Below are 57,671 nucleotides of genomic sequence, written 5' to 3'. Positions count from 1 at the left end.
AGGGAGTTAGCACGGCTTTTTGAGAATGTTTTATTAGATACTGATAGCATTATTGAAACAAATTATAATATGCAAGTGAATGATATTTTTACGAATTTTGGCGAGGAAAGATTCCGTGAGATAGAGATTTCGCTATGTGATTGGATTAAAAATAATGTCAATAATGCCATCATATCAACCGGCGGAGGTATGCCTATGAGGTATGATATACGCGATATTGGTAATGTTTTTTATCTCGAAGCACCACTTGATGAGCTCTCAAAAAGGATTATAAAAGATGGGATACAAAAGCGTCCAATGTTTGAGCAATTTAGTGCTATTGATGATTTATATCAAAGTAGGGTAAAAATCTATAAAAATATGGCTGATTATACGCTAAATGCCTTAGATTCTGCAAATGAAATAGCAGAAAAAATTTATAATTATGTGAAAGGTTATTAATTGTGAGAGCGATTTTAAGTGTGAGTGATAAGCAAAATATCGAGGTTTTTGCAAGCGAGCTAATATCTCTTGGCTTTAAGATTTTAAGCACTGGTGGGACTTTGCGGCATTTGGAAAAACACAATATTAAGGCGCTTGATATTAGCACCTACACTGGGGCAGAGGAGCTATTTAATGGGCGGGTAAAGACGCTCCACCCCAAAATCCACGGCGGAATCCTCTTTCGTAGAGACAATGAGAGCGACCAAAAAGCCGCCAAAAGCCACGAGATAAAGGCGATTGACTTGGTGTGCGTGAATCTATATCCATTCAAGGAAACCACGCAAAATACGGAGGATTTCGCTGAGATTATCGAAAATATCGATATTGGCGGTCCAAGCCTTATTCGAGCGGCTGCAAAAAACTTCCAAAATGTCCTTGTGGTAGTAAATCCGGGCGATTACAAAAGCGTAATTGTGGTGCTAAAAAATGGGGCAGATTCCCTAGAATTTCGCCGAAATATGATGATAAAGGCGTTCGAACATACCGCGAGTTACGACGCATTTATCGCAAATTATATGAATGAGCGATTTAATGGCGGATTTGGCGAAAAAAGCTTTATCGTGGGGAAAAAATACTGCGACACACGATATGGGGAAAATCCCCACCAAAAGGCTTCGTTTTATGAGTTTGAAAGCCACTGGAGCAAGCATTTTAAGGTGCTAAAAGGCGAGTGTAGCTTTAATAATATGCTTGATATAAATGCGGCGTTTAGGGTGGTGAATGCCTTTAGTAAAAATGCCATTTGTATCGTAAAGCACGGGAATCCTTGTGGCTTTGCGGTGAAAGAAAATGCCCTTAGCTCATATGAAAATGCCCTAAAGTGCGACACGCTATCTGCCTATGGTGGCGTTGTAGCGGTAAATGGCGAGATTGGCGAGGATTTGGCAAAGCTTATGAATGAGACCTTTTTTGAGGCGATTGTGGCAAAAAATATCACAGAAAAAGCCCTAGAGATTTTGAGTGGGAAAAAGCGCGTTAGGATTTTCACATTAAAATCTAGCGCAAAAGACAAGGTCGATTTTCGCCATATTAGCGGAGGATTCTTGCTACAAACCCAAGATGAGGTTAAGGAGAGCGAGATTTTGGAGGCAAAACTTTGTGGCGATATAAAAGCGAACGAATCCCAGCTAAAAGACCTAGAAATCGCCTATAAACTAGCCGCATTCACCAAGTCAAATTGCGTTACTTATGTGAAAGATTCCGCACTTGTGGGGATTGGCATGGGGCTTACAAGCAGGGTAGATTCCGCTAAGCTTGCTGCCCTAAAAGCAAAGGATATGGGGCTAAGCCTAAGAGGCTCAAGTATGGCAAGTGAGGCGTTTTTCCCATTTAGGGATAGCGTTGATTTGGCTGCTAGTGTGGGTGTGAAAGCGATAATCCAGCCCGGAGGAAGTATTAGAGATAGCGAGGTAATAGAGGCGGCTAATACGCATAAAATCGCCCTTTATTTCACTGGAATCCGCCACTTTTTGCATTAAAATTTGCACTAAAACCGGCACAAAAATCGCAGAAAAACGGCGGAATCTGCATTAAAGCGGCGTCAAACTAGCACAGAAAACCACGCCAAAAGCGACTTAAAAACATAGGAAATTTTATGGAAAACATTAGGAATTTCTCCATTATCGCCCATATCGACCACGGAAAAAGCACGCTCGCAGATAGGCTTATCCAAGAGTGCGGGGCGGTGAGTGAGCGAGAGATGAGTGCACAAGTGATGGATACGATGGATATTGAAAAGGAGCGTGGTATCACTATAAAAGCCCAGAGTGTGCGACTAGAATACATGCTCGAGGGCAAAAAATATATCCTAAATCTAATCGACACGCCCGGCCATGTGGACTTTAGCTATGAGGTTTCTCGCTCTCTTAGCTCGTGCGAGGGGGCGTTGCTCGTAGTCGATGCAAGTCAAGGCGTGGAGGCGCAAACTATCGCAAATGTCTATATTGCATTAGAAAATAACTTGGAAATTATCCCAGTGATTAACAAAATCGACCTGCCAGCTGCAAATGTGGAGAACGCCAAAAGCGAGATTGAAAGCACCATTGGGCTTTCTGCCAAAAACGCCATTTTGGTTAGTGCGAAAAATGGCATTGGCATAAGTGAATTGCTAGAATCTATAATCTACACTATTCCCCCGCCAAGTGGGAATCCGTCTGCTCCCCTTAAGGCTTTGATTTATGATTCGTGGTTTGATAACTATTTGGGGGCGTTGGCACTTGTTAGAATAATCGATGGGGCGATAAAAATCGATGATGAGATTTTGATAATGGGGAGTGGGAAAAGCCACAAGGTGCTTGAGCTACTCTATCCGCACCCCATAAATCAAAAGAAAACGAATGCCATAAAATGCGGTGAAATCGGCATTGTCTGCTTGGGGCTAAAGCAAGTTGATGATATTTCCGTGGGCGATACGATGACGCACAAAAATGCTCCAGCACAAAGCCCAGTGGGGAACTTCACTAAGGCAAAGCCATTTGTTTTTGCTGGAATCTACCCCATTCAAACGGATAGATTCGAGGATTTGCGCGATGCACTGAATAAGCTAAAGCTAAATGATTCTTCGCTGGAGTTTGAGCCGGAAAGCTCTGTGGCACTTGGATTTGGCTTCCGCGTGGGATTCTTGGGGTTGTTGCATATGGAGGTGATTAAGGAGCGATTGGAGAGAGAATTTGACCTTGATTTGATTGCTACTGCCCCAACGGTGCTGTATCACGCATATTTGAGTAATGGCGAAATCGCCGAAGTGCAGAATCCCGCCGAACTCCCCCCAGAGCAGAACATCACGCATATCGAAGAGCCATATGTCAAAGCCACGATAATCACGCCCAGCGAGTTTCTAGGCAATGTGATAAAGCTACTCTCAAATCGCCGTGGGATTCAAGAAAAAATGGAATACATCACAGAGCAGCGGGTCTTGCTGGTGTATCTAATGCCTACAAATGAGATAATTATGGACTTTTATGACAAGCTGAAATCTTCCACAAAGGGCTATGCGAGCTTTGACTACGAGAATGCTGGGTATAGAAAGGGCGACTTGATAAAGCTAGATATCCGTGTAGCAGGGGAAATCGTCGATGCGTTAAGTATCATTGTGGCGCGTGAAAAGGCGTATCAAAAGGGCAAGAATCTAGTAAATTCGATGAAAGAGATTATCCCGCGACAGCTTTTTGAGGTGGCGATTCAGGCTAGTATCGGCAATAAGGTCATCGCAAGGGAGACCATAAAATCAATGGGAAAAAATGTAACGGCAAAATGCTACGGAGGGGATATAACTAGAAAACGGAAGCTGCTAGAGAAGCAAAAAGAGGGCAAAAAACGCTTGAAGGCAATAGGCAAGGTCGAACTCCCGCAAGATGCATTCCTAGCGGTGTTAAAGATTGATTAGGGGCTAGATTCTATAGAATCTAATAGACTTTATTTTCTTTAAAATAGCCCAAGCCCATAAATCTTTTGCAAGAAACTTTGTTTTACTAGAAAACTTTACTATTCATTTTGCTAAAGAAAATTTAGAAATGGCGGTGGAATTATTTGGCTAAAGATTTGGGATTTTAAGAAATTGCATTTGCTTGATTTGTTTGAGATGAAATCCATTAGAATCCTAGAAATTTAAGCTTTAAATATAGAAGTCTTGTTTTCCCCACTTTTACTTAAAAAAGATTCTTAAATTGCATTAGCATAAGCATTTTAAAACATCATCGTGGTTTTTACTTTTCTTTTATAATTTAAGCAAGATTCTAAGTTTGAAAGAATCTAAACTTAAAAAATCCGCAGAGATTCCGCGAGAGTTTTAAGAATCTAGATTCTGTTGGAATGTGGGAAGTTAGATTCTAAGGCGGAATCTGCGAGAATCCAAACTTTTATAATTCTAGGATTCTGCAGATTTTCGCAGAATCTATGGAATCTTAAAGTTTAAAAACATGAAATCTGTGAGATTCTAAAACTTTAAATTCTCGTAAAACTTTAAGAGATTCTAATTTGTTAATTGTAAAGGCTAAAGCCTTTACAATACATCTAATCTTTTACAGGAAACTTCGCTACGCTCGTTTTCCCACCCACCACCCTTTTTATGTGAAATATTAAAGCCAGTTTTCAATAATTATTGTTTTTGCTTACTAGCCCTTTTTTGTGTGTGAGGCGTGAGCCTCACATGAATCTTTAAAAATCGCTAAAGCAATTTTTTATTAAATAAAACTCCGTGTGGTGGCACCAAATAGGGGCGGTGGGCGGGATTAGATTAAAGCGGGAATAGATTTAAGATGAGGGCGAAGCCCTCCAACCGAATAAAAAATATTTCTAGGCAAATTTAGATTCCGTAAAGTGTGGATTTTACGAGATTTTAAACCTTTAGATTCCTATGATTGCAAAACTCTAATTGCAAGATTTATGAGATTTTAAAAATGTTTTAAAAAGCTAGATTCCGTATTTTAGATTCTTTGTAAAAGGGCGAAAGCCATTTATCACATAAAATTGACTTCATTCGCCCATAAAAAATCCTAAAATTTCGATGAGATAAGAAATAAAATAATTTATCTCTTTGAGAATTGTGGGCTTCGTCGTGCTTTTCGCTTGCCGTATTTTTTCCGCTCAACAACCCTAGAATCTCGTGTCAATAATCCCTCAGGTTTTAAAATGGCTCTAAATGAAATATCATATAGATTTAGTGCTTTTGAGATTCCGTGTCTTAATGCCTCTGCTTGGGCGTTATATCCGCCTCCAAATGTGATAGCAACAATATCCAATAATTTTTCTTGTTTTGTTAAAACTAATGGCTGAGTAACTTTCATCTTAATAGCTTCGTGTCCGCCAAGCCATTCATCTAATGTTTTACCATTAACACTTAGATTCCCTTTTCCAGCCTTAATCCAAACCTTTGCTACTGCACTTTTTCTTTTACCAGTTGCATAAATTTTTGTCATATTTTATTAGTCCTTTTTGCTTTTTTTGTTTGTTTGAGCGGTATGTGGGTGTTCGCTACCACTATAAACCTTAAGTTTTCCAATCATCGCTTTGCCTAATTTTGTTTTTGGCAACATTCCCCTAACAGCAAGTCTAAATAATTTCTCTGGGCTTTTTTCAAGCATTTCTGCTAATGTTTTCGATTTTGTGCTACCAAAATAGCCTGAATGGGTGAAGTATTCTTTAGAATTTAATTTCAATCCACTAAATTTAACTTCTTTAGCATTGATAATGACGACAAAATCACCACAATCAACATTCGGCGTATAGCTTGGCTTATGTTTGCCTCTTAGATATATTGCAGTTTTTGTTATCAATCTACCAAATATCTCGTCCTTTGCATCTAATACAATCCAATCTCTTTGTATATCATTCTTTTTAAGCGTAGAAGTTAGATTCATAGTAATTGCCTTTATATTTGATTTAAAAGCTAGAATTATATAGCAATAAGCTTAATAATAACTTAATTTAAGTTTTTCTTAAAAATTATACTATTATGAATAATGTTGTTCTTGGAATCTAAGCAGTTTAGAATTATGCTCATTTATAGAATAGGCTTCATCATATTGTTTTCTAACAATATCTTCTATCATTTTTTTCTGCTCTATAAATTCATCGCCTAAGATTTCATCAACTACATTATAAAGCTGGATATTTTGTCTTAGAATATCAAATGCTTTCTTTCTATCTTGGATATACAAAGAATTATCATCTTTATAAGAAAATAGCTTTAGCATAACCCTATCATAAACCTTTAGGGCTAGATTCTTAGGCTCTATATTCTTAAGTAAAAATGCTTTTGTATTATCAAGGACTTTTTGTTGATTTATGGTATTCATATAGATTAAAATAGGAAGCAATATAAACAATCTCTCAAATTTAGCACCCAATGCCCTTGTTTGAAGCTTGATAAAGATTCTATCAATGAAGCTATATTTATAAAAATCCCGCAATGCTAAAGTCGTTTGATTAAACATTGATTTTATTCTTTCTCTAATTTTTCATAGAATATCTGTGTTCCAATGCCTTTTGTTGTGAAAAGCTCAAGTAGTATTGCATGTAAGATTCTGCCATCTATGATATGCACTTTTTTAACACCATTTTCAACGCAAGACACACAGGCATCTATCTTTGGCATCATTCCACCTGTGATAACGCCAGAATCTTTGTATTTTTTAGCATCTTTGGAAGTAATAGTGGATAAAAGCTCTCCATTTGCATCCAAAACACCTTTTATATCGGTTAAAAATATGACCTTATTTGCATTTATCGCCTTTGCAATCTCACAAGCCACACTATCTGCATTTATATTAAAGCCCGGATGTTCTATGCTATCACCAGAAGCGATTGGAGCGACTATCGGCACGAATCCATCATCTAATAATTTATTTAATATCTCAATATTAACATCTGTAATTTCCCCAGTATAACCAAAAGTATCAAAATCCTTAGGTTTTGCCTTTAGCAATCCTGCATCTTTTCCGCTAATGCCTACTGCTTTTACGCCGTGATAACCGAAGAAAAATGTTAATTCCCTATTTATATCGCCATTTAATACCATTTCAACGATTTTCATAGCTTCTTTGGAAGTTACACGAATGCCATCTATAAATCTGCTTTCAATATTTAGAGATTCTAGCATTTGACTTATTTTCTTGCCTCCACCATGGACAATTATAGGTCTAATACCAAGCATATACAAAAGTATAATATCAAGTGCAAAATTTTCTCTTAGCTTTAGATTCTCTTGGGCTGAACCGCCATATTTGATTACAATAGTGCTTCCTCTAAATTCCTGTATAAAAGGTATAGAATCTACTAGAATATTTGCAATTTTTATTTTACCAAGCAAGTTAAATCCTAAAAAATAAATTCTTAATATAAATTTTGTTATTATATCTTAAGATATATATTAAATATATCTTTTTTCACACATAAAATTAAACACTACAAAAGAAAAGGGGGATTTTGTGAATATAGTTATACTTGATGCAAAAACACTTGGAAATAGTAATTTAGATGGTATTGCAAAGCTAGGAAAAATATCAATCTATCAAACAACAAATCAAAAAGATGTGATAAAAAAAGCTAAAGATGCAGATATTATACTAACAAATAAGGTTATATTAGATGCTAACACATTAAAAAAGCTTCCAAACCTAAAGCTAATATGCGTAACAGCCACAGGAATGAATAATATTGATTTAGAAGCAGCAAAAAAATTAAAGATTGAAGTAAAAAATGTAGCTAACTATAGCACTCAAGCTGTAGCTCAACATACATTAATGTTTGCATTAAATCTACTTGGCAAACAAAATTATTATGATAAATATGTCAAAAAAGGTAAATGGGCTAAAAATGATATTTTCACTTATATTTGCTCTAAAAATGAGCTTTATGAATTAGAAAATAAAAATTGGGGAATAATCGGCTTTGGCAATATCGGGCAGAAAGTCGCACAACTAGCACAAGCCTTTGGTGCAAATGTGAAATACTATTCCACAAGTGGCAAAAATGTGGTTAAAGGATGGGAACAAGAGGAGAATCTACAAGAATTATTAAAAAATAGTGATATTATCTCAATCCACGCTCCATTAAATGAAAAAACAAAGAATCTTATAACAAAAAAAGAGCTTTCGTTACTCAAAAAAGACGCTATTTTAATCAATATGGGACGCGGTGGAATAGTAAATGAAAAAGACTTAGCAAAAGTTATTAAAAAGAAAGATTTTTATTTTGCTTGTGATGTTTTAGAAGTAGAACCTATGGCAAAAAATCACCCATTTTTGGATAAAAAAATACAAAATAAACTACTATTAACGCCACATATTGCGTGGGCTTACAAAGAAGCAAGAAAAAGGCTATTAGAGGGCATACAAAATAATATTAAAACCTTTATTGATAAAAAATAATAAATGCGACATCTTATAAAGATGTTGCATATTTTAAGATATATTTTTATTTTCAAAACCTAAATATTCTTATAAAAACCAACTTTCGAGTTTCTTAAATTTTACCTCAATAGCTCATCTATATTTTCCCAACTCCAATATTTTTCAATATTTAATTAACCCTAATCTTACTAAATCATCTTTGCATACAAATAATATTAAGTTATATATTTGTTACTAAAATTAATTAAATTCATAAATGTGTATTACACATAATGATTTTAATGATTAGGAGGGGTTAGATGTTTAAAAAACTAACAACAATGTTACTTGCATTTGGACTTTTAATACAACAAGGATTCGCAGAGGATGCAGAATCTTTGATTAGCAAACTAAGTCTAGATGGAATGGCTTTCATTCGCTATGTTACTGATAGTGGGCAGAATGCAGGCGGTCAATCGTGGATTTTTAGGATTGCTCCGGGTTTAACATTACATGATATTAATGGCTTTAGTTTTAATGCGGGAATTCTCTATCACTATAGTGCTGTTCCCGTGCAAGGATTCACAACTGATGGTGCGGTAGGTGGCTCTAGAGCGACTAGAGATTTATTTATAACAGGCGGAAATGCCTTTAGTATAAACACACTTTGGGGAAAATATCAATTCTCCAAAACCTCCATCACACTTGGCGTAAATCGCCTTATTTCACCATTCACAGACCCCGGAAACGATAGGGCAGTCGGTGGGACACTAATATCAAATGATATTTCAAATATTATGCTTTTTGCTGGGTATTATGATAGCGTAGCATTAGAAAATGCTCTATATAATTACTCACTTAGCTGGGGAAATAATCTAGGGATTTTGGGCGTAAATGGCAATTATGATTTATTTGGCTTTAAGCTTTGGTATTTTAATTTTGATAAAATCACAAATGGCGTTTTTGGGGAGTTTAAAGTAGGCAAGGAATACGCATTCACCGCACAAGTCGCATATAATGATATGTTTAAATCGCCAACCTACAAAGGTGTTAGTGTAAATGGGGTTAAATATCCACATTCCCAGCCTTTCGGGTATTTTATCAATGATGGAAGTGGCAGATTTGTAGGAATTAATGGAAATAGAAAAATAAGCGATAATGTCGCCAAATCACGGGGAATCTACGCCTTTAGAATTAGTGCAAAGCCACTAGATTCGCTAAATTTGCGAGTGGGATATACGGGAAGCTTTGGAGCTGGATATGGCGTGGGCTTAGAGCCTAATGCAATTATGACAGGTGGCAGATGGTGGAACTTTAACTCTGGGCTTGGCGGAAATGGACTTGGGCTATTTGGTGCTGGAGCGAATGAAAACTCCCATATAAATCACTGGTATTTTGCGATAGATTATAAGATAATACAAGATTTAATGGTAAATTTGGATATTTCGGGTATTAGTGGAAAAAACGACTTTGTAACTTTCGCAAGAATGCAGAATGGCACAAAGGTAGGCGGAATCCAAGACTATCGAATGGGAAATGCCACGTTAACCGAATTTAGCCCATCGATTTCATATAATCTAACCAAAAGCACGAAGTTATGGGCGTATTACGCTCTAACTATTGGGCAAGTTCAAGCAAATAGAATTTGGCTTGAAATGATTTATAGATTCTAGTTTTACAAGCAGGAATCTTTTAAGATTCTTGCTTTTGCTGAAAAATAGAATTTGCAATATTATCCTAAAACTACTTTTCAATCTTATCTCGTTTAGATTTTATCCATTCGCTTAATTTTGCCAAATACACATAGAATAATGGCACGAAAAATATCGCCATAAAGGTCGCTGAGAGCATTCCGCCGATTACCCCAGTGCCTATTGCATGCCGTGAGAGCGACCCAGCCCCAGAGCTAATTGCCAGTGGCAAAACGCCCATTGAGAAGGCTAAAGAAGTCATTACGATTGGGCGGAAGCGGAGCTTTGCGGCGTTTATGGCGGATTGGATTATACTTTGCTTTTCTTGCTCCCTTAAATGCGTGGCAAACTCCACTATCAAAATGGCGTTTTTTGCTGAGAGCGCGATTAATATCAAAAGCCCCACTTGCAAATAAATATCATTTTCTAGCCCTCGAATAAAGGTCGCCAAAACCGCCCCAAATATCCCAAAAGGCACGGCAGTAAGCACGGCTAGGGGCATAAGCCACCTTTCATATTGAGCCACCAAAATCAAAAATACAAAGATTAGCCCAAATGCAAATGCGATTGGTGCTGTGTTGGCATTCGCCCTTTCTTGGTAGCTTGAGCCTGCATATGCTAGGCTAAAGCCCTCTGGCAAGACTTTATTCGCTGCTTCCTCAATCGCTCCTAGCACATCACCGCTAGAAAAGCCCATACTTGGGAACGCCATAATCTGTGCGGCTGGGAAAACATTAAAGCGATTGACGACCTCCGCCCCCACTACTCGCTCCACGCTCACAAGCGAACTAAGCGGAATTAAATTGCCATTATTTGACTTTACAAACACATCGCTTAAATCGCTAGGGCTTTGGCGATACCGCCAGTCGGCTTGGGCTACAACTTGATAGATTTTGTTATACAGCTCGAAATTATTCACATAATAGCTTCCAAAAGTAACTTGCATAGTCGAAAACACATCGCTAATATTCACGCCTAAGGCACTTGCGGCTTCTCTGTTTAGATTCGCCTTGTATTGCGGTGTATTCACTGCGATATTGGTGAAAACTTGCGAAATCGCCGGGCTTTTCCCGGCTTCCTCTACGATTAGATTAGCCAATCTTTGCAACTCCTCCATACTCGCACCAATGCGGTTTTGTAGCCACACATTCGCACCACTGGAATCCATTCCAATAATTGTCGGCGTTTGATTGATGATAAATCTTGCCTCCGGATAATCACTCAAACGATTTCGCAATCGCTCGATTATCTCATCTATGCCCTCTCCCTCGCCTTTTCGCTCACTCCAGTCGATTAATCGGTGGAATCCAACTCCAGCACTGCTCTTAAAACTCCCCTGAAGTCCGCTAAAGCCCACTGCCGTAGTCATCTCGCTAACTAGCGGTTCTTCTTCTAGCAGAATCTTAATCACATCCCTCTGCACCTTATCCGTCCGCTCAATCGACGCACCCTCTGGCAAAATCGTATGAAGCTGGATAAATCCCATATCTTCAGCCGGGACAAGCGAAGTAGGCAGACGCTGAAATAAATCATATGAGATTCCAACTAGCCCAATAAATAAAATCACAAATAAGATTCCCCTCCTAAGCACTTTCGCCACTCCAGCGGAAAATCTAGCAGTAAGCCAATCAAAAAATGAATTAAATTTGGCAATCAAATAAAATGGCTTAGATTCTTTCTTTTTCAAAAATATCGCACAAAGTGCCGGAGTGAGTGTGAGTGCCACCGCCCCAGAAATCACCACAGAAATCACAAGTGTTATAGCAAACTGCCGATAAATCGCCCCACTAAATCCACCCATAAACGCCACGGGGATAAACACCGCACTTAGCACCAAGACGATCGCCACAATCGCCCCGCTAATCTCACTCATCGATTTTATCGTGGCTTCTTTGGCACTCAAATGCTCTGTATGCATTATCCGCTCGACATTTTCAATAACGATAATGGCATCATCGACCACAATCCCAATTGCTAGAATTAGCCCAAAAAGGGTCAAAAGATTAATAGAAAATCCAAATAGATACAGCCCCACAAAAGTCCCAATGATAGACACTGGAATAGCAATCACTGGGATAATAGTCGCCCTAAGATTCCCCAAAAATACATAAATCACAAGCACAACCAAGATAATCGCCTCAATAAATGTTTTCAAAACCTCATTAATCGAAGCGTGAATAAACTCCGTAGGGCGGAACGGACTGGAATATTGCATTCCCTCTGGGAAGCTTTTGGATAGCTCGGCTAGGGTAGATTCCACTCTATCTGCCACCTCGACCATATTCGCCCCCGGCTGTAAAAATACTTGAAATGGGGTGGAAACGATGTCGTTATAATAATGCTCGTTTAGATACTCTTGCGCCCCTAGCTCCACTCTTGCCATATCTTTTAGCCTTAGACTTGAGCCGTCAATGTTAGAGCGGATTATGATATTTTCAAACTCCTCTACGCTAGAAAATAAGCCATTTGTGGTAATAGTATAAGTAAATTGTGTATTTTCTGTGGGCTGACCCCCAAAGCTACCCGGGGCAAATTGTGCGTTTTGAGATTGGATAATATTTATTACCTCAAGTGGGGAGAGATTATAAGAGCTTAGCTTTTGGGGGTTTAGCCAGATTCTCATCGCGTAATCTTGGCTACTCCAAAACGCCACATCGCCCACGCCCGGAATCCGCTTTAGCTCATCAAGCACATTCAAAAGCCCGTAATTTGCGATATAAAGCTGATTGTGATTTGGGTTATCTGAATATAAATGATATGTGCCAATAACTGCCGTGGAGCGCTTCCGCACGGTTACGCCTAGTCGCTGCACCTCACTTGGGAGCTGACTTATGGCGGATTGGACGCGATTATTTACATTTACCAACGCCATATCTGGATTCACATCATTATTAAAAAATACGCTCGTAGTAAGCCTACCACTCGAACTAGCCGAGCTTTGCATATAAATCATACCCTCGACGCCATTTATGCTATTTTCAATTACGCTCGCCACACTCGTAGAAATGGTCTCCGCACTCGCCCCCGGGTATTGTGCTATCACCATAACTTGCGTTGGCACGAGCTGGGGATACTGCTCGATTGGCAAAATGCGAATGCAAATCGCCCCAGCAATCACCAAAATAATCGAAATCACCGCAGAAAACGCCGGGCGATTGATGAAAAATTTAGAAAGCATGAAATTCCTTTAAAAAAATATTTAACTAGATTCCGCGTGAAATGGGCTTTAAAGCCTTTAATTTTTAAAGATTCTATTCCTTGCGGAAAGCTTTATTTAAGGCGTTTTTTTCTACCACCTTTTTATTGTGTGAAACCAAATCCACAAAATTTATAAAAATTGCGTTAGCGATTTTTTGTAAACTAAAATCCCGTGCAGTAGCACCCGAAAAAGCGAATTATTAAAACTTTAAGTTTTTGGTAATTCGTAAAATAGGGGCGGTGGGCGGGAAAAGATAAAGAAAGAGGGCGAAGCCCTCTACCGCTTAAAAATCCCATATAAATTTAGATTCAAGGCAAAGCCTTTATTGAATCACTTTTCCACAAAAACGCTATTTTTTATTTTTTGAGCGTTTTGTTTAGCAAAGGGGGGACAAGGGGCTTGAATGGTGATTTGCCAAAGGCAAAGGCGAAATCGCTCCCCATACCTATCGCAATCTCCCCCAAAATTGGCTTTAGCCAATTTCCTTGCCAACCCCCGATGACGCTTCTTGCGGTGTCCGTGCTACGCACGGAAACTTAAGAAGTTCATCTAAAAATCGCTTTAGCGATTTTTTAAATCTCGTGTGAGGCATAGCCTCACATAAAAAAGGGTGGTGGGCGGGTCAATAAAAAATCTTTAGGTAAAGCCTTTAAAACAAGCATATTAAAACCCCATTTTAAGCCCTACAAAGTGGGATTTTTAGGCAAAGGTGCATTCGCTAGATTGCTAGAATCTAGCTTGAGAGCCACCTGCATTCCCTCGACTAGCTTCACAAGATTATTCGTAACCACCACATCGCCCACATTTAAGCCACTCTCGATAATTGCCAGATTCTCGCTCGTATTTCTTTGGGCGATTTTGATATAGACTTTTTTGATGATTTTTATAGATTCACTTGAATCTAGATTCGTCGTAGAATCCGCTAGATTCGCCACAGATTCGACGAATTCCGCAGAATCTAAGTTAGCAGATTCCATAGATTCTATAGATTCTATAGATTCCTTAGATTCCGTCGGATTTGCCACATACACAAAACTCCCATTGGAATCTTGTAAAATCGCCGTTTGCGGTATTGTAGCGACATTTTTAAGCTCCAAGCCACTAAGCCGAACTTGCAAAAACTCATTTGGAATTAGGAAATTATCGCTATTATCAAAAATCGCCCTAGCCCTTAGCGTAGCGGTATTTTCATCTAGTGTGCTATCCAAAAAGTCGATTTTACCGCTGGAATTTTTAGGCTTAAATCGCTCAAGATTCACACCTAGATTCTGTGGATTTTGCGTGTTTAATGCAGTGTTTGGATTCTGCGACCCATTTAGATTCTGTGGATTTTGCGGATTCTTGGCATTTAATGCATTATTTAACGCCCCATTTTGCAAGATAAAATCCACTTTTATATCCTCCAAATCGCTATTTCGAATAATATCAATATCGCCCGGCGGAATTGAAAAGTCCGCATATATCGGGCTTAGTTGGGTTATGGTCGCCAAAATATTATTGCCATTTCCCACCATATTCCCAATATCGATATTTCTTGCACCAATTTTCCCGCTAATTGGGGCTTTAACCTCTGTATAGGCTAGATTTAGCTTGGCATTTTTAAGACTTGCTTTAAGCGAATCTAATCTAGCTGTTGCACTCCTAAAATTAAAATGCGAAGTGTCAAAAACATCGATTGTAACGACCTTTTGTGCGTATAATTTCTCAATTCGATTAAAATCCCTAGTCATCATATCCAAGTTCGCCTCGGCGGATTTTATCTCTGCATTTAGTCGCTCAACCTCCGCTAAATAGGCACTCGGCTCGATTTTAAAAAGTAAATCGTCTTTCTTTACCAACGCTCCCTCTTTAAAATACTGCTCCATTAAAATGCCCTCCACACGGGCATAAACCTCGCTTTGCTGGATACTCTTAAATCTCGCTGGATATTCCAAAACTATATCTACATCATTATTTTCTACCAAGATTCCAGCCACTTTTGGGCTTTCTTGCTCTTGCGTTATTTGCGCTTTTTCGCTCGACCCACAGGCGATAAAAAATAGAGTAAAGATAAAAAAGATTATTATTTTTATACTTTTCATCACAATTCCTTTAAATAGCAGATTCCTTGCTTTTTATGGATATTTTAAGATTCTCTTAAAGATTCTAAAATTTCATAGATTTCTATAGATTTCATAGAATGTGCTTAAAAAGCCATCTAAGTAATATAATTATAAAAAACATCATAAAAAACTAGGTAGAATAAAATCTATAATTTTCTTGCCTAATTCTCCAAATTTAAAAGTTAAAGTAATACAATCTCTACTTTAAGCCCTTTATTAGCTAAAGCTAGTGATTTTAAGAATGTTGAAAGATTTAATATTAAAAAAGTCTGCATTAGAAACAATAACGAATTTTGAGATTCTTTAATTTTATAAAGTTAGTTTATAAGAAAGATTATAGATTCCAAGCTAAAAATTAGTAATTTCTATGATTATGTTTTTTTTTGGGGGGGGGGAATCCCCCAAAAGAATCTATTTTAAGAATAGGATTAAAATGTATAGTTATATCCCACTTGGACGATATAAGTGCTTAGTTTTACATTTGCTGCTTGGGTTAAGACAGTTGTTTTATAGTCATATGCCACAAGTGGAATCTTAGCTCCAATTAGGATTTGATTAGATTCATTTACATTAAATGTAAGTCCTAGATTTAATGGCACGGCAAGTCCGCCTTTATTCTCTCCACCAAAAGTCATAGTAGTTACTCCACCAGCCATCGTTGGAGTCCAAGTCGGCTTAAAGGTTTGGTAGCCTACTCCAAGTCCTACATACACGCCAAATAAATCTGTTGGATTAAAATAATAATCTACATTTAGTGTAATTAATTGTTGTTTTATATCAGCCTTAACCTTACTAAACATCACACTACCGCCCTCTTTGTTGCCATAGGATGCATTATAGTTATATTCTAAATAATATTTTAATCCCATATTATTACTTAGGGCTTGTTTATATCCTATATCTATACTAGCCGCCCAGCCTATTCCATTACTTGGTAATCCACTTTTCATACTATTTAAAGCACCACCATAGCTTGGCGATGTGATAGGAACGCCCACATTTACACCTAAGAGAAGTCCGCTATTTTGAGCTGCAGGAAGAAAACTAAATAACCCCCCCCCAGCAATAATTGCTAGACCTAAAATAATTTTTTTCATTTTTACTCCTTAAATTTTAAAATGAGGCAAAATATAATATAAAACAATTCAAAAGTCAAACTTAAATCTACCTAACTATGTAAATCCAAATTGAAAAATAATATTTCTATAAAGCAATATAAATGAATAAAGAAAAATAAATGTATAATTTCGCATTCTATAAAGCCTTATTGGAGCAAAAATGCAAACTATAACTGAAAAGATATTTTCCGCCCATGTTGGAAAAAAAGTCTATGCTGATGATATAATCGAGTGCGATATTGATATGGTGGTGGGAAACGACATCACCACGCCCCTATCTATCGAGGCTTTTTATAATGCGGGAGCTAAAAAACTCGCAAAGCCCGATAATTTCTTTCTCGTTTTAGACCACTTTATCCCAGCCAAGGACATTCAATCAGCAAATCAAGCCAAAAAAAGCAGAATCTTTGCCAAAGAGCAGAATCTAAAATACTTCTTTGATGAGCGTGATATGGGGATAGAACACGCGCTTTTGCCAGAAAAAGGGCTTGTAATGCCCGGCGATGTGATAATTGGTGCAGATTCCCACACTTGCACGCACGGGGCTTTGGGGGCATTTTCCACGGGAATGGGAAGCACGGACTTAGCCTATGCGATGGTTACTGGGCGAAATTGGTTTAAAGTGCCAAAAAGCATAAAAGTCGAGTTCATAGGCAAGCCCGCCGAGCATATCTATGGAAAAGATTTGATTTTAGAGCTAATCCGCCAAATCGGCGTCGATGGGGCGCTTTACAATGCCTTAGAATTTTGCGGCGAGGGGATAAAATATCTTGGAATGGACGATAGATTCTCAATCTGCAATATGGCAATCGAAGCTGGAGCAAAGTCCGGGATAATCGCATATGACGAGGTTACAGAGGATTTTTTAAAAAGCCGTAAATCACTTAGAGCCACACCAAAAATCTACCATAGCGACGAAAATGCCACATACAAGCAAAAAATCACCATTGATATTTCCAAGCTAGAGCCAGTCGTGGCATATCCATACTTGCCATCAAATGGAAAGCCCGTGAGCGTGGCGATGAGTGATAATCTAAAAATCGACCAAGCCTTTATTGGGAGCTGCACTAATGGGCGCATTAGCGATTTAAGAATTGCGGCAAAAATCTTAAAAGGTAAAAAAATCCACAGCGATGTCCGCCTCATAGTTACCCCCGGAACACAGCAAATCGCCAAACAAGCCCAAGAAGAGGGATTAATGGATATTTTGCTAGAAGCTGGAGCCTTAATCAGCAATCCAACTTGTGGGGCGTGCCTAGGCGGATATATGGGGATTTTGGGCGATGAGGAGCGATGTGTATCGACCACCAATCGAAACTTTGTTGGGCGAATGGGTGCAAAAAGCTCGGAAGTCTATCTTGCAAACTCCGCTGTAGTGGCTAGAAGTGCCTTAGAGGGGAGAATATTTGACCCACGAAAATAGATTTGAAACTATCGTCCGCTATACACGAAGTTAAACTAAAAGGAATAAAATGATAATTGATGATAAATTACTAAAAAGATTAGAGAATCTAAGTGCCATTGAAGTTGGTGAGGATAAAAAAGAGGAGATAAAGTCGCAGTTAAGCGAGATTTTGAACTTTGTGGAGAATCTAAATAGCCTTGATTTGCCAAGCGAGATTCCACATAGGAATCTGCCAACGCCTTTAAGAGAGGATACTCCAAGTAATGCAGGGATTGCCGAATCTGTCCTAGAGAATGCTCCAAATGCAAAAGAGCGATTTTTCATCGTGCCAAAAATCGTAGAATAAACTTGCAAAAATACTAGAAAATAGATTTTTTTAATATGAATAAAACATTTGATGTAAAAATAGAATCCTCGTGGAAAAGGGAGCTTGAGGGCGAGTTTCAAAAAGAATATTTTTTGATTTTGCGAGAAAATTACCATAATGCAATCAACAAAGCAAGGCAGAATCCAAAGAATGCAGTTCTTCCGCCTCCGAATCTACTTTTTAACGCCTTTAATTTGGTGCAATTTGATAGTGTTAAAGTCGTAATCATAGGGCAAGACCCATATCACAATATCGAAAATTCCACGCCACAGGCAAATGGACTAGCCTTTAGCGTTTCGCCTAATCTAACTCCGCCTCCCTCGCTAAAAAATATATTTAAGGAAATAAATCGCGATTTGGGGATTAAGATTCCCAAAAGTGGGGATTTGACCTCGTGGACGAAACAAGGCGTTTTGCTACTAAATTCCATTTTGAGCGTAGAGCTTAATAAGCCCCTTTCTCACAAGGCTTTTGGCTGGGAGATTTTCACGGATAAAATCATCGAAATTATCTCATCTAAAAGGGAAAATATCGTTTTTATGCTTTGGGGAAATTACGCGAAAGGAAAAAGAAAATTGATTGATGAAAGGCGGCATTTTATCTTAGAAGCCCCGCACCCATCGCCACTTTCAAGGGGATTTATCGGCTGTTCACACTTTAGCAAATGCAATGAAATCTTGGCTAAAAATAATCTTAAAGAAATCAATTGGGCTTTGGAGTGAATCCAAACAGAATCTATAATAAAATTTTAGGACTTTTGTTTCTTAAAACATTCTTTCCCCAACTGCCAAAGATACCTATCAATCTCCTTTAAATCGTATTGTTTAATATCATAAAAGGCACTAAATTTTATTAATACATCTTTAAAAGTGGCGTATTCCTTTAAATCCGCTTTTTTGAAATCATAGAATCCATCCCTTTTTGCAAAGTAAAGCAAAACTTTCTTCACATAGCTATCATAGATTGGAAATTCCTTTGCTTTATCTTTGTGGTGGGAGCAGTATTTACTAGCAAAAGAATAGAAATTTATTATTTTTTTATCATTTTTATCATTTTTGCCACTAACCTCAACTCTTGCGATGGATTGAACCAGCGACATATCATTATCTTTTAATCGCTCATCGACATTTAGCTTTTTTATATGCCTTGCCACATCGAAAACCCAGCGAATATTCGTGCTGTAAAAGTCATTTAAACAACTAACTTTTATAAGAATCTCATCTAAATTATCATTTTTTGGAAAAGTGTCCCAAAAGAGCTTATTTAGGGCATTTTCTTGTGCTACATAGTTTGCCTTTTTCAACCATTCTTTTAAATAATATTCAACTTTATCTTTACTTGGTGTTGATATATTTTTCTTATCCATAATTATCCTTTAACTTTTATGAATAATTATAATCTAAACTGGCACAAAAGCATAAAAAGCAAAAATAAATTTTCATATTAAGCAAATTTTAATATAGGGGGGGGCAGAATATATCTTTTAATTTTACTTTAAGGGCGTAATATGAGAAAAATAATGGTTTTTATGTTTTGTGGGCTTATTAGCGGAGTATGGGCGAATAATATCACAATCGAGCTAACCCCAGAAGAGATTATGCAGATAATGGAAATGCGGAAGCAAAAGCAGGATGCAAAATCGGATTCTAACACAGGATTTGATAACTATGAGGACGATGATGATTTAAGAGATAGGAATGCAAGGGATAGAAATCCGCAAAAGAGGAGAGATAGGGAGGTAAGCGATGGATATTACGAGGAATATGAATATCCGCAAACTAGGGAGAGAAAACCCACTACAAAATCAAGGAAATCAACCCGCCAGAATCCACAAACCCAACAATCACAAATTAGACAAACACAAGAATATAATGAAACTTATGACGAGTATTACGACAATAATCAATATAATGACTTATTCGTGCAGGAGAATCCAGCCCAAAAATCTAGCAATATAAAAAATGCTAATGCAAAACCTACAACTATGACAAACGATGATGTAGCAGCGGAAAAAACGGGATTTTTACTTGGACTTGGAACTTCTATTATATATTCTAATCTTACAATTGGAAATGTAATAAATGAATATGAGTTTTCATCAATTATGAATGACTTTGAACTTCAGCTAGGCTTTCAACGATTTTTGAATCCATATTTTGGAGCTAGGGTTTATTTAGATTTATTATACGCATTTTACGGATACGGAACTGCTACGCAACTAAACTACCCATATACATATACTACGGACATTAACTCAAATGCTTTTGATATAGCGGGTAATATTGACTTGCTGATAGATTTGCCATTTGGGGAAAATAGGCATATGGCAGTAGGGCTTATTTTAGGAATTGGGTATGGGTATATTAGCTATAGTGCAGATAATGAAGCCTATATAGCAAACCCTCTATATCTTTTCGAAGGGAAGCTTTCTGGAGGGCATCTTAATGCTAGTTTTGGGGTATCTTTCCTATTTTTTCATAAAAATAGAGTTGAATTAACGCTAAAAACTATGTTTAATTCTAAGGCAAGTTTTATGAACTATGGAATTAGATTTACGCATACATTCTAACTTTAAAGAATCTAAAAATTTGCATTTTGGTGGATTTAAAGGGAAACTCTTTTTATTTTACTTTACTTCACACCAATCTCTTGTTGGGAAACTAAGCGGTGCTTCATTTTCAACTTCCAAAAAGCATTAGCTTTCTATAAGCAAAATTTCCCAATAAAGCCATCTACTAGAAAATAGAAGGATTTCAAAGAATCCAAAAGATATTTCAAAGCAATCAAAGAGCAAATTCTATCTCCAATTTAATAAGCCCCATTTTGTTATAATTAAATCTTTAAAATCCCATAGAATCCACAAGGAATTTAATAAGAATTTTCGCAAATTTTCGCGGCAAAGATTCACAAAGGATAGTCAATGACCCCAGAGCAAAGCACTAGAATAAAAATCGATGAAATGCTACAAAATGCCGGATTTGTCGTGCAAGATAGAGCGGAGTTTAATCGCACTGCTTCGCTTGGCGTGGCGGTTAGGGAGTTTGCAATGCGCGATGGGAGCTTTGCGGACTATATCTTATTTATCGATGGCAAGGCTTGTGGTGTAATCGAGGCAAAAAAAGAGGGGATTTCGCTTGGCGGAGCGGAGATTCAAGCTAGTAATTACGCTAGAAATCTCCCAAAAGATACCAAATCTTGGGCGGAGCATTTTAATATAAATAGCGATTTGGTTTTTGCCTATGAGAGCAATGGAAATGAGCTTAGATTCAGGGATTTTAGGGATATAAATGTCCCTAGTAGGAATCTTTTTAGCTTTCATAAACCGGAATTTTTAAAAGAAATCTTGCTAGAAACTAGCACTTTACGAAATCGCCTTAAACCTATCCCACCAATCTCCCAAAGTCCGCTAAATGCAAATCTTAGGGCGTGTCAAAGTGAGGCGATTTTGGGCTTGGAAAATTCGCTTCAAAGCTCCCGCCCACGCTCCCTTATACAAATGGCAACTGGTGCTGGTAAGACCTACACAGCGTGTAATTTCACCTATCGCCTTTTAAAATTCGCTAAAGCAAAGCGGATTTTATTCCTAGTGGATAGGAATAATCTAGGTCGCCAAACAAAAAAGGAATTTGATAATTTTATCCTAGCAGATTCCGCTAATCGCAAGTTTAGCGAGGTTTATACCACTAGCCACTTGGTTAGTAACGCCATTGATAAAGACGCAAAAGTTATCATCACCACCATTCAGCGACTTTATTCCATGCTTTGTGGGGAGAGCGAGTTTGAGGCGATAAATGAGGAAAAATCCAGCTATGAAAATGCAAATAAAGAGCCAAAAAAGGAGGTCAAATACAATCCCCAAATCCCCATTGAAACATTTGATTTTATAATCGTAGATGAGTGCCATAGGAGCATTTATGGCGAGTGGAGAGCGGTTTTGGAGTATTTTGACGCATTTATCATTGGGCTATCTGCCACGCCTTCAACGCATACGCTAGGCTTTTTTAATAAAAATATAGTCGCAGAGTATCCGCTGGAGCGCTCAATAATTGATGGTGTAAATGTGGATTGCGAGATTTACCGCATAAAAACTAAAATCGGCGAACAAGGCGGAATCTTAGAAGCCGGCAAAATCCCAGTGCGAGATAAACGCACTAAAAAGCTTATTTATGAGACTTTGGAGGACGATATTGAGTATTCCAAAAGCGACTTGGATAGAAGTGTGGTAGCTAAAAATCAAATTAGAGCCGTAATTGAAGCCTATAAAAACGCCCTTTTTACCCAGCTTTTCCCGGAGCGGAAAAATCATAAAGAGGGCGAGTGGATACCCAAAACGCTAATTTTTGCCAAAGATGACGCCCACGCCGATGAAATCGTAAATGCAACAAGGGAAGTTTTTAGCAAAAGCGATGAATTCGCACAAAAAATCACCTACAATATCGGCAATGCAAAGCCGGAAATGCGTATAAATGCATTTCGCACCGACCCTAAATTCCGCATTGCCGTAACTGTGGATATGATAGCCACCGGCACGGATATAAAGTCGCTTGAAGTGCTGATTTTTATGCGTGATGTGAAGTCTAAAAGCTATTATTTTCAAATGAAAGGGCGAGGCGTGCGAACGATAGATTCCACTAGCTTACGAGAAGTTACGCCAAATGCGATTAGCAAAGAGAAGTTTTATATAATCGACGCTGTGGGCGTAAGTGAGCGTCAATGGAAGGATAACGATTCTCGTCCGCTGGATACTAAAAAATCTATCTCGCTTAAAAAGCTATTAGAAATCATCGCAAAGGGCAATCCGGACGATGATACGCTCATCACAACAGCTCGTAGAATCACCCAAATAGAGCGCAAAGCAGATAAAGAGGACTTGAAAGAAATCTTAGAATTAACCAACGATAAAACCTTGCGAACTATCGCAAATGAATTGCTGAATCTAACTGACCCGGATTTTATAGAATCTTGCAAAGAATCCGGAGTGGAATCCAGCGTGGAATCCGGAGAATCCGCAGAATCTAACGCAGAATCCCAAGCCGAATCTAATCCGGAATCTGCCACAGAATCCGCAGAATCCGCCACACATTCCACGCCGGAATCCAACGCCATTTTTGAAGCAATAAAAGAGCAGATTCTATCCCCTTTTAATAACCCCACTTTCCGCCAAAAGCTCATAGACTTAGCCAAAAAATGCAAAATGTATATTGACTGGACTCCAGATGAGGTCATCTCCACCGGAAATGTGCCAAATCCCGAAGATAGCGAGGTTATAGCGGACTTTGAAAACTACATTGAAAAGCACAAGGACGAGATTACCGCCCTATCAATTATCTACAACAATTCCTATAAAAACCGATTTTTGACCTATGAGCTAATCGATGAGCTATATAAAAAGCTGCTAGATTCTAATCCACTTTTTGATATAAAGTCGCTTTGGAAAGCCTATGCGGCGACTTGCGGCGATAAGGTCAAGCCACTTAAAAGCAAAGAAAGATTGACAAATCTAATCCAGCTCGTGCGCTTCGCCATAGACATTGATACCGAGCTAAGCGACTTTGAAAGCGTGGGAATCACTCGCTTTAATCTATGGCGTGGGCGAGAGATAAAAAAGGGCGTAGTTTTCACTGCCGAACAAGACGCATTTTTACTAAAAATCCGCGATTATATACTCTCTAATGCGTGTATAAAAAAGGTCGATTTGCAAGACTGCGCGGACGATTTAGGCGGAATCTATAAGGCAAAAATGCTCTTTGGAGAGCGATTAGATTCCATAATTTTAGATTTAAATACAACTTTGGTGGCATAAATGGGAAAAATAGAGAATCTACCGGCAAATTGGGAAGTTAAAAGGCTTGGGGAATGTTTAGAATACGAACAACCCACTAAATATATTGTAAAAACTACGCATTATAGCAATAGCTATAAAACCCCCGTTTTAACCGCTGGAAAAAGTTTTATACTTGGATATACAAATGAAACAGAGGGAATTTTTAGCAAGATTCCTGTAATAATTTTTGATGATTTTACAACCGCTACGAAATTTGTAGATTTTAATTTTAAGGTTAAATCGTCCGCTATGAAAATTTTACACCCCACAGAAATAGCAAATATCAAATTTGTATATTATTTTATGCAGACGATACAACACAGAAGCGACACGCATAAAAGATATTGGATTGGAGAATTTTCAAAGCTAGAGATTCCCTTACCACCACTTGGGGAGCAAAAGGAAATCGTGGGGATTTTGGAGAGTAGATTTGCTAGGCTGGATAGGGCGAGGGATTTGCTGGAATGTGTGAAAAAGGATTTAAAGCGATTAAAGCAATCCGTCCTAAAATCCGCCTTTAATGGCTCCCTTCTCAATCCGGCTTCTTTTGACTTAGATTCCACGAATCTAGATTCTAAAAACTTGGATTCTATGGGCTTAGATTCCACGAATCTAGATTCCACAAACTGGGAAATAAAAACACTTGGGGAAGTCTGCGAATCTATAAGCTCAAACATAGCTTTAAAAGATATTAAAGACAAAAATGGCAAATATCCCATTTATGGGGCTAAGGGAATTGTTTCGTATGTTGATTTTTACAAACAAGAAAAAGAATGTTTAGCGGTGCTTAAAGACGGAGCTGGAGTTGGCAGAATCTTATTGTTACCGGAAAAATCATCAGTTATAGGAACTTTGCATTATTTGGTAAATAATGATAATGTGTATTTAAAATATCTATATTATTTTATGAAAACTATAAATTTTACTAAATATATTTCCGGCTCTGCGATTCCACATATTTATTTTAAAGATTATAAAAATGAAAAGATTCCCCTGCCACCACTTAAAATCCAAGAAAAAATCGTCCAAAGAATCGAGCATTATTTTAAAGTAATAGAGCAAGTTGAAAAGCTAGTGGGTGATAATCTAGCAAATATATCTAAGAGCAAAAAATCGCTTTTAAAGTCCGCATTTAGCGGAGGATTAAGCCAAAAAAGAGGGGTTAAGAAAAATGCATAATCTAGTAAATAAAGTATGGAATTACGCTTCGATTTTACGCGATAGTGGCGTGAGCTACACGGACTATGTGGCACAGCTAAGCTATCTCTTATTTTTAAAAATGGATAGCGAGGCAAGGGAAATCGGCTTAGATTCTAAAATTGATGAAAAATACTCATGGGAAGTTTTACGAAGTCTTAGTGGCGAGGAGCTGGAATCTAGCTATTCTAAAACGCTAAATGAGCTATCCAAGCAAAGCGGAATAATCGGGCAAATCTACCAAAAAGCCGCAAATAAAATAACTGAGCCCGCCAAACTCTCAAGGCTAATCGCCCTAATAGATGGCGAAAACTGGCTGGGACTAGGCGATGTCAAGGGAGCGATATATGAGGGCTTACTACAGAGAAACGCCACTGAGACCAAAGCTGGAGCTGGGCAATACTTCACCCCAAGAGTGCTGATAAAATCTATCATAAGCGTTATGAAGCCACGATTTGATATGAGTATATGCGACCCAGCGTGTGGGACTGGGGGCTTTCTAATCGGTGCGTATGAATATATGAAAACCCAAACGCAAGATAAAAAAGCGCTAAAAAGGCTAAGGGAGGAAAATTTGAGTGGCGTGGATATAACGCCGCTTGTAGTTAGCCTATGTGCGATGAACTTATATTTGCACGGGCTAGGCGGAGAAAAGGAGCTGGTGAAAACTGGTGATTCGCTTGTGAGCTTAGGGGCTGAGCGATATGATATGGTGCTGACAAATCCGCCATTTGGCAAGAAATCCAGCACGAAAATAATGGGCGAGGGCGGAAATATCGTCGTAGAAAAGGGCGAATACGCCAGAGAGGACTTCATCTCCACGACTTCAAATAAGCAGATAAATTTCTTACAACACATAATGAGTATTTTAAAAATGAATGGCAAAGCCGCAGTGGTGGTGCCGGATAATGTGCTATTTGAGGGGAATGCTGGGGAGCGAGTGAGAAAGCGGCTTTTGAGTGAGTTTGACCTGCATACGATTTTGCGACTGCCTACTGGGATATTTTACGCGCAAGGGGTGAAGGCAAATGTCCTATTTTTTGATAAATATCCGCCGCTTGAGAGTGGATATAGGACGAAAGAAGTGTGGGTGTATGACCTAAGGACGAATGTAAATCTAAGCCTTGTTACAAATACGCTAAATGAGGGGCATTTAAGCGACTTTGAGAAATGCTATGAGATGCGAAAAAGTGGCGAGGGAGCGGAAAATGAGCGATTTAGAAAATTTGGCATTGATGAGATTTTAAAAAGGGATAAGACGAACTTAGATATTTTATGGCTAAAAGATGAGAGCCTAGAAGATGCGGAGAACTTGCCGACTCCGGAGATTCTGCTAAGTGAGATAAAGGCGAATCTAAAAAGTGCGCTAAAAGTGTTGGAGGAGATTTAGGGCTTTTGGGCTGTTTTGGATTCGCGTGGATTCTCGTGGCGTGGGATTCTCGTGGCGTGGGATTCTCGTGGGTTTCTTGCGGATTTGGGCGGATTTGAGAGAATTGGGCTTGAGTGAGAATCTTATAAAGTTTAGATTATTTGGGATTTAGGTTTTTAGGATTCTTGCGATTTTTGGATAAAGATTATTTGGTATTTAGATACTTCAAATTTTTACAATTATTGGATTGGGATTCTTGCGATTTTTGGGATTTAGTTTAGTGGAGAATCTATAGATTTCTATAAGATTTGATTAAAATACTATTTAGAATCTTAGGAATCAATATAGATTCCTAAAAATCAATCTAAAAGCTATATCCTATAAGTGCCATTATCTTTGTGTAGTTTGTCTTATATTTTTTGTCGATTGCATCGGCTGATGGGTCGTTTATGATTTCGTTATTCATAGAGCCTTTTATAAATCTAAGCCCCATTGTAAAATTTACACTAAAGTTATATCCCACTCCTCCGCCATAGATAAAGCCTTGTGAGATGGTTTTTGTCTTTGCGGTTTTTAGGGCTGAGACATTCGCACCGGATGGGATATATCGTAATGCGTCATTCAACCAGCTTAGATTATATCCGCCCATCGCTTGGATATAGAATCCACCTATTTCAAGTCCAAATATAAGTGGCACTTGTAATGCGACGCCAAATCCAGAGCCCTTATTATCGGCATTTTGTATATTACTCCCTTTGGAATCGAAGAATAAAGGCACACTTACCTCCACACCTGTATAAGGTCTAACTATGCCTTTTTTTGTAATAGCAACAATCGAAGTCCCAATCTCAATTGCTTGGTAATCCGCATCTCCTAATATCACATAGGAATATCCAACGGTCGTTTGTTTTAAACTTGCAGCAAATAAGCCACTTCCACATAAAAGCAATAAAATTAAAATCCTTTTCATATTTTAATCCTTTTTGAAAATTATCTTAAAATCGGCAAAATATATAATATCTTAATTTGTTATAATTTTGAAAATTTTTTAAGGAATCTATATGGGACGAGCCTTTGAATATCGACGAGCAAGTAAGGAAAAAAGATGGGATAAGATGTCAAAACTCTTTCCCAAACTCGCCAAAGCAATAACTATGGCAGCAAAAGAGGGCGGAAGCGACCCAGAAATGAATGCTAAGCTAAGGGCGGCGGTATTAAATGCCAAAGCCCAAAATCTCCCAAAAGATAATATCGAAGCGGCGATTAAACGAGCTAGTGGAAAAGACTCGAATCTAAATGAAGTAACATATGAGGCTAAAGCGGCATTTGGAACAATGATGATAATAGAATGTGCCACAGATAACCCAACTCGCACGATAGCCAATCTAAAGAGCTATTGCAATAAGCACAATGCACAAATTATCCCAAATGGTTCATTGGAATTTATGTTTGAGCGAAAAGCGGTTTTTGAGATAGAATCTAGTGAGCTAAATGAGCGGAATCTCGAAGAAATCGAGCTAGAGCTAATTGATTTTGGATTAGAAAATTTAGAAATTGATGATGATAAAATCTATATCTATGGCGATTATAAGGATTTTGGAAGTTTATCAAATGGACTAAAAAAACTAAATATTTCGCCACTAGATTCTAGCCTAAGATATATCGCAAACTCCCCTATAAATCTAAGTGAAACGGAGAGCGAAGAAATCGAAAAGCTACTTGATAGAATCGAGGAAGATGACGATGTGCAAAATATTTGGATAAATATTTCATAATATTAATTTAGATTATGGAATCTAGTATTTTAAGTGGAGATTCCTAAGATTTATATAGCACCAAAGCGGCGATTTCGTTGCTTATAAATATCTATGATATTTTCTAATTCATCACTTGTAAAATCTGGGAATAGCGTATCACTAAAATAAAGCTCCGCATATGCACTTTGATATAGCAAGAAATTTGACAATCTCATTTCGCCCCCTGTGCGGATAAGTAAATCCACATCGGGAATATCAAATGTATCGAGATTAGATTCTATTAGCTTTGATACTTCTTGTTTTGTGCTATTTTTTGGAATCTTAAGTTTTAAAAATACTCTAGCAATCTCATCTCTTGAGCCGTAATTTAAAGCTAGAATCTGCGTTAAAGACGAGTTTTTAGAAGTAGAATCCTCTAAATTACATATCAAATCTTTTAATTTATTTGAAAAATCGCTTATATCGCCTATGACTTTAAATCTAATATTATGCTCTTTGTATGTTTTTGCCTCTTTTATAAGGTAATTTTCTAGTAATTTCATCAAAAAATCCACCTCAATCTTTGGACGCGACCAATTTTCCGTTGAGAAAGCATATAGGCTAAGATATGAAATATGATTTTTCGCACACCATTTGGTAATATCACGAACTACATTTGCACCCTCTTTATGCCCTTCTGTGCGATTAAAATTCCGCTCTTTTGCCCAACGACCATTGCCGTCCATTATGATTGCAAGATGATTTAATGCATTTGGAGATTCCAATATATTCCTCTTAGATTTATTCATTAAAAAAGATTCTATCGCATATTTATTAAGAACTTAAATCCTAAAATCTCATAAAAGCTACTTTTCTACTGCGACTTCATCGACCAAATATGCGATATGCTGCCAGATAAGCGGACTATAATCATTTAATCCAATCTCACAGGTAATGGAACTTCCAAATCCTCTTTTGACATCTTTATCATCATAAAATGTATCTAAAGATTGAAGTGCATTTTTATTTAATTGGGGCGTGAAAAAGCCTTTATTACCTGCGAATCCACAACAAAACAACGAGTTATTTTTTATGATTTTACCATTTGTGCAACATTTTGCTATAGATTCTATATAATAATCTTTATTTGATTTTTTTAACGCACACATCGCATAAACTGCGATATTTTCATCTTTTGGGACGATATTTAATCGTGGCATTAAAACATCATAAATATACATCGGCAAATCATATATCAACAAAGGCGAATCTTTTAGGGCTTTTATTAAATGCATACTACACGCACTATGGTCTAAAATAATGGGAATCTTGCCATTTTGGCTTGTGCTAAGTAATATTTGAGTTAGTTTTGATATATTTTCTTTTTGCAAATCATCATAATTAACAAATGCTTTTCCACAGCATAAACCCTCAATATTTGGCGGATAAATGATATTTATATTTGCTTTTTCACAAAGTGAGGTAACAACCATATCAAGCGGTCTTTTATCGGCATTTTTTGCGATATTTTTAGATGGAGCAAAAGCACGATTCATACAAGTAGTAAAGTAGATTACAGAGTGTTGTGAATCCATATTAGATTCTGTATTATGATGTTTATGAAAACTATTGCCTTGTGGTAAATTTAATGGAATATATGGGAAATATGAGCTTATTTTTCTAATGGCAGAAGACTGCTTATTTAGAAACTTCACACTAAACATATTTGCTATTTTTAATCCAAATGAAGCACTTTTGACATAAAAGCCCATATGGTTTAGGATATGTTTTGCTAGATGTTTGCCTTTTGCTTGTTTTAATCGCAGGTTTAATGCGATTTTAGCGGTATCTATCTCAAGCGGACATAAGGTAGAGCACATAGAGCAAACCGCACAAGTCTCATCACCTAAATATTGATATTCTTCTTGCATTTCATTAAAAAGTTGATTGGAATCTTTTGTATTTAGATTTTTTAATCTCTGCATTTCTCTAACTACAGCTATTCTTTGTCGTGGTGAAAGTGTTAGATGATTACTAGGACAAGCTTTTTCGCAGAATCCGCATTCCATACATTTATTTATAAAATCATCGATTTTAGCCATTTCTTTAATATTTTTTGTATGTATTAATGGGTCATTTGTGATTATCACATCAGGATTTAGTAAATTTTTGGGGTCAAAAATATTTTTAATTTTACGATTAATACTATATGCTTTTTTACCCCATTCCATTTCCACAAAAGGAGCGACCATTCGTCCAGTGCCATGCTCTGCTTTGATGCTTCCTCCCATATTTGATACGCCTTCTGCCATATCAAAAACTAGGTTTTCAAAATTCTCTCTTTGCTTACTATCATCTAAATTAGGCGTAATAATAAAATGTATATTTCCGCTAAGTGCGTGTCCAAATATAATGCCTTTGAATTGATATTTTTTAAATAAATCTTGTATGAATTGTATCCCAGCACCAAGATTATCAATCTCAAAGCAAATATCTTCTGTTATCACCGAACTACCATCTTCGCGTAATGATGAGCTAATAGGTAAAATGCCTTTTCTAATATTCCACCATTGATTAAATACTGCTTCATCTTGGCTATATAGTGGCTCAAATGCCATATTTGTGTCTTTTAGGGAATCTTTTATTTGAGCTAGATTCTGCTCTACAATTGATTTAACATTACTTTCTGTTTGGATTAAAATGCAGGTATTGCCCTCTTTTATCTCTTTTATAATATCTGGAATCCCATTTATATTTTGCACACTTTTTAGCGACCAATAATCCATAATCTCCGCACTAGATATTATTTCATCATTTTGGGATAGAATCTTAACTGCTTTTGCTGCATCTAATATATCATTATAAAACAACAATCCACAAGCTTTAAATTTATAATCATCAACGCTAAAAAGCTCAACACTAGAAATAAATCCCAAAGTCCCTTCACTGCCAACAAAAATATGATTTAAAATATCTACAATATCACTAAAATCAACCAAAGAATTAATAGAATATCCAGTGGTATTTTTGATTTTATACTTGCGTTTAATTAGATTTAAAAGTGGCTCATCACTTAGAATCTCATCTCTTAGCTCAAGAATGGATTTGACTAGATTCTTATGTATATTTAAAAAAGATTCTACACTTGCCCTATCTCCTGTATCAAGGATAGTTCCACATTGCAATATAACACGAATAGATTTAATCGTTTGATAGCTATTTTGCTTTACACCACAACACATTCCACTTGAATTATTTGAGATAATTCCGCCAATAGAAGCCATCGCAAGTGTTGCTGGGTCTGGACCAATTTTTTTATTAAAATCCTTTAATGCCATATTTGCATCACTGCCAATAACACCACAAGAAAGCCTAATGGAATCTTTATTGGCTAGTATATTACGCCAATTTAGTGTTGTTATTACCAAAATACTATCACTTAAAGCTTGTCCAGATAATGAACTTCCATAACCCCTAAATGTAACGGCTAGATTAAATTTATCGCTTAGATGTAAGATTTTTATAATCTCATCTTCGCTAAATGCTTTAATAACGATTTTTGGCACATATCTATAGCAAGATGCATCTGTCCCAAATGCAAATCGCCTTAGATAATCAATATAGATTCTATTCCCAAAGATTCCTTGTGCTTGGTTATAAAACTCCAAATACTGCTTATTTATTTCCTTTGAAAGATTCTCACTCATATTTTGCCCCTATATTTTTGCCCTATTTTGTTTTAACAATAATCTAAAAAAGAAGATTATCGTCAATCTTATCTATACCTCGTTGTTTTGGTATTTTTGAGGTTTCTGTGTAATAATAATCTTCGCCATTAATATTTTGTTTCCAAACGCCTTCTGGTATATCAAAAACTCGCTTTAAGCCGGGTTCTACTTTTAGAATATTCCTAAAGAAATTAGCAAATGCAGGAGCGGCAACAACGCCACCTGTTTGATGCTCACCAATTGGGGTATTATCATCTCTACCATACCAAACTACAACTTGTAGTGTCGGGGAAAAGCCACTAAACCAAGCATCTACATTATCATTTGATGTTCCCGTTTTGCCGGCTAATTCTATGCCATTTACATGTGCTCTTCGTCCCGTTCCGTGTGTTATTACACTTCTTAGTATATCAATGGTTATATACGCCTGACTTGGGGTTGTGAATTCAAGTGGATTTTTTTCGATATTTTCTAGAATCTCATTTATATTATTTTCCTCTACACTTTCCATCTCATTTGATATTGCAAATATCTCTTCATTATTATCATTTACAATGCTTCTTATTAGTTTTGGTTCATTTATCGTTCCATAATTTGCAAATAAGGAATATTGCCTTATGGCATCCATTGGCGAGAGAGTAAAACTTCCTAATATAATCGACATATCTTTTTGGATATTCTTAAATCCATATTCAAGCATTTTATTGTATATATTTTGGAATCCTATTAAATCCACAAGATTCACAGTTGCAAGATTTAGAGACCTTCTTAGAGCATCTTTTAGGGTAACTATGCCACTAAAATTTTGCGTATAATTCTTTGGCTTCCAGATTCTCTCTTCTTCGATTTCTTCATCACCTTCCATATCACTTTTAATATTTTCTATTTCCTTAAAGCTTCGTGCCACATCAGAAATAGTGCTTGCAGAAGAATATCCCATATCAAAAGCAATTTGATATATAAAAGGTTTTACTGTGCTTCCAAATTGTCTTTGTGCTTGTGTGGCGCGATTAAAATTACTTTTTGCATAATCAACTCCACCCACAAGTGCCAAAACATTTCCCGTTCTACTTTGTGTAACCACAATAGCACCATTTAGTAAATCATCGGCTTCTTCTTGTATTTCTTCCTTATTCTTATCTTTTTTATTTAGAGAATCTAATCTTTTTTGAATATTTTCATAACCATAGATTAACGCATCTTGTGCTACTTTTTGATAATCTAAATCAATATTTAGTCTAACTATATATCCGCCCGTTTTTAAGTCTTTGATATGTCCTAATTGTCGTAAAACCTCATCTACAACATATGGAGCTAGATTCTGCGTTAATGTTTGGTCATACACCTTTGGCTTTTCATTTATTGCAGTTTCATACTCATCTTTATTAATCCAGCCCAAAGAAAACATTCGCTCTAAAATGCTATTTGCCCTTGAGAGTGAAAATTCAAAATTCTTCACAGGGTCATAATATGATGGAGCACGAGGAAGTGCCATAAGCATTGCGATTTCTTTTAGGCTTAGATTTGGTAATTCTTTATTAAAATATCCGTGTGCTGCTGTTTTTACACCATAATATCCGTGTCCAAAATAAATATAATTTAGATATTTTTCTAGAATCTCTTCTTTTGATAATATATTTTCAACTTGTATCGCAAGGACGGCTTCTTTAAGCTTTCTATCAATAGTTTTTTCCCTTGAAAGTGCTACATTTTTAACCAATTGCTGTGTTATCGTGCTTCCACCCTCGATATATCCACCACTTTTAATATTTTTCAACATCGCCCTTGAAATGGCATCAAAATTTACTCCATTATGTTCAAAAAACATTGTATCTTCTACGGCTAATAATGTTTCAATGATTTTTGGTGGAATCTGCTCAAAAGTAGTGTAATATCTAAATTCATTTTCAAATACATTTGCTACAAGTCTATCTTTTCTATCTAGGATTTTAAGGGCAATTCCGGGCTTATAATTTATAATCGTAGAAACCTTACTTTGCGTATCATAAACAACTATTGCAATGAAACCTATAATAAAAAACACTACAAGTAATAGAATTGCTAATATAACTTTTTTATTTAGCTTTTTAATAAATTGCATAATTTCTTAATATCCTTTTTTTTGTGTTTGGTTGATAAAATAATCCTAAGCAGCGGATACTTAGCTGTTGGTTTGCGAATTGCACCTACTAAAATATTATGTTTTTGTAGTAAATTTGCTTTATTTATCATATCCATTTGATTGTTAAATTGTATTGAAAATATTTGAGAATCTAATTTTACTTTAAATTGTTTTAAAATGATTTTTTTATTATTTTGAATTTTTTTATATAAAAATTTCTTATTTTTAATGATATAGTTTAGATTCACCAAAGCCAAAGCCGTATCAAAAGTAGATAATGCAGTTGAGTAAATCAGCGGTTTTGCCCTAGTTTGCAAATATTGTGCTATATGATTACTTGATAAAACATATGCTCCATAGCTTCCATAGGCTTTTGAAAAAGTTCCTAATTTTATAAAATTTGGTGAATTTGGAATCTTGTAGTAATCAAAATATCCAAGTAGATTCTCCCCCAAAGTTCCGCTACTATGGGCTTCATCTACAATTAATATGGCATTATTACTAAGTGCAATATCTGCGAATCTATCACTTGCAATATCCCCGCTCATAGAGTAGATTCCCTCAATTGCAATTAGGATTCTAGAATCTTTTTTCAAAGTGATATTTTTCATCTTATTTATTAAATCATTTTCATCATTATGTTTGAAAAAAACCACTCTATCTTGCAATAATTTCGTGGCTAAAATGCCACTTGCGTGGTATTCTTCATCAATAAATAGAAAATCATTTTTTCTACATAAACTCTCAAATAATGCGATATTTGCTAAGAATCCACTGCCAAATATAATACAACTTTCAAAATCATTAATTTTTGCTAATTTTTGCTCTAACAATAAATGCAATTTCGAATATCCATTTACAAGCATTGAAGCTCGTGGAGCGTTCCATTGTATAGTTTTTGCTAATTTATAGGCTTTTTTTAGAAGTTTTTTATTGTAAGAAAGCCCCAAATAATCATTTGAGGCAAAATCAAGATAAGAGTTAGAAAAAATCTTTCTAACCCTAAGTAGATTGCTTTTATCTAATACCTTTAGTTCTTTGGTATAAAACATATATGCCTTAGTTTTTATTCAATGAAGACATTTCTGCTACAGTCCCTGCAATTTTTTCATTTAGCATTTCATCGATAGCAGCAAATACTTGAGAACTAGCATCCTCTATTGCTCCTACTTTTTCATCTATGATATTTTTAGGTGTTGATTTGCTAGTATCAAGTAGGAATTTAGCGAGAGAATTTGCTTCATTATGAACTGTGTTGTGAGGGAATTCAACTTTTTTATAACCTGATGTATGGGAGAACTCTTTCTTGCCGATTCCCTCATAATACCATTTACCAAAGCGACAAGAATGGCTATCCACTTGATTAAATTCATTAGACATTCTAAATATAAGTGAGTATAGAGATTGTTTGTATAACACATGGTCTATTTTTGCTAATCCACAGAAAACCCTATCATTGGCACAAGATACTTTTAATTTCGCTATACCTGCATCATCTTTGAATAATTTTATCATACCATGTAATTCATCTATATTATTTTTTACACCCTCTGTTACTTCATTAATCTCTTCTGTGCTAGTTTGTATATCGCTTGCCTCTTGTTGCATTGACTTAACAACAATAGCAATTTCTTTTGTAGCTTTTTGAGTTTTTTCTGCTAATTTTCGCACCTCATCTGCAACAACAGCGAATCCTCTTCCATGCTCCCCTGCTCTAGCTGCCTCAATAGTCGCATTTAGTGCTAAAAGATTCGTCTGCTCGGCTATATCATCAATTAGCGAAATTACATTTGTAATCTCGTTACTTCGCTGGATTAGAGAGCTTACAAGGCTAATTGCATTTTGCATTTTTTCATATAATATATTAATTTTTTGCGATGAGGAATTTGAGATATTAAGCCCTTTTTTCATTCCCTCTTCGCTATTAGCAGCTGCTTCAAATATCTCACGCAATTCTTCTACTAATTTAACCAATGTAGCTTGTGTGAAAATCGTCCCTGTTTTGATACTATTGTCATATGAATGTAATAAGTCAAGTCCTTGTTTCGATGCTAATCTAGGGCTTTCTTCAACCAAAGAAAATATAAGTATATCATCTACTCTTTTTGATTTGACTAACATATCGTGGTCATTTGTGGTTATTTTACTAACTCCATCTTTTAATGCCACTCTAATATCTTCAAAATTTTTTAATGCTGCGACTTTCTCATTTTTAAAAATAACCTCTCCATTTTTCAAAGCTACAATAGCCTCATCTTGCGAGAATCCTGCTATCGTTTTATAGAGATTGCATTCTTGTCTTAACTCTTGAATTTCTTTTTTGTATGAGTTTAAAAGCTCTTCTGTATTATTATTAGCCCTCGAACCAAACATATTTTTCTCCTTTACAATACTTTAAGTAATATTTGCAATTATCCTTAGAATTCTATCATAAAATAGATGATTATGTATGCTGACTATATTATATTGCTACAATATAAGTTATAATTTTGTATTTTAAAGTAATAGCTTGGATAAGTTGGGAATATAAATAAAAATAAAAAAGGGAAATTATGGAATTAAAACTAAATAACCAAGAGATTAAAAAAGTAGAATCTCTAAATTCTGTTTTATCAAAACTAAAACAAGTTGTATCAGCAAAAAAACTTAAAACCTCAAAGCAAAGAGAAGATATTTTATCCTTAATCTACAATAGTAAAGTTCATCTAAATAGCGAAGAAATAGCAGCAATTATGAAAAAAAATAATAAAGATAGTTCGATTTCTTCTGTTTATAGAATCCTGCAATTTTTAGAAACTTATGGCTTTGTAACCTCAATAGATGTGGATAAAAATGGTAAAAGATATGAGATTGCAGCAAAAGAGCATCACTATCATATTATATGTCTTGGTTGTGGAAAAATAACAGAATTTATTGATGATGAGATTAAAGATAAACAATTACAAATTGCACATAGTTTGCAATGTCAGCTTGTGAGTGATAATTTACGACTTTTTGTAGTTTGCAATAAATGTCAAAAAGAGCAAAAAATTTATTAATTTATCTAATTAATAGATTTTTCAATCCTTAAATAATGTTAGATTCTAATATTTTTTAAAACTAATTTAAGTTTTGTGAGAGAAATTAAAATTTGAATTTCTATGCTCTAAAGCCAAAGTTCTTAAAACTTTCTTAAAAAATTACAGAATTTTTTATCTCTACACCTTTAAGTAGAATCTTCAACTAAATTTCAAAGATTCTTTTTTAAAAACTTTAACTTTTTTAGAATCTTAATATTTTATAAAACTATATATCAGCCATTTCAATATCACTTATCTCAATATCTTGCCACTCAAGTGGTTTGCCAAATTCAAGATTCCTTTTTGCGGTTTTTCCTATGATTTTATATAAATATTTTGGAGATAAGCCATTACTTGGTCGAACCGAACGCACATTATCTAAGCTTAGTTTTTCACCTTTTTTTATATCTTTAGATACAAATAAACTTCTAGCAAATTCCCTTCCTTTTGGGTTGGATTCCGTGTTTATGTCTATTAATGTTTCTATTTTGTAATCACTACTACCAATTGCATCTTGGCTTTCTCTAATGAGCCTTACTAGCTCTCTAAATTCCTTACAATCCATACTAAAAGCAGAATCTAAACCGCCTTTTTTCTTATCTAAAACAAAATGTTTTTCGATAATACTAGCCTTTAAAGTAGTGGCTATAATACTTGCATTAAATCCTAAACTATGGTCGGATAGACCATATTTTATATTATATTTTTTTGCGTCCTTAACCATTTGAAGTAGATTCATTTCATTTATCGGTGCAGGATAAGCGCTAGTGCATTTTAATAGTGTTATATCTGTGTTATTCTGTGCTTTTATAACATTTACTGCTTCTTTTATCTCATCTCCCATAGCAATACCACTCGATAAAATAATAGGTTTATTCCTACTTGCTATATAGCTAATCAATGGAATATCAGTAATCTCAAAACTTGCAATTTTATATATTGGATTATCTAGAGATTCTAATAAATCTACTCCGCTAATATCAAAAGCACTACTAAAGCAAGTTAATCCAATCTTCTTTGCTAAGCTAAAAAGTTCTTCATTCCATTCCAATGGCATACACGCTTCATTATACAAATCATAAAGATATTTATTATCCCAAATAGTATTTGATTTAATCTTAAAGAAATCATTTCTGCAATTCAAAGTCAAGCTATCTGGCGTATATGTTTGCAACTTTATAGCGTCTGCTTGGCATTCTTTTATCGCATATAAACTTTCTTTTGCTAGGCTTAAATCTTTATTATGGTTAGCACTTAGCTCCGCTACGATAAAAACTCCCACAATTTAATCCTTTTTAAACGATAATAAAATCGTATCTATAAATCCATCTGCTTTCTTAATAGATTGAGGTAGGATTCCACATTTCAAAAAACCTTCTTTTTCATAGAATCTTAGTGCCGACATATTTGTGCTAAGACATTTTGCAAAGATAATATGCAACGATAATTCATCAAAACTAATATATTTTAAAACCTTCATTATCCTATGTCCTACGCTTTTGCTTTTATTATTAGGTTGCAAAAGATTTGGATTTGCGTAGATTCCAATAAATGCGTTTTTGTTGTATAAATCAATATTAGTTAGCGAGATAACACCCAAAATCATATCCATATGTTTTAGTGCAAAATATATTTGTTTTTTTTGTAGTTTTAGATTCTCAATAAAATTAAAATGCTCGGTTCGGCTTATTTGCCTATCTACAAGCATCCATTGTGAAATCTTTGGATTATTTCGCATTTTTAGAATCTCCAATAAATCATCTTCATTTAGATGAATAAAATTAATCACGCTTATATTATCCAATATAAAAGTATTTTTCATTAATATTCTTTATTAGGCATTATATTTATCTACTATTATTGTTATAAAATCTGGCACTTTTGCCCCTATTTCTATCTTTGATAGGCGATTAAAGAGCTTTTTTCTATCTTTGAATTTTTTTAGTGTTTTCAACAAACCTTTTATTTGATATACATTCTCTGCTAATCTAAGACCTTCTTTTTGCCAAGCTCTAAGTTGATATGCTTGATTTGGAGCGATTTGTAGTGCTATTGTCGGGGTTTTCATAGATTGTAGCTCAACCATCGTTACACCGCCACCACTTATGGCTATATCACAATCTAACATTAGATTCTTAAGCACATTTGGACTGAGATTTTTATGCACATTTGTGTTAAAACCATAACTTAGTGGCTTGTGAATCTCCCCAATAACAATATCAATCATTGCATAATAACATTCTTTTTCTAGTATTTCTAATACTTTTTGATTATTATTTGCTTCATCATTTCCACCTAAAGTAATTAGGATTCTACTTATATCTTTATTGATTATTTTATGTTCTTTTTGTCTAAATTCTTTTCTTAATAAAAAATACTCAATACCTACAAACATCTCATTACAAACATCGATATAATATTTTTGTGCGTTGAGTGCTCCGTTTAGTATAATGGAATTTTTTGGGTATTGCATTCTATTAAAATCATCAAAAAATACGCAAACTTTCGCCATTTTATTGATATATTCACATAGTGCAAAATCCGCATAATATGAATCCACAAATACAAGCGGTTTATTGTGTAAGATATTTTTAAGATTCTCCTTTGAGGATTCTGCTAACCATTCCAAAGATACGCAATCATTGGAAGAAAAACTGCCTCTACTATAAATAGTAGTTTCAAATCCAGCATTTACTAGATAGTCTTTTAATGCCACACATCTACTTAAATGCCCTAATCCAAAATTACTTCCAGCTTCCGTAAATATTACTGCTTGCATAATATCTTATATTTTATCTCCGCAATTTCCCAATCATCATTTGTATTTATATCCACTACACTTATTTCAGGAAGAACAACTAAGGTAGAATCCTCGCTAAAAATCGATTGTTTATTTGCAAAATTTACCGCATATCCAAAATAAAACTGCCCTGCATCATAATACATCGCTTCAATATCTTGTGTGCGTGAGAATTCAAATTTCCTATCTAATAAAATCAATTTATTATCTTTTATAAAAAAACCTCTCAAAGGATTCGAGTTAAAAGCACAAGCACTAAAGCAATAAGCATTTTTTGGGATTTTCTCTAATCCTAATCTTAAAAATTCAGGTTTTAGAAGTGGGGTAGTAGGATAAATGCAACAAACAATAGTATCATCATCTAAATCTAGTTTTTTAACCTCATAGCTCATAACATCAAGTGTTGTAGCGAAATCATCACTTAAGCTTTCACTTCTAAGATTCGGGACTTCTGCTCCGCACTCTATGGCAATATCCATTATTTCCTTGCTATTTGTGCTAACAATAACCCTATCAAAAATATTAGAATTTATCGCAGAATCTATCGCATAAGAGATTATTGGTTTTCCACAAAAATCCTTAATATTTTTATTTTTAATTCTTTTACTTCCGCCTCTAGCAGGTATTATTGCAATTTTCATTATTTTTTAATAAGGCCAAGCCTGTTCTAGCTCCGCACTTCCCCATTTTTTATGTCTTTTATTACTTATATCGCCCTCGCTTGTGTAGTTGAGCTTTAACTCGGAGATAAATTTCGATTCAATCGTATTATTTGAAGTAATGTCATAAGGGCGAATAACACCACTTAATAAAATAATCTTTTTCTCTCCATCTACCATAATCTGCCTTGTCCCCTCAATATAATAATTTCCGTTATTTAACACTTTTATAACCCTAGCAGTTATCTCAAGCTCTACATTTTCATTTCTATGTTGTGTGCCGCCACCATTGAAATTAGAATTAGAATTGCTTAATGTCATATCAAATGCACTGCCACTTTGAAATTCCTGCACACTTTGTGAGATTCCCTCATCATTTCCATTATAATTTAATATTGGTGCATTAAGATTCCCACCTTGTGTGCCATTATATGTTTTTTGCGTGGTAAATGCGGCAGTGGAACTCTCACTTACTTGAACTAGCAAAATATCATTCACACGCATTGCTCGTCTATCAGCAAACATAGGTCGCTCACCTTGCCCAAATAATGAGCCTAATTTTGGAAATTCTTCTACAAAATCTTTTTCTGGTAGCTCCTCTACATATTTTGGTGGGCTAAAATCCATTATAGGGTCAGCATAAACTAAAGTAAATATTAGTAAAAAAAATACTTTTTTTATCATTATTAAATCCATATTTGATATACTTTGAACTATATAATTAAAGCAAAGTTTATTCCACAAACAATAAACACAAAGGATAAAAATGGGCATCAAACAACAATTAAATGATGATTTAAAAACTGCAATGAAAACAAATGATATTTTTAGACGCGATACAATACGACTTTTAAACGCTGCATTAAAACAAGTGGAAGTCGATAAACGAATAGAATTAAACGATGAAAATGTCATACAAATACTACTTAATGCAAAAAAACAACGATTAGATTCTATTACAGCTTATAAAAAAGCAAATAGAGATGATTTAGCACAAAAAGAAGAAAAAGAATTAGAAATAATCTTGCAATATCTACCTAAGCAATTAAATGATGATGAGCTAAAAATAAAAGTAAAAGAAATAATAGAATCCATAAATGCAAATGGTATAAAAGATTTAGGTAAGGTTATGGGCGAAGCAAAGAATCTCTTGCAAGTTGCAGATGGGGGCAGGATTAGTAAGATTGCAAAAGAATTATTGAATGAAAATAATTCTTAATTTAGTTTTTTTGAGATATAATCAAATGCTAAAAATTAATTAAATAATAAGGAGAACATTTATGAAAAAGATAAGCTTTATTGCAGTAATTGCAAGCTTGTTTTTAAGTAGCCTTAGTGCAGATGGTTTTGAGATTAAAGGTATTATAAACAGCATAGATAATAATACAAAAACAATCACTGTTAATAATATCGTAGTTCAGGTTTTACCACAAACTCATATTAAACTTGATGATTGCGGAATCTTTGGAATGGATATGAATGGTAAATTTGTAGATTTAGCAATGGGCTCATTTGTCGAAATAGAAGCTTGGCCAAATCAAGCAGTGCAAAACCAAGTAAATGCAACAACAAATCCAGCAGTTGGCTATGTGGCTTCCGAAATAGAGTTAAAATGTGTAAGCAATAGGGCATATTAAATCTATATAAAATTAATAGAAACTATAAAAATTTAAAATTTTGTAGTTTCTATTTCTCATCTTATCTCCATACAATCAATAAGGCAAATGATGAATCTACTAAATAGTATCAATGATTTTAACGAAGCAAAAAGTGTCATTCCCGGTGGGGTGAATTCTCCTGTTAGGGCATTTCAATCTGTTGGTGGATACCCTAGAATGATAAAAAATGCTTATGAGTGCTACTTAATCGATGAGGATAATAATAAATATATCGATTTTATCCAAAGTTGGGGACCTTTGATTTTAGGACATAAAGATTTTGATGTTATCAATGCCATAAAAAGTGCTTTAGAGCGAGGGGTTGGATATGGTGCACCAACTGTTGGAGAAACAAAACTTGCTAAAGAAATAATCTCAATCTACGATGGCATTGATAAGATTAGACTTGTTAGTAGCGGGACTGAAGCCACTATGAGTGCATTGCGTTTAGCGCGTGCCTTTAGTGGAAAAAATGATATTATTAAATTTGAAGGTTGCTATCACGGACATAGTGATTCATTACTTGTGAGTGCTGGGAGTGGCTGTGCGACATTTGGAAGCCCTAGCTCTCCGGGTGTAATAAATGATTTTAGCAAACATACTTTGGTTGCTAGATATAATGATTTGGATTCTGTAGAATCCTGTTTTAAAGCAAGTGGTGATGTCGCTTGTGTGATAATAGAGCCAATCGCTGGAAATATGGGATTAGTCCCCGGAGAAAAAGAATTTATCGAGGGATTAAAAAAAATATGCGAGAAATACAATGCATTATTGATTTTTGATGAGGTTATGAGTGGATTTAGGGCGTCTTTTAGGGGTTCATTAGAATTTTATAATGTGATTCCAGATTTAGTAACATTTGGAAAGGTTATCGGTGGTGGGCTTCCTTTGGCGGCATTTGGCGGACGAAGTGATATTATGGATTTATTATCCCCTGTTGGAAATGTATATCAAGCAGGAACATTAAGTGGGAATCCTATCGCTGTTGCCGCTGGATATGCGACATTAATCAAAATCAAACAAAATAAAAATCTATATGCAAACCTAGAAGAATTAGCCATATTACTCACAGAGGGAATGAAGCAAAAAGCTAAAGATTATGGATTTAGTTTAAAGACTTGTGTTCGAGGAAGTATGTTTGGATTTTTCTTTAATGACAAAGAGGTTCGTAATTTTGATGATGCAAAGCTTTCAAATACAAAGATTTTTGCGAGTTTTCATCAAAAAATGCTGGAGAGGGGCGTTTATTTTGCACCATCTGCATTTGAGAGTGGATTTATTTGTGCTGCTATGAATAAGGAAATTATCAATAAAGTTATAGAGGATTGCGAAGTTGTATTTAGCGAGATGAAAGGTCAATAAATGGCAGATTCAATGTTCCAACTGAATAAACTTAAGAATCTGCTAGGGCAATTATATAGAATTAAATATGAATAATCAAGATAATAATACTAATAAAAAAGATAAAGAAGAGCCTAAATTACAAGGTATTTTAGTAGGCATAAAAGGTCTATCACTTGGAATCTCTATTGTTGTAGCACTTTTACTTGGGATTGGCATTGGAATCTTATTAAAAAATATTTTTGATGTTTTTTGGGTTTTTTGGATTGGCGTTTTTTGGGGAGTTTGTGCGGCGATTTTAAATGTCTATAAAGCATATAAAAGTCAATTAAAAGATTTTGATAAATTAGCAAATGACCCAAAATATAACTATAAAAATGATAAATAATGCTAATCGTTTTCCTAGCAAATATCATTGGTGTAGTTATTTTAGTATTTTTTGATATACATTATTTATATAGTTTTGAAGTGGCTTTTTTAGGCTCAATGGCAGTTGTTTATAGCTCTTATAAATCGATGTTAAAAAAGGTTCAATCATTCGTAGATATAAATCAAAAAACACAACAAGAAGAAAGTGATGATTTTAATATTCCAAAAAAACATAGATTTTTTATAGGATTTAGACTTTCTTTTGGGATTTTTAGACTTTTAGCCTATGCTTTTATTGCTATTGGGATTATATCTTTGATTAATAATAAATTATTTTTTATTATTCCATTTTTATTTGGAGTGCTACTTTGTAGCTTTGCTATGGCATTTGCTATGAGTAGAAAATCTAATTAGTTTTTATTCACAATAATCTTACTCGAAGGATTCTCTAAAATAATATCTTTACCATTTTTTGACAAGCGAAAAGTGCTATCTAGACTTCTTAGATATTTATACTCAAATTGATTTGCATATCCATCAGGGCAAAGCATTCTAGTAGAACCGATAGTAAAAAATGAAACACTTCCATCATCATTTTTTACAAATCCGCCAAAGTAATTATTACACCCAGCATTTCCATAAACTCTATTATCTTTTATGTTAAATGTCGCTTTTTGTGGAATCTCTAAAATATCATTATTGATTGTGATAGAGATAATCTTATATTCTCCATCACTTAAATTGGTTTTATTTTGTGTGTTAGATTCTGCTATATCTGCACAACCTACGCTCAATAAAACTACTAATGCTAATAGATATATTTTCATTTAATCTTTTCGATTTCATCGACTATTTCTTTCTTAGATTTTGGCTCTACAAGGCGTTTTCCCACTTCTTTACCATCTTTAAAAAATATCAAAGTTGGAATCCTTCTAATCCCAAATTCACTTGAAATACTTTCATTTTCATCAATATTTATTTCGTGTATGTTGTAATCATTTTTTAATTCTTTTAAAATCGGGGCAATCCTAGCACAATCTCCACACCAAGGAGCATAGAAATCCACAATCACAAAACCACTTGCAATTTCTTTTTTAAAATTTTCTAAAACTTCCATATTTATATCCTTTTATAATTTCATTACAAGAGCATATTATAGCAAGAAAAATCCATAAAAAACCAAAGAGATTTATCACTAAAATTTCTAAAAAACAATCTAATAGCATATAATTAAATCTTTAATTAATAATTTTGTATTAGAATCCCACAAGGTGTAGCGTGCGATTGCTTAAAAATTTTAAGAGGAAAGTCCGGACTACAATGGAGCAGGATTCCATCTAACAGATGGCTATCGTAAGATAAGGGAAAGTGCAACAGAAAGCAAACCGCCAACATAAGATTCACAAAAAGAATTCTATGGCTTGGTAAGGGTGAAAGGGCGAGGTAAGAGCTCACCGGATTTTAAGCAATTAAAGTCGCAATGTAAACCCAATTCGTAGCAAGAAGAGCAGGTTATAAGCTCCATATTTTTAGCTCTTCGCTTAAAGATTATTGTGAAATAATCCTTAGATAAATAATCGCACACGACAGAATCCGGCTTATAGCTACACCTTTTATCTACATTATTTCAAATAAACGCCAATTAAGCTAAAAAATTTTATAATTCTTGGCTTTTAATTGATAATTTATTTTTAAAGGAGAAATGATGAAAGCTCTATTATTGGGGGGGGGTATTTAGTATTTTTATGCTAATTGGTTGTTCGGGTGTGCAATCTCCATTAGTTGGCATATGGTATACCAATGTAACATCACCCATAACTGCTACAGAAGCTTCCATAGATGAAACTAAAGAAAATACAGCAAGAAATAGAAGAATAACCAAAAACTCTAATAATCCAGCAAAAACATTAAAACGAGGTGAAGCTGTTTGCTCGTCTGTTTTAGGCATAGTTGCCAGTGGAGATTGCTCTATACAAGCAGCGAAAAAAAATGGCAATATCACAAAAGTGCATAGTGTCGATGTGGAATCTTTTAGCGTTCTTGGCTTTTACGCCTCATATACAACTATCGTAATTGGCGAATAAGTCCATAGTAAATCTTAGAATCTAGAATCTAAGATTTTACATTATTTCAATTTATATGCTTTGGCGTTTTTATCGCTATAAATCAAAGTAAATAAATCTTTATTATAGTTTTCATATACAAATAACTGCACAGTTAGGGAATCATTCGTCCTATCATCTATAGCAAAAAATATATCTAATTCTTTGGAATAAATAATATGTAATTTTGTTTTATCATTTGTATAGGTTTTTGTCGTGGTTTTTAGCCCCAATGGGGTTTTTTCTATGATGTGAAACTTTTGAACTTGAATAGATTTTTTAAGCTCATTACTTTTAAATGTCCCATTATTTGGGAAAAATGTATATTCGCCATCAAGTATATAGGAATCCCCATCTTTTTGTATATTTAAGTATTGTGCTAGTGTTTTACTCTCCTCTTTATGTATTACCTCTCCGCTACTATAATCTATATCGCTAAATTCATCTAATGCCGTTTGAATAGGAAGGATACTAAATGGTAGATAAATATAAATATTATGTTGTAATTCTGGTGCTTTAAAATCAGGGTTTTTTAGCGATTCCATAAAGGCTTTTGGATTAGAATCTGCATTATATTTATGTAGAATCCTATCAATGCTATGTAATTTTTGTAGATTTTTATCCTTTGTGTCTATTGCTTCTGCTATTAATTTTGCCATATTATATGAAGCAAATTGATTCGTAGAAGCCAAAACAAAACTTGAAAGAAAGTGATTCACCCCATCTAAATCCGTGCCTTGTATAATTGCCCTAGTATGCGAATAATATGGAATCATAAATCCATAATCCCACCAAGATATGGTTATATCATCTCTGCTATTAGAATCTTTATCTATCGCATTAAGTGCATTTAATTCAACTCCAAGCACAACAGGTGGCACGATATAATTTTTAGTGTGATAATAATTAGGTAGAATAGCAAATAAAGCAAAACAGAAAGCTATAATTAATTTTGTAATATTTAAAAAAATCCTATCCTTAAAAGCAAAATTTAGAACATTTAATATCGTATAAATAAAATAAAAAAATCCCATACTAAATATAGTAGCACCAAACATTGAGAATCTAAGCCCAAGTTTCAAACTTGCTAATGATAAAAGTAGAAATGGAAGTAGGATTAAAGTTTTTGGAATCTTAATAAACATAACAAGAATCCCAACCAATCCTATCACAAATGTGGCACTATCTCCCATAGTTCGTTCTGCTAGATTTGAGAAATCCAATGGCTTTAGCTCCATTATCGTTCCAACGGTGCTATGTAATACAATGGAATTAGAAGTTACCATATTATCCGTAATATAGGTCGATAAACGCGATAGTATCAAATCCCCATTTGCAATGATAAAAACAGCAAATCCTATTAGCAAAATAAGCAAACTTTTATATCTTAGATTAGATTTTATTTTGGTAGTTATATTGTCAAATAATAGTGGCTTAGGGGCTATAAAGTGCAATAATATAGCAATCAAAATTAATTTAATAATAATATTTATATACGAAATAGAAATGATTAAAATACCTAGTGCTTCGTATATTTTAAGATTTGTTCTATCTTTTATAATAGTATAAAATAATGCTATAAAAATCCCAGCTGTAAGTATATATGTCGCACTTACTTTATGCCATAAAAGTGATAAAATGAAAAATATAATGGCAAATATTAAATCTTTAAAATGATAGTTTTTTAGGATTCTATATAAAAAATATAAACCAAACATAGGAAAGGTCAAAACCAACATATCAGTATCATAATATCCGCCAACGCTTCTATTGCTATAGCCAATGCTAAGTGGCGTTAAAATAGCGGCAAATAAACCAAAATATCGATTTGTTATATCTTTTGTAAATAAATAAATGGGAATAGCAACTAAGCTTGAAAGCCCAATAGGTAGATAGAAAAATAAATCATCATAAGAAAAAGGCAGAATATAATAAAAAAATGCACTTAATATTGATGGCATCTCAAGTGAAGCAATAGGATAAAAAGCATCTTTTATATGCCCTTGTATTAAATCCTTTGTTGCAGTGGCGAAATGATAAGCATCATTTGTAGTAAGTATTCTATTACCATCAAAAAAGTAATATCCAAAAGCACTACTATAATACACAAACGCTTCTCGTGCGTAGATTGATATAAAAATGGCAATTAATATAAAAAAAACATCAACGCAGATATTAAAATACTTAAAATTTATGATTTTTTGAAACATTATGTTTACTTCCTTGAAATCTTATTCTTTAAAAAAGTGGCTTTGACATAGATTCTGGAATCTCAATATCAAGCAGTTTTAAAACACTTGCAGCGAGATTATCCAATCCGCCATCATTAACTTTTTTGACATCTTTATCGATAACAAAACACCACACATATCCCGCAGTGTGATTGGTTAAAATATTCCCATTTTCATCTTTCATTTTCTCGCAATTTCCGTGGTCGCTTGTGATGATTAATGAATAATCTTTCTCTTTAGCCTTAGCGATTATCCGCCCAAGCTCACTATCTACTGCCTCCACTGCTTTAATTGCCGCTTCAAAATCACCTGTGTGCCCGACCATATCGCCATTTGCAAAATTTATTATTATAAAATCTTTATCTTTTTCCATAGATTCTAAAACTGCATCACAAACCTCTAATGCACTCATCTCTGGCTTTAAATCATATGTTTTCACCTTTGGCGATGGGATTAAAATCCGCTCTTCATTTGGCAATATCTCCTCATTTCCGCCATTAAAGAAAAATGTAACATGTGCGTATTTCTCGGTTTCTGCGATGTGGGCTTGTGTTAGATTAGCTTTACTTATGATTTCTGCTAATGTATTTGCAACCTTGTCTTTTGGGAATAAAATAGGAAAGTCAAAAGTCGCATCATACTCACACATCGTTAGAATCTTAATATTTGGCTTTACATCTCGCTTAAATTCATTAAAATCATCGAATCCTAATGCTTTTAATATTTCCCTTGCTCTATCACTCCTAAAATTAGTAAAAATCAAACCCTCGCCATTTTTCATTCCACTATAGCCATTAAAACTAGCAGGAATGATAAACTCATCAGTAATGTTTTCATCATATTGAGATTGAATGTATTCTAATGGATTATTTTGCGGATTTGCCCCGCTTGTGATACACTCATACGCCACTTTTATCCGCTCCCAGCGATTATCCCTATCCATTGCATAGAATCTTCCGCTTATCGTAGCTAATATGATATTTTTAGATTCTATACTAAGTATTTCTTTTATATATTTTGGGGCGGTAAATGGTGCTATATCGCGTCCATCAGTAATTGCGTGGATATAGACCTTTTTCCCCATAGAATCCAGAATCTTTGCCAATCCAATCATATGCTCAATATGCGAATGCACCCCACCATCGCTAACTAATCCGCATAAATGCACTACCTCTAAATCTTTTGCAAACTCGTTTAATGCGGGATTTTTCGCTAAAGTGCCATTATTTAACGCCATAGATATTTTAACTAAATCTTGATATAGCACTCTCCCAGAGCCAATACACATATGCCCCACTTCGCTATTTCCCATTTGTCCCTCTGGTAGCCCAATATCTGTGCCAAAAGTGCTTAGAAATGAATATGGAGCATTTTTAAATAACCACTCGTAATTTGGCTTTTTAGCATTTGCAAATGCGTTCCACTCGTTATTTTCATTATATCCAATGCCATCAGTTATAACTAATACTACTTTTTTTTTCATTTTAGAATCCTAGTTCAAACTTTTAAAGTATAATTTCGCAAATATTACCAAAAAATTACACAATAATTTCAAAATTTGAAGGCTTTTTAATGCTATATTATCTATATACTGAATTTGGAATAAATATATTTAAGTATATTTCTTTTCGTGGCGGAATTGCCTTTATGCTTGCTTTTTGCCTCTCTATGTTCTTTTTACCACGATTTATTATTTGGGCAAAACTTAAACGAGCTTCACAGCCCATTTCAACCTTTATTCCAACACATAAAATAAAGTCAAATACGCCCACAATGGGTGGCGTTGTATTTGTGTCTTGTAGCGTTTTAGCAAGCTTATTATGTGCAAATATTTTCAATTATTATGTGCTATTTGGAATCCTAGTTTTATTTTTATTTTGTCTTATTGGAATCCGCGATGACTACACGAAAATATCCCATCGTAAAAATCAAGGAATCTCAGCAAAACGAAAATTTATCCTACTTATTTTTGCATCTATAATTATCTCAATTTGTTTAGCATTAGTGGAGCATAATAGCTTTTTGCATATCCCATTTGTTAAAAATCCAATCTTTAATATGGGATATTTTGCGATTATTTTTTGGACAATTATCTTTATATCATCGAGCAATGCAGTAAATATCACAGATGGATTAGATGGATTAGCTACTGTGCCTAGTATTTGTGCTATTACGACATTAAGTATTTTTATCTATATTTCAGGGAATGCCGTATTTAGCTCATATCTTTTACTACCAAAAATAACAAATAGTGGGGAGCTTTTCATATTATCTTCGGCACTTTTAGGCTCATTATTTGGCTTTCTATGGTATAACTGCCACCCTGCACAAATCTTTATGGGAGATAGTGGGAGTCTCGCACTTGGAGGATTTATCGCATATATGGGAATTGTATCAAATAATGAGATTCTACTTATTTTAATTGGCTCTATTTTTGTTATTGAAACATTGAGCGTTATTTTGCAGATTGGAAGCTATAAAATACGCAATAAAAAAATATTCCTTATGGCACCTATTCACCATCATTTTGAGGTTAAGGGCTGGAGTGAAAATAAGATAATAATAAGATTCTGGATTATCGCACTCCTTAGCAATCTTTTAGCAATTTTAAGTGTAAAAATACGATGATTAGTTTATTTGGCTATGGCAAAACAATGCAATCTTTGGGTAAGATTCTAGCCCCTTGCAATATCTATGATGATAAATTTACTACCCCAAGCAAAGATAAATATAACAACAACCTACTTCCGCCAAACTTATTTAATGCGGATAATTCTACTTTAGAGATTGTTAGTCCGGGGATTCCGCCACAATGGGAATTGATACAAAAGGCAAAAAATCTCATTAGTGATTATGATTATTTTTATAGCAAAGATTCTCCTTTTAGTGTGTGGATTAGCGGGACAAATGGCAAAACAACCACAACGCAAATGGCACAAATGTTATTAGAAGATTCTGGAAGCCTAAGTGGTGGGAATATAGGTAATCCCATTTGTGAGCTAAATAAAAATGCCAAAATGTGGATTCTAGAAACAAGCTCATTTACACTTCATTACACAAACAAAGCGAAACCAGATATTTATGCACTATTGCCTATTACTCCAGACCATATTTCTTGGCACGGAAGTTTTGAGGAATACACAAATGCAAAGCTAAAACCACTAAGATTAATGCAAGAAAAAAGCTATGCGATAATCCCAGATAAATATAAAGACTTTCCCCAAATTAAGGATTTTAAAGGAACAATTTATTTCTATGATTCTGCCCTTGAATTAGCAAAAAAATTTAATATAGATATAAATAAGATTAAATTTAAAGGTGCTTTTTTGCTAGATTCTATAATGGCTTTAAGCATTGCCAAGATTATCACAAATAAGATTGATTACCATAAAATAAATTCATTTCGCATAGATGCACATAAGATTGAGGAATTTTTCGATGCTAAAGGTAGGCTTTTTGTAGATGATAGCAAAGCTACAAATATTGATGCGACATTACAAGCATTGAAAATTTATAGCGATAAATATATACGATTGATACTTGGCGGAGATAATAAAGGCGTGAGTTTAGAACCCTTAATAGTGGAATTAAAGCGATATAAAGTCAAGGTTTTTGCTATAGGAAAAAGCACAAATCATATAATAGATTTATGTAGGAAATACTGCATTTTATGCGAGGATTCTAGGGATTTAAAAAGTGCATTAAATGCGATAAATAAGGATTTTATAGATGATGGCGTCTGCCTACTTTCCCCAGCTTGTGCGAGTTTAGACCAATTTATTTCATACAAACAAAGGGGAGAATTCTTTAAACTATATGCATTAAGTTTATAAATATAAAACGAAGAGATATTCTAAGGATATAAAAATATTAAACCTAAGCATAAAAAGAATTGATTTTAATGAATGATATTGCAGATAATATCAAAGAATCTAAAACAAGATACATGATGGCGAGTTTTTTAAGGAGCAAATCATAGACCTTAAAAAGATGAATGAAATGCTTTTAATGAATAAATTTAATAGCAAAGAAACTTCTATTTATATAGAAAACGAAGAGGTAAAAAGCTATGGAAAAGAGATTTTTAGAGCTATATAAAAGGCAAGATATTATTTTTGACAATTGCTAAAAGTGAATTGAAATTTTATCTTACTGGTGGCATTGCACTACATAGATTTTACTTTGATGAAAAATACAGATATAGTGGTTTTTGATATGTTAAAAATTGAGCTAGTAAATGATATTGCCACGAAAAACCACATTCCAGCTAATAAAAAATGTGGAATTTAGATTGATAGCTTGGAATATCTTGTCAAATAAATTAGAGTGTTTATAATAGAAATGAACCTAGAGATTTATTTGATGTTTTTATAATATTGGCTAACTTTCAAAAAATCATAGAGCAAACATATATCTTGCTAGAGGAAGTTGTAGTAATACTAATAAATTATCCCAAAGAAGCACTAACAAAATAAAGATTCTGCTTAAAAAAAATGATATTTATAGTGATTTTTTAAAAACTACAAATCTTTTTTTATCGATTTTTCTATAAATTTGCAAAAAAATAAGATAGCTTTTTAAAGGATTGCATTTTAGAGATACAATCCAAAAATTATTTTATCTTTTTTGATTTTTTTGAATCTCATTTAGAATCAAATTTTAAAGATTTTTGTATTTACTAAGGTTTTCTTTATTTATGATAAAGTGAATATTTGAATAATTTTAAGTAAAATTTAAAAACTTGTATACTAGAATGCGAAACTTTATTTTTAAGTAAATTTAAGTAATGGCTCGATAGCTCAGTTGGTAGAGCAGAGGACTGAAAATCCTCGTGTCGGCAGTTCGATTCTGCCTCGAGCCACCATAATTAAAAAAGTATAAAACAAGCAACATTTTAGATTTTAATTGACAAACTCCTGTATGTTTTTGGTTAAAATGAAATTTCCCTTATATCTCCCACTTTAAAAAACTCCTCGTAAATTCCCTTTACGAGGAGGATTCTATTTTCTCTTATATTTTTTTCTTCTGCATTAATCATCACATTATCAAAAAAATCTTGCAATAATCCTTTAAATCTAAGTAGATTCTCCACTCTCTCCATTGGTGTTTTTAAATCAAGATTTCTAAAATCTTGCAAAGCTTTATATAGATTTTTTTCCTCTATTTGTAGCAATAAATCTTTATTAATAGATTCTGCATTAATATTTGTATTTTTGAGAATATTCGCAACGCGTTTAAATAAGCTTTTAAATGCGTCTTTATCATCGCTTTTTATAATTTTATTCAATGCCTCTATTTGCAAACAAATCTGCAATAAATCATCTTGATTGGATTTTAAAGCGGCATTAATAATGGACTGATTCATCTCTAGTGTATTTTCTAATCGTTCATAAAAAAAGTTAATTATCGCTATTGTGTCAATTTGCTTATATTGTGGTTTTAGCAAATGTAATATATCTTTTAGATTAAAAGGAATGTTAAATTTTATAATGATTTTAATTATGCCACTACAAGCCCTACGAAGTGCAAAAGGGTCTTTTGAGCCACTTGGAATCTTATTTATCGCAAAAATACTAATAATGGAATCTAATTTATTTGCGATAGCAATAATTCCAGATTCTGGCATTGTAGGCAACTCTGTGTCCTCTTGAAGTGGCAAATACTGCTCTTTGAGTGGGATTCTTAGCTTATCATTATTTGTATAATACGACCCCATAATGCCCTGCAACTCGCCAAATTCCCCAACCATTTCACTAAGCAAATCATTCTTACTTATATCCAATGCTTTTAGCACCACATCGCTATTACAATCTATTTGTGATATAAGAATCTTTGCTATTTCTTTTTCTCTTTGGACCTTATCAAAAATGCTACCAGAATCTTGTATAAACTCAATATTTTTTAATCGCAAATCCGTATTTATTTGATTAAAAGTATTCAAATCATTTTGATAGAAAAATAGAGCATCCTCGAATCTTGCTTTTAAAACCCTTTCATTTCCTTTTACAACATCGCTAAAACTATTCGTATCTAAAATATTACAAACAACAATAAAGCCATTATTTAAGCTATTATTTTTATATGTCGCAAAATATTTTTGATTAATCTTCATAGAGGTTATAATAACTTCTTTTGGTAAAGTTAGGAATCTACTCTCAAACTCGCCATATAAAGCTGTTGGAAATTCAGTAATTGCCACTACTTCATCAAGCAAATTATTATCAATTTCCACTTTTATATTTAATTTTGTTTCTATATCTTTGATTTGCTCTACAATAAGTTTTTTACGCTCCATTTGTGAGTAAATCACACCATTTTGAATCAAAAAATCAAAATATTCTTTGTAGTTAGAGATGGCTTTTTTATCTTTGCTTCTATGTGGGATAATATAATTTGTTTGGGTAAAGTGATATTTACTTGCAAGACTTGGAATCTCTATAAAATTATCATTTAATAATATAAAAATATTTCTAATAGGACGAATAAAAAGAGTATCATTAATGCCCCATTTCATACTTTTACCAAAATTAAGAGAAGCTAGAAATTCCATCACAATATCTTGCAATAAAATGGAGGTTTGTTTGCCTTTTAATGTGCTTGAGTAATAAAGAAAATCCTTGCCATTTTTTTGTTTGATTTGAACCTCATCTTTTGTTATATTTAGTTTTTTTAGGAAACTATTTGTCGCTATGCTAGGCTCTCCATCGTTATAAGCAATACTTAATGGCGGACCAAAAAATTCTACAATTTCATCATTTAAAAAAAGTGGAAAATCCAAAGAATGCAATATTAATCGTCTTGGCGTCCAAAAAAAATCAATCTTAGCATTGATTTTATTGGCTTGTAATATCTTATTAAATTTTGGCAAAACATTTGCTATCTCTTTTTTTACCCCGCTAAATGGCAGTTCTTCTATAAATATTTCTATTATTAATGACGATGTATTCAATGTAGATTTTCCTTATAATTTTAATTCGTTTAACACTTGATTTATTAAAAATGAAGTAGAATTCTACCAAAATAAGCCTAAAGGTTGGATATGCGTTTTGTTTTAGTTTTTTTGCTTTTTTCTATTGCTCTTTTTGCTACACCGATAAATAAATGTGTAAGCGTAGATGAATTTAGTCAATCACAGAAAGAAATAATCGCATATGCTTATAATTATGGCAAACAATATGATTTAGGTTTTACATTAGCAGCTATTGCGTGGCACGAATCTTGTGCAGGTGAATATAGAATGAATTTTGCCGACCCAAGTGCTGGAATCTATCATGCATTAATCCCCGGCGTAATAAGAAGATATAAAATGCTAAAAGATACTGGATTTAATAGAAATGTAATTGGGGAGCTTTTAGTAAGAGATGATGAATTTGCTTCAAAAGTGGCTATTGATGAATTGATGTATTGGGATAAGGTTAGAGATGGGAATTGGAAAAATATAGTAAAATCATATAATAAAGGTTTTAGTTGGGAAAAAAGCCCTAGAATGAATGAATTAGCCGAAAACTATTATAGAAGTATCAAAGAGAAAAAAGATATTTTAGAGAGCTATATTCCAAAATATTTGAGTAATATTAAACTAAAAAAAAGAGAGCCTATGTTGTCAAGCTTTTCTAATACGAGCAATATAAAACTAAAAAAACAAGAGAATGATGTTATTGAAAAAATAAGAAGAATAGAAGTAGCAACCTTAAAAAGTGATGATACTTCCGCTATAAAACAAGCAAAAAAAGATAAAAAAGCCATAATTAGTATCTATAATAAAAATGATGAAGAAACAATTACACATGAAAAAACGATAACATTACAGCCATTCTATACAAATAAGTAGGTTTTTTAGGTGAAAATAGCTATTAATGGATTTGGTCGTATTGGACGAGCATTTTTTAGGATTCTAGAGAGTATTCCATCAAATGATTTGCAAATCACGCATATCAACGATACTGCGAATTTTGATAAATTAATATATTTGTTAAAAAAAGATTCTGTATTTGGCGGATTTGGTAGAGATTGCAAGATTGATAATAATAAATTAATAATCAATAATAGAGAAATTATTCTAAGTTCATTTAAGAATCCAAAAGATTCTACATTTGAAAATGTGGATTTAGTATTAGAATGTAGCGGTGAATTCCTAGATATGAAAAGTCTAGAATCTTATATTAAAAATGGTGCTTCAAAGGTTATTTTAAGTGCACCGCCAAAAGATGAAATGCCTATTTATGTTTGTGGTGTAAATGAGGATTCTTACAAAGGTGAAAAAATAATATCAAATGCATCTTGCACCTCAAATGCAATTGCCCCAATAATAAAAAAGATAAAAGAAAAATATCATATCATAGGTGGGAATATAAGCATTATCCACCCTTTTAATAACGACCAATCCTTGCTGGATTCTCCACATAGGGAAGATATTAGGCTTAGTCGAAATGCTACTTTAAATATTATCCCAACTACAAGCTCCATTGGTAAGGTTTTAGGGAAATTATTTAATGAACTTAATGGGAAATTCTATGGCGATTCAATAAGGATTCCAACTTCTATCGTGGCTTTTAGTAATATTGATTTATTGCTTAGGGAGCATATATCAAAAGATGATATTTTAGGTATAGATTTTAATAATGATATTATTGGATTTGATAATGAAATGTCCGTATCAAGCGACTTTATCGGTGAGCTTAGAAGTGCTGTTATAGCTAGTGATTTGATAAAAATAAATCACAATCTATGTCGTATAAGCATTTGGTTTGATAATGAAAGTGGATATGCGATGAGATTAATTGATATGGCAAAAATAATTAATGCATAATATCAAATTATTGCTCCACAATCAAAAATAACTTTAAGATTCCAGCCTTTATCTAGAATCTTAAAGTTTGAGTTAATCTTAAAGTTGTAATTAAATCTTAATATTTTTTATTTATAGCAAGTGGGATTCTTCTATTTTAATTACTAGGATAAGAATCTATTATTACATAAAATAGAATTAGTTCACTAGAGCTAAAAGAGTTGATAATAGAATCCTAACATTAGATTAATATATAAAATTAAAAGATTTATCCCATAAGCTAAGATTCTAATAATCAAAAATAACTTTAAGATTCCAGCCATCTTTATCTAGAATCTTAAAATTAAAAATTAATCTTAAAGTTGTAATTAAATCTTAATATTTCTTATTATAGTAAGTGGGATTCTTCTATTTTAATTACTAGGATAAGAATCTCCAAATATATTTCAATAAACTTTAGTTTTAAAGAAAAACTAGAATCTTTAAAAAACTAG

49 protein-coding genes, 1 tRNA gene and 1 other RNA gene (1 of these 51 running past the window's edge) are annotated in these 57,671 nt (G+C 34.2%); 27 read left to right on the top strand and 24 right to left on the bottom strand.

Translation table 11 applies throughout. The annotated features are described in order from the left end of the window. From CCY99_RS02510 to lepA, 3 genes are all read left to right on the top strand, one after another. Window positions 1-441, top strand: the 3' portion of a protein-coding gene (locus CCY99_RS02510; RefSeq protein ID WP_112059843.1) for a shikimate kinase. Its footprint begins 57 nt before the window's first position; the window shows 441 of its 498 coding nt (coding positions 58-498); its start codon lies beyond the left edge, outside the window; its stop codon occupies window positions 439-441. A gap of 2 nt (window positions 442-443) precedes the next feature. Continuing rightward, window positions 444-1,961, top strand: coding sequence for a bifunctional phosphoribosylaminoimidazolecarboxamide formyltransferase/IMP cyclohydrolase (gene purH / locus CCY99_RS02505; RefSeq protein ID WP_112059842.1), 1,518 nt, complete (start codon window positions 444-446; stop codon window positions 1,959-1,961). Between the two features lie 116 nt (window positions 1,962-2,077). Further along, window positions 2,078-3,868 carry a translation elongation factor 4 gene (gene lepA, locus CCY99_RS02500; protein ID WP_112059841.1) on the top strand — a complete coding sequence of 597 codons (1,791 nt, stop codon included), beginning with the start codon at window positions 2,078-2,080 and terminating at the stop codon, window positions 3,866-3,868. 1,141 nt (window positions 3,869-5,009) lie between these two features. Here lepA and rpsI read toward each other — a convergent pair. The 4 genes from rpsI to argB all read right to left on the bottom strand — a co-directional run bounded on the left by rpsI (window position 5,010) and on the right by argB (window position 7,291). Beyond that, complete coding sequence (gene rpsI / locus CCY99_RS02495) at window positions 5,010-5,399, bottom strand: 30S ribosomal protein S9 (RefSeq protein ID WP_112059840.1); 390 nt, start codon at window positions 5,397-5,399, stop codon at window positions 5,010-5,012. A 6-nt stretch (window positions 5,400-5,405) separates the two neighbouring features. Then, window positions 5,406-5,840 carry a 50S ribosomal protein L13 gene (rplM, locus tag CCY99_RS02490; RefSeq protein ID WP_112059839.1) on the bottom strand — a complete coding sequence of 145 codons (435 nt, stop codon included), beginning with the start codon at window positions 5,838-5,840 and terminating at the stop codon, window positions 5,406-5,408. 93 nt (window positions 5,841-5,933) lie between these two features. Next, complete coding sequence (locus CCY99_RS02485; RefSeq protein WP_112059838.1) at window positions 5,934-6,416, bottom strand: hypothetical protein; 483 nt, start codon at window positions 6,414-6,416, stop codon at window positions 5,934-5,936. A 5-nt stretch (window positions 6,417-6,421) separates the two neighbouring features. Then, entirely contained in the window at window positions 6,422-7,291 is an 870-nt protein-coding gene (gene argB, locus CCY99_RS02480; protein WP_112059837.1) for an acetylglutamate kinase, read from the bottom strand. A gap of 118 nt (window positions 7,292-7,409) precedes the next feature. Here argB and CCY99_RS02475 point away from each other — a divergent pair, with 118 nt between their 5' ends. Beyond that, the gene (locus CCY99_RS02475; RefSeq protein ID WP_112059836.1) at window positions 7,410-8,351 is read left to right on the top strand and encodes a D-2-hydroxyacid dehydrogenase; all 942 of its coding nucleotides are present in this window, start codon (window positions 7,410-7,412) and stop codon (window positions 8,349-8,351) included. Window positions 8,352-8,632: 281 nt separating this feature from the next. After that, a complete protein-coding gene (locus CCY99_RS02470; protein WP_112059835.1) occupies window positions 8,633-9,985 on the top strand; it encodes a hypothetical protein in 1,353 nt (450 codons plus the stop codon). Window positions 9,986-10,055: 70 nt separating this feature from the next. On the opposite strand, the gene CCY99_RS02465 is transcribed toward CCY99_RS02470, so the two are convergent. Then, window positions 10,056-13,181 carry a multidrug efflux RND transporter permease subunit gene (locus tag CCY99_RS02465; RefSeq protein ID WP_112059834.1) on the bottom strand — a complete coding sequence of 1,042 codons (3,126 nt, stop codon included), beginning with the start codon at window positions 13,179-13,181 and terminating at the stop codon, window positions 10,056-10,058. Between the two features lie 420 nt (window positions 13,182-13,601). Between CCY99_RS02465 and CCY99_RS09435 the strand changes: the two genes are divergently transcribed. Then, window positions 13,602-13,742, top strand: a complete 141-nt coding sequence (locus tag CCY99_RS09435; protein ID WP_181646803.1) for a hypothetical protein — start codon at window positions 13,602-13,604, stop codon at window positions 13,740-13,742. A 143-nt stretch (window positions 13,743-13,885) separates the two neighbouring features. Here CCY99_RS09435 and CCY99_RS02460 read toward each other — a convergent pair whose 3' ends face one another. Beyond that, window positions 13,886-15,283 (bottom strand): efflux RND transporter periplasmic adaptor subunit, encoded by a 1,398-nt coding sequence (locus CCY99_RS02460; RefSeq protein WP_112059833.1) that lies wholly within the window; start codon window positions 15,281-15,283, stop codon window positions 13,886-13,888. A gap of 449 nt (window positions 15,284-15,732) precedes the next feature. Continuing rightward, window positions 15,733-16,401: an outer membrane beta-barrel protein gene (locus tag CCY99_RS02455; protein WP_112059832.1), complete on the bottom strand. Its 669-nt coding sequence runs from the start codon at window positions 16,399-16,401 to the stop codon at window positions 15,733-15,735. A gap of 181 nt (window positions 16,402-16,582) precedes the next feature. Here CCY99_RS02455 and CCY99_RS02450 point away from each other — a divergent pair, with 181 nt between their 5' ends. The 3 genes from CCY99_RS02450 to ung are packed head-to-tail and all read left to right on the top strand — an operon-like array spanning window position 16,583 to window position 18,916. Next, window positions 16,583-17,845 (top strand): 3-isopropylmalate dehydratase large subunit, encoded by a 1,263-nt coding sequence (locus CCY99_RS02450; RefSeq protein ID WP_112059831.1) that lies wholly within the window; start codon window positions 16,583-16,585, stop codon window positions 17,843-17,845. A gap of 49 nt (window positions 17,846-17,894) precedes the next feature. After that, a complete protein-coding gene (gene gatC / locus CCY99_RS02445) occupies window positions 17,895-18,173 on the top strand; it encodes an Asp-tRNA(Asn)/Glu-tRNA(Gln) amidotransferase subunit GatC (protein ID WP_112059830.1) in 279 nt (92 codons plus the stop codon). 35 nt (window positions 18,174-18,208) lie between these two features. Next, entirely contained in the window at window positions 18,209-18,916 is a 708-nt protein-coding gene (gene ung / locus CCY99_RS02440) for a uracil-DNA glycosylase (protein WP_112059829.1), read from the top strand. A 26-nt stretch (window positions 18,917-18,942) separates the two neighbouring features. Here the strand turns inward: ung and CCY99_RS02435 are convergent, their stop codons facing one another. Continuing rightward, a complete protein-coding gene (locus tag CCY99_RS02435) occupies window positions 18,943-19,560 on the bottom strand; it encodes a hypothetical protein (protein ID WP_112059828.1) in 618 nt (205 codons plus the stop codon). Window positions 19,561-19,701: 141 nt separating this feature from the next. On the opposite strand from CCY99_RS02435, the gene CCY99_RS02430 reads away from it, so the two are divergent. The 4 genes from CCY99_RS02430 (at window position 19,702) to CCY99_RS02415 (ending at window position 26,605) form a co-directional block, all read left to right on the top strand. Further along, window positions 19,702-20,763 carry an outer membrane beta-barrel protein gene (locus CCY99_RS02430; protein ID WP_112059827.1) on the top strand — a complete coding sequence of 354 codons (1,062 nt, stop codon included), beginning with the start codon at window positions 19,702-19,704 and terminating at the stop codon, window positions 20,761-20,763. 351 nt (window positions 20,764-21,114) lie between these two features. Further along, window positions 21,115-23,997: a type I restriction endonuclease subunit R gene (locus tag CCY99_RS02425; RefSeq protein ID WP_112059826.1), complete on the top strand. Its 2,883-nt coding sequence runs from the start codon at window positions 21,115-21,117 to the stop codon at window positions 23,995-23,997. Continuing rightward, window positions 23,998-25,197, top strand: a complete 1,200-nt coding sequence (locus tag CCY99_RS02420; RefSeq protein WP_112059825.1) for a restriction endonuclease subunit S — start codon at window positions 23,998-24,000, stop codon at window positions 25,195-25,197. After that, a complete protein-coding gene (locus CCY99_RS02415) occupies window positions 25,190-26,605 on the top strand; it encodes a class I SAM-dependent DNA methyltransferase (RefSeq protein ID WP_112059824.1) in 1,416 nt (471 codons plus the stop codon). The genes CCY99_RS02420 and CCY99_RS02415 overlap by 8 nt, the downstream gene beginning before the upstream one ends. A 343-nt stretch (window positions 26,606-26,948) precedes the next feature. On the opposite strand, the gene CCY99_RS02410 is transcribed toward CCY99_RS02415, so the two are convergent. Beyond that, window positions 26,949-27,554, bottom strand: coding sequence for a hypothetical protein (locus CCY99_RS02410; protein ID WP_112059823.1), 606 nt, complete (start codon window positions 27,552-27,554; stop codon window positions 26,949-26,951). A gap of 91 nt (window positions 27,555-27,645) precedes the next feature. On the opposite strand from CCY99_RS02410, the gene CCY99_RS02405 reads away from it, so the two are divergent. Continuing rightward, window positions 27,646-28,359, top strand: a complete 714-nt coding sequence (locus CCY99_RS02405; RefSeq protein ID WP_112059822.1) for a YebC/PmpR family DNA-binding transcriptional regulator — start codon at window positions 27,646-27,648, stop codon at window positions 28,357-28,359. Window positions 28,360-28,409: 50 nt separating this feature from the next. Here the strand turns inward: CCY99_RS02405 and CCY99_RS02400 are convergent, their stop codons facing one another. From CCY99_RS02400 to CCY99_RS09985, 5 genes are read right to left on the bottom strand one after another with little or no spacing between them, the layout of a single operon-like run. Continuing rightward, a complete protein-coding gene (locus CCY99_RS02400; RefSeq protein WP_181646802.1) occupies window positions 28,410-29,129 on the bottom strand; it encodes a di-trans,poly-cis-decaprenylcistransferase in 720 nt (239 codons plus the stop codon). A 57-nt stretch (window positions 29,130-29,186) separates the two neighbouring features. Beyond that, a complete protein-coding gene (locus tag CCY99_RS02395; protein WP_112059820.1) occupies window positions 29,187-32,027 on the bottom strand; it encodes an FAD-binding and (Fe-S)-binding domain-containing protein in 2,841 nt (946 codons plus the stop codon). Window positions 32,028-32,070: 43 nt separating this feature from the next. After that, entirely contained in the window at window positions 32,071-34,149 is a 2,079-nt protein-coding gene (locus CCY99_RS02390; protein WP_112059819.1) for a PBP1A family penicillin-binding protein, read from the bottom strand. Next, a complete protein-coding gene (locus CCY99_RS02385) occupies window positions 34,128-35,222 on the bottom strand; it encodes a pyridoxal phosphate-dependent aminotransferase family protein (RefSeq protein ID WP_112059950.1) in 1,095 nt (364 codons plus the stop codon). Before CCY99_RS02385 ends, CCY99_RS02390 begins: the two co-directional genes overlap by 22 nt. Window positions 35,223-35,229: 7 nt before the next feature. Further along, on the bottom strand, window positions 35,230-36,543 hold the full coding sequence (locus tag CCY99_RS09985; protein ID WP_112059818.1) for a methyl-accepting chemotaxis protein: 1,314 nt from the start codon (window positions 36,541-36,543) through the stop codon (window positions 35,230-35,232). 179 nt (window positions 36,544-36,722) lie between these two features. Here CCY99_RS09985 and CCY99_RS02375 point away from each other — a divergent pair, with 179 nt between their 5' ends. Further along, the gene (locus CCY99_RS02375; RefSeq protein ID WP_112059817.1) at window positions 36,723-37,208 is read left to right on the top strand and encodes a Fur family transcriptional regulator; all 486 of its coding nucleotides are present in this window, start codon (window positions 36,723-36,725) and stop codon (window positions 37,206-37,208) included. A 247-nt stretch (window positions 37,209-37,455) separates the two neighbouring features. On the opposite strand, the gene pseI is transcribed toward CCY99_RS02375, so the two are convergent. From pseI to flgH, 5 genes are read right to left on the bottom strand one after another with little or no spacing between them, the layout of a single operon-like run. Further along, window positions 37,456-38,511: a pseudaminic acid synthase gene (gene pseI, locus CCY99_RS02370; RefSeq protein WP_346436742.1), complete on the bottom strand. Its 1,056-nt coding sequence runs from the start codon at window positions 38,509-38,511 to the stop codon at window positions 37,456-37,458. A gap of 3 nt (window positions 38,512-38,514) precedes the next feature. After that, window positions 38,515-39,051, bottom strand: coding sequence for a UDP-4-amino-4,6-dideoxy-N-acetyl-beta-L-altrosamine N-acetyltransferase (gene pseH, locus CCY99_RS09810; protein WP_112059815.1), 537 nt, complete (start codon window positions 39,049-39,051; stop codon window positions 38,515-38,517). Between the two features lie 12 nt (window positions 39,052-39,063). Beyond that, complete coding sequence (locus CCY99_RS02360; RefSeq protein ID WP_112059814.1) at window positions 39,064-40,008, bottom strand: hypothetical protein; 945 nt, start codon at window positions 40,006-40,008, stop codon at window positions 39,064-39,066. Beyond that, the gene (pseF, locus tag CCY99_RS02355) at window positions 39,996-40,670 is read right to left on the bottom strand and encodes a pseudaminic acid cytidylyltransferase (protein WP_112059813.1); all 675 of its coding nucleotides are present in this window, start codon (window positions 40,668-40,670) and stop codon (window positions 39,996-39,998) included. The genes CCY99_RS02360 and pseF overlap by 13 nt, the downstream gene beginning before the upstream one ends. A gap of 6 nt (window positions 40,671-40,676) precedes the next feature. Further along, on the bottom strand, window positions 40,677-41,372 hold the full coding sequence (gene flgH / locus CCY99_RS02350) for a flagellar basal body L-ring protein FlgH (protein ID WP_181646801.1): 696 nt from the start codon (window positions 41,370-41,372) through the stop codon (window positions 40,677-40,679). An 82-nt stretch (window positions 41,373-41,454) separates the two neighbouring features. Between flgH and CCY99_RS02345 the strand changes: the two genes are divergently transcribed. From CCY99_RS02345 to CCY99_RS02325, 5 genes are all read left to right on the top strand, one after another. Continuing rightward, entirely contained in the window at window positions 41,455-41,907 is a 453-nt protein-coding gene (locus CCY99_RS02345; RefSeq protein WP_112059811.1) for a GatB/YqeY domain-containing protein, read from the top strand. Between the two features lie 61 nt (window positions 41,908-41,968). Further along, window positions 41,969-42,325: a DUF5666 domain-containing protein gene (locus tag CCY99_RS02340; protein WP_112059810.1), complete on the top strand. Its 357-nt coding sequence runs from the start codon at window positions 41,969-41,971 to the stop codon at window positions 42,323-42,325. A 90-nt stretch (window positions 42,326-42,415) separates the two neighbouring features. After that, a complete protein-coding gene (hemL, locus tag CCY99_RS02335) occupies window positions 42,416-43,708 on the top strand; it encodes a glutamate-1-semialdehyde 2,1-aminomutase (protein ID WP_112059809.1) in 1,293 nt (430 codons plus the stop codon). A gap of 67 nt (window positions 43,709-43,775) precedes the next feature. Further along, window positions 43,776-44,075, top strand: a complete 300-nt coding sequence (locus CCY99_RS02330; RefSeq protein ID WP_112059808.1) for an AtpZ/AtpI family protein — start codon at window positions 43,776-43,778, stop codon at window positions 44,073-44,075. Next, window positions 44,075-44,470, top strand: coding sequence for a hypothetical protein (locus CCY99_RS02325; protein WP_112059807.1), 396 nt, complete (start codon window positions 44,075-44,077; stop codon window positions 44,468-44,470). The genes CCY99_RS02330 and CCY99_RS02325 overlap by 1 nt, the downstream gene beginning before the upstream one ends. Here the strand turns inward: CCY99_RS02325 and CCY99_RS02320 are convergent. Both CCY99_RS02320 and CCY99_RS02315 read right to left on the bottom strand, forming a co-directional pair. Then, window positions 44,467-44,883 (bottom strand): META domain-containing protein, encoded by a 417-nt coding sequence (locus CCY99_RS02320; RefSeq protein WP_112059806.1) that lies wholly within the window; start codon window positions 44,881-44,883, stop codon window positions 44,467-44,469. The two genes, CCY99_RS02325 and CCY99_RS02320, sit on opposite strands and share 4 nt — an antisense overlap. Beyond that, complete coding sequence (locus CCY99_RS02315) at window positions 44,880-45,173, bottom strand: thioredoxin domain-containing protein (protein WP_112059805.1); 294 nt, start codon at window positions 45,171-45,173, stop codon at window positions 44,880-44,882. Before CCY99_RS02315 ends, CCY99_RS02320 begins: the two co-directional genes overlap by 4 nt. 151 nt (window positions 45,174-45,324) lie before the next feature. On the opposite strand from CCY99_RS02315, the gene rnpB reads away from it, so the two are divergent. Then, an RNA gene (gene rnpB / locus CCY99_RS02310) (RNase P RNA component class A) lies at window positions 45,325-45,673 on the top strand. 149 nt (window positions 45,674-45,822) lie between these two features. Continuing rightward, a complete protein-coding gene (locus tag CCY99_RS02305) occupies window positions 45,823-46,140 on the top strand; it encodes a TRL-like family protein (protein ID WP_220092225.1) in 318 nt (105 codons plus the stop codon). Window positions 46,141-46,181: 41 nt separating this feature from the next. Here CCY99_RS02305 and CCY99_RS02300 read toward each other — a convergent pair whose 3' ends face one another. Both CCY99_RS02300 and gpmI read right to left on the bottom strand, forming a co-directional pair. Next, window positions 46,182-48,368, bottom strand: a complete 2,187-nt coding sequence (locus tag CCY99_RS02300) for an STT3 domain-containing protein (RefSeq protein ID WP_112059803.1) — start codon at window positions 48,366-48,368, stop codon at window positions 46,182-46,184. Window positions 48,369-48,396: 28 nt separating this feature from the next. Further along, window positions 48,397-49,872, bottom strand: coding sequence for a 2,3-bisphosphoglycerate-independent phosphoglycerate mutase (gene gpmI, locus CCY99_RS02295; RefSeq protein WP_112059802.1), 1,476 nt, complete (start codon window positions 49,870-49,872; stop codon window positions 48,397-48,399). A gap of 89 nt (window positions 49,873-49,961) precedes the next feature. On the opposite strand from gpmI, the gene mraY reads away from it, so the two are divergent. The 3 genes from mraY (at window position 49,962) to CCY99_RS02280 (ending at window position 53,253) form a co-directional block, all read left to right on the top strand. Further along, on the top strand, window positions 49,962-51,017 hold the full coding sequence (gene mraY / locus CCY99_RS02290; RefSeq protein WP_112059801.1) for a phospho-N-acetylmuramoyl-pentapeptide-transferase: 1,056 nt from the start codon (window positions 49,962-49,964) through the stop codon (window positions 51,015-51,017). Further along, complete coding sequence (gene murD / locus CCY99_RS02285) at window positions 51,014-52,222, top strand: UDP-N-acetylmuramoyl-L-alanine--D-glutamate ligase (RefSeq protein ID WP_112059800.1); 1,209 nt, start codon at window positions 51,014-51,016, stop codon at window positions 52,220-52,222. Before mraY ends, murD begins: the two co-directional genes overlap by 4 nt. Window positions 52,223-53,177: 955 nt before the next feature. Then, window positions 53,178-53,253, top strand: a tRNA-Phe gene (locus CCY99_RS02280). Between the two features lie 66 nt (window positions 53,254-53,319). Here CCY99_RS02280 and glyS read toward each other — a convergent pair. Further along, window positions 53,320-55,338: a glycine--tRNA ligase subunit beta gene (gene glyS / locus CCY99_RS02275; protein ID WP_112059799.1), complete on the bottom strand. Its 2,019-nt coding sequence runs from the start codon at window positions 55,336-55,338 to the stop codon at window positions 53,320-53,322. Between the two features lie 90 nt (window positions 55,339-55,428). Between glyS and CCY99_RS02270 the strand changes: the two genes are divergently transcribed. Next, window positions 55,429-56,220, top strand: coding sequence for a hypothetical protein (locus CCY99_RS02270; RefSeq protein WP_112059798.1), 792 nt, complete (start codon window positions 55,429-55,431; stop codon window positions 56,218-56,220). A gap of 9 nt (window positions 56,221-56,229) precedes the next feature. Continuing rightward, window positions 56,230-57,198 (top strand): glyceraldehyde 3-phosphate dehydrogenase NAD-binding domain-containing protein, encoded by a 969-nt coding sequence (locus tag CCY99_RS02265; RefSeq protein ID WP_112059797.1) that lies wholly within the window; start codon window positions 56,230-56,232, stop codon window positions 57,196-57,198. Window positions 57,199-57,671: the final 473 nt, after the last annotated feature.

The organism is Helicobacter sp. 16-1353, assembly GCF_003288815.1.
Classification (GTDB): Bacteria; Campylobacterota; Campylobacteria; order Campylobacterales; family Helicobacteraceae; genus NHYM01.
Note: the sequence above shows the minus strand (reverse complement) of the source record. Positions and strands in the feature narration are given on the sequence as shown.

Excerpts from the sequence above, each read along its gene's own strand:
- lepA (WP_112059841.1), top strand. The coding sequence starts at position 2,078 with ATGGAAAACATTAGGAATTTCTCCATTATCGCCCATATCGACCACGGA.
- rpsI (WP_112059840.1), bottom strand. The coding sequence starts at position 5,399 with ATGACAAAAATTTATGCAACTGGTAAAAGAAAAAGTGCAGTAGCAAAG.
- rplM (WP_112059839.1), bottom strand. The coding sequence starts at position 5,840 with ATGAATCTAACTTCTACGCTTAAAAAGAATGATATACAAAGAGATTGG.
- CCY99_RS02485 (WP_112059838.1), bottom strand. The coding sequence starts at position 6,416 with ATGTTTAATCAAACGACTTTAGCATTGCGGGATTTTTATAAATATAGC.
- CCY99_RS02470 (WP_112059835.1), top strand. The coding sequence starts at position 8,633 with ATGTTTAAAAAACTAACAACAATGTTACTTGCATTTGGACTTTTAATA.
- CCY99_RS02465 (WP_112059834.1), bottom strand. The coding sequence starts at position 13,181 with ATGCTTTCTAAATTTTTCATCAATCGCCCGGCGTTTTCTGCGGTGATT.
- CCY99_RS02460 (WP_112059833.1), bottom strand. The coding sequence starts at position 15,283 with ATGAAAAGTATAAAAATAATAATCTTTTTTATCTTTACTCTATTTTTT.
- CCY99_RS02455 (WP_112059832.1), bottom strand. The coding sequence starts at position 16,401 with ATGAAAAAAATTATTTTAGGTCTAGCAATTATTGCTGGGGGGGGGTTA.
- CCY99_RS02450 (WP_112059831.1), top strand. The coding sequence starts at position 16,583 with ATGCAAACTATAACTGAAAAGATATTTTCCGCCCATGTTGGAAAAAAA.
- gatC (WP_112059830.1), top strand. The coding sequence starts at position 17,895 with ATGATAATTGATGATAAATTACTAAAAAGATTAGAGAATCTAAGTGCC.
- ung (WP_112059829.1), top strand. The coding sequence starts at position 18,209 with ATGAATAAAACATTTGATGTAAAAATAGAATCCTCGTGGAAAAGGGAG.
- CCY99_RS02435 (WP_112059828.1), bottom strand. The coding sequence starts at position 19,560 with ATGGATAAGAAAAATATATCAACACCAAGTAAAGATAAAGTTGAATAT.
- CCY99_RS02430 (WP_112059827.1), top strand. The coding sequence starts at position 19,702 with ATGAGAAAAATAATGGTTTTTATGTTTTGTGGGCTTATTAGCGGAGTA.
- CCY99_RS02425 (WP_112059826.1), top strand. The coding sequence starts at position 21,115 with ATGACCCCAGAGCAAAGCACTAGAATAAAAATCGATGAAATGCTACAA.
- CCY99_RS02420 (WP_112059825.1), top strand. The coding sequence starts at position 23,998 with ATGGGAAAAATAGAGAATCTACCGGCAAATTGGGAAGTTAAAAGGCTT.
- CCY99_RS02415 (WP_112059824.1), top strand. The coding sequence starts at position 25,190 with ATGCATAATCTAGTAAATAAAGTATGGAATTACGCTTCGATTTTACGC.
- CCY99_RS02410 (WP_112059823.1), bottom strand. The coding sequence starts at position 27,554 with ATGAAAAGGATTTTAATTTTATTGCTTTTATGTGGAAGTGGCTTATTT.
- CCY99_RS02405 (WP_112059822.1), top strand. The coding sequence starts at position 27,646 with ATGGGACGAGCCTTTGAATATCGACGAGCAAGTAAGGAAAAAAGATGG.
- CCY99_RS02400 (WP_181646802.1), bottom strand. The coding sequence starts at position 29,129 with ATGAATAAATCTAAGAGGAATATATTGGAATCTCCAAATGCATTAAAT.
- CCY99_RS02395 (WP_112059820.1), bottom strand. The coding sequence starts at position 32,027 with ATGAGTGAGAATCTTTCAAAGGAAATAAATAAGCAGTATTTGGAGTTT.
- CCY99_RS02390 (WP_112059819.1), bottom strand. The coding sequence starts at position 34,149 with ATGCAATTTATTAAAAAGCTAAATAAAAAAGTTATATTAGCAATTCTA.
- CCY99_RS02385 (WP_112059950.1), bottom strand. The coding sequence starts at position 35,222 with ATGTTTTATACCAAAGAACTAAAGGTATTAGATAAAAGCAATCTACTT.
- CCY99_RS09985 (WP_112059818.1), bottom strand. The coding sequence starts at position 36,543 with ATGTTTGGTTCGAGGGCTAATAATAATACAGAAGAGCTTTTAAACTCA.
- CCY99_RS02375 (WP_112059817.1), top strand. The coding sequence starts at position 36,723 with ATGGAATTAAAACTAAATAACCAAGAGATTAAAAAAGTAGAATCTCTA.
- pseH (WP_112059815.1), bottom strand. The coding sequence starts at position 39,051 with ATGAAAAATACTTTTATATTGGATAATATAAGCGTGATTAATTTTATT.
- CCY99_RS02360 (WP_112059814.1), bottom strand. The coding sequence starts at position 40,008 with ATGCAAGCAGTAATATTTACGGAAGCTGGAAGTAATTTTGGATTAGGG.
- pseF (WP_112059813.1), bottom strand. The coding sequence starts at position 40,670 with ATGAAAATTGCAATAATACCTGCTAGAGGCGGAAGTAAAAGAATTAAA.
- flgH (WP_181646801.1), bottom strand. The coding sequence starts at position 41,372 with ATGATAAAAAAAGTATTTTTTTTACTAATATTTACTTTAGTTTATGCT.
- CCY99_RS02345 (WP_112059811.1), top strand. The coding sequence starts at position 41,455 with ATGGGCATCAAACAACAATTAAATGATGATTTAAAAACTGCAATGAAA.
- CCY99_RS02340 (WP_112059810.1), top strand. The coding sequence starts at position 41,969 with ATGAAAAAGATAAGCTTTATTGCAGTAATTGCAAGCTTGTTTTTAAGT.
- hemL (WP_112059809.1), top strand. The coding sequence starts at position 42,416 with ATGAATCTACTAAATAGTATCAATGATTTTAACGAAGCAAAAAGTGTC.
- CCY99_RS02330 (WP_112059808.1), top strand. The coding sequence starts at position 43,776 with ATGAATAATCAAGATAATAATACTAATAAAAAAGATAAAGAAGAGCCT.
- CCY99_RS02325 (WP_112059807.1), top strand. The coding sequence starts at position 44,075 with ATGCTAATCGTTTTCCTAGCAAATATCATTGGTGTAGTTATTTTAGTA.
- CCY99_RS02320 (WP_112059806.1), bottom strand. The coding sequence starts at position 44,883 with ATGAAAATATATCTATTAGCATTAGTAGTTTTATTGAGCGTAGGTTGT.
- CCY99_RS02315 (WP_112059805.1), bottom strand. The coding sequence starts at position 45,173 with ATGGAAGTTTTAGAAAATTTTAAAAAAGAAATTGCAAGTGGTTTTGTG.
- CCY99_RS02300 (WP_112059803.1), bottom strand. The coding sequence starts at position 48,368 with ATGTTTCAAAAAATCATAAATTTTAAGTATTTTAATATCTGCGTTGAT.
- gpmI (WP_112059802.1), bottom strand. The coding sequence starts at position 49,872 with ATGAAAAAAAAAGTAGTATTAGTTATAACTGATGGCATTGGATATAAT.
- mraY (WP_112059801.1), top strand. The coding sequence starts at position 49,962 with ATGCTATATTATCTATATACTGAATTTGGAATAAATATATTTAAGTAT.
- murD (WP_112059800.1), top strand. The coding sequence starts at position 51,014 with ATGATTAGTTTATTTGGCTATGGCAAAACAATGCAATCTTTGGGTAAG.
- CCY99_RS02270 (WP_112059798.1), top strand. The coding sequence starts at position 55,429 with ATGCGTTTTGTTTTAGTTTTTTTGCTTTTTTCTATTGCTCTTTTTGCT.